This is a genomic window from Celerinatantimonas yamalensis (assembly GCF_046054155.1).
GTDB lineage: Bacteria > Pseudomonadota > Gammaproteobacteria > Enterobacterales > Celerinatantimonadaceae > Celerinatantimonas > Celerinatantimonas yamalensis.
In genome coordinates this window covers 1-57,671 of the sequence record NZ_JBEQCT010000004.1, presented here as the reverse complement: position 1 = coordinate 57,671, position 57,671 = coordinate 1, and the positions used below count along the sequence as shown (strand labels likewise).

Here is a 57,671-nt window from a genome sequence, read left to right as displayed (position 1 = left end):
ACCAGTGGCTCGGTGAACACCAGTGCCAGCGTCAAATCGCCTTGCGGGTTCCCTCATTTATGGCTGTACCACCGCTTCTGATCAAGCATCCTTTGTATGCCGTCGTCCCGCACAGCGTCTGTGATTTTTTACTGCGTGATACCGCGCTTATCGCCCAGCCTCTACCTAGCTCTCTAACCATACGTTATTGCCTGGCTTGGCACCCGCTCTATCAGCGCGAGCCCGCGCTTAACTGGTTACTAAACAGTTTACGAGCGCTAACGCCTGCTGTTGATAAAGATGCAGACTGAGAATTGCTGCGACTGGATTCACCATGGTTGTATTGTGTATGATTAAGCGGGCTCAACCCAATTGCCGCGGCAAAGATAATAGGCATCACGTTAGCATCCAAATATCTTTGGCAAGCGCTGCAATAAATTGATGAAAGGCTATACAGACGGTCGAACTTTTGGCACTCGATTAATCATAATCAGGCAAAAAACCAACAAGCTAAAAAACAACCAAACAGCAACCAAGGGAATAATCGCAAAACGATAATAACGCTGGTTGGGCAATACGGCGGGATCGATCAATGAAAGTATCGGTGACATCTGCACATTTTGCAAAAGCAGCGTACTTAACGATTGTTGCTGGTGACTCAATAACAGCTGCTTCATCGTCAGATTAGATGTGCTGACAAGCATCTGCTGATAGTTGGATAGTTCATCTTGGGTCTGCTGACGAGTACGCTCAAGCATATAAACGTTAGCGTAATTCACCAACGTATTGAGCATGTTGCGCCCCTGCACCTTATCTGGCCAAATGAGCGTCATTTGAAGTATCCTTTGGCGGGGAAGAAGCTTGAAGTGAAACGCTGTTTTCAGTCGTTTGACCGCTAAATAATCACTCGGTTCACGAGCGGTCAAACCTGACGGCGTGCTTTTGCCATAAAAGTATTGCAACAATTGGCCAAACCAACCGAGCTTGGGGCGAATCCAGCGTTGATGTTGTTTATCCCAGCGCCGAGCAAAAATGATCGGTTTGAGTTGATGCTGTGCAATGAACGATTTAAGAAAAACATGTGAGTTTAATGTCGCAATAATCAAACTGCGATTGAATCGTTGATTTCTCCAGTGTTGACGAAAGCTTAAGATCGCAGCACGGCGAACAAGCGGAGACAGCCCACGGAACATTCCCGCTTGAGCCTGAATATTGGGGTCCTGAACTAATACAGCGCTTGCTTGCAGTTGATAACGGGCAGGGGTATTGATCAAATAAAACACCCCCGCTAAAAAGAACAAAGGGAGCCCCAACAATAACACGTACTCTTTCCATGAGAGTTTGAATCCAAGTGTGACTCGCACCGTTTACCATACCTCTTGCGCAGTATTTACATCTATTGACATAACGAAGAGTATGTATGCTAGCGATTATTTGATCAATATGGCAATGCAGCTTTGCGAATGCTCAGCGAGCAACGTCTACAGACGCATCAGTAATGCGTGTTATTTTTGACTCGATTGCGCAATAAATTCCCATAGTCCGCCATGACACCAATCTTATAACTGGTTTGTCGTGAACAACGATAGCATCACCGTCAGGCAAAATGGTAATCGTCATAGGAGTGCCGTTTATGTTTATAAGTAGTCACGTATTCGATAATAAGCCATTGCTAAGACTAAGGCTGGCGTGCGCAACAACCTCCCGCCGGGGAAAGCACGGTGTGGGATCCGCGTAAACAAGTCAAAGCGCTCAGCAGTCGTTGCTATCGCTTCAGCCATCAGTTCACCAGCGATGCCACAGGCGGCGATACCATGGCCAGAGAAGCCTTGCGCGTAGTAAATATTGTTGGCCAAACGACCAAAATGCGGGGCACGGTTCATCGTAATTCCTACATATCCACCCCATGCGTAGTCAATATTCACGGCGCGAAGCTGTGGGAACACATGGATCATCTGGGCGCGCATGATGGCTTTGAGATCGCGCGGTTCAGCCCCAGAGTAACTGACCCGGCCGCCGAACAACAACCGGTGGTCAGCCGAGCAACGATAGTAATCCAGCACAAAGTTAATATCGCAGGCCGCCATGCCTTTCATCAGCGACCAACATTTCGCCTCGCCCAGCGGTTCGGTAGCTGCAATATAAGTGCCCACTGGCATCACGCGGCTCTCTAAGTAAGGTGACAGTCCTTCTAAATACGCATTACACGCCAAGATCACATGCTTGGCTTGCACTTGCCCAGCAACAGTCTTCAGAGTAACTGACTCACCTTGAATAATTTGGGTAACGCGACTGCCTTGATAAATGTCTACTCCCGCCGATTTAGCCGCTGCAACAAGGCCTAAGGTATAATTAAGGGGATGGAGATGACCACTGTTGGCATCATAAAGGCCACTCGTATAAAGCGGGCTGTCGATTTGCTCTCGCACTTGATCGTTATCCCACAACGTCAAGCTGTTGTACCCATAATTATCTTGAAGTTGGTGGTACCATGTTTGTAGCGCGTGGTCATGGCGGGCTTTCATGCCAAGATGCGCCATACCATCACACCAATCACAATCAATTTGGTAATCTTTGATCCGTTGTTTGGTGTGAGCCAGCCCTTCCAAGGCGATGGACCAAAAATGCCGAGCACTCTCTTGACCGACCAAATTTTCTAGGTAGCTTTGCTCACAAGCCCAGCCAAAAATGGCTTGCCCCCCGCTTCGCCCAGATGCGCCAAACCCAACTTGTTCGGCTTCAAGAAGCGCGACTTTATAACCTTGTTCAGCTAATTTCAGTGCACTGACCACGCCAGTAATCCCACTGCCAATGACACACACATCGGCCTGAATGCTCTCGGATAATGAGGGGAACACAAACGCCTGATTGGCGCTCGCCGCATAGTAAGAATCGGGGTAAGGCTTCGCTGTCATGACATCATCCTTTTATCATATCGCTTACGGGAACCACTGACATTTAAGTGAAGTGGTGATACTTCACTCTGGCAGTAGTGCTTTTCTAACCATTTTATCGCTTAGCCAACTTGGCAAACGCTTGACCTAAGACAGGTCATGTCACTTGCCTTTCGACATACAGCGCAAAGGCCTATTCTGTCATTCGTTAATATATCAATATCAGCCGGCTTGGTGATACATTGCCACAACGGATTACGCCACCAATCGCGAGCTACTTCCTTATCATCTAACGGCTTAGTCAACGTCTAAGCGAGCATGAATATCGGCCAGCACACACCTTCGTTGAACATTTTAGAAGACACTAAGCTGTTCGGTACGTTTATCGCAACTCGCGGCGTTTCAATCATGCAAAATCAAATCAACGCTCTGTCATTACGGTTGCGCATTAAAATGAGCCACCGACCTAGTGAGTAGGTTCGATGAATTCACAATATTAACTGGCTTTAGTTGGCTCATCGAGGCCCTCGAAGCTGCATTTTTATGTGTTTAAAAATCCATCACAGTGTTTAATATATTGCAAATATTTCGGTGCTGTTAGACATTTCATTTCATCATAAAAAAAACCCACAAGAATGTTTGACATGTATTAATTAACGTGTCAAATATATTCCAGAATGGGTATATTTTAAACAAATACTGATTAGTTTACTAAACAAATAGCGGTGTCATTTAGGGAACGTATGGACCATATTAAACAGTGGATTACTGACCACAAAATTACCGAAGTCGAATGCTTAATTCCTGATATGACCGGTAATGCACGTGGCAAAATCATTCCAGCAAGTAAATATTTACGGGAACAAGGTTTGCGTCTGCCAGAATCGATCTTTTTTCAAACGGTCACGGGCGAATGCCCAGATGATGACAGTATGGTGGATCCCACCGAACGGGATATGCAACTGGAACCTGATCCAGAAACGATTCGTTTTGTCCCATGGACCAAAGAGCCAACCGCCCAAGTGATCCATGACTGCTACAATCACCACAACCAACTGGTTGATATTGCCCCGCGCTCGGTATTGCGTCGCGTGTTAGCTCTTTACGAAAAAGAAGGCTGGTTTCCTCTGGTTGCCCCAGAGGTTGAATTTTTTTTGGTTAAGAAAAATATCGACTGGGATTATCCATTAGAACCCCCTATCGGTCGTAATGGACGCCCTGAGACTGCCCGTCAGTCATTTAGCATCGATGCGGTGAATGAATTCGACCCTATCTTTGAAGATATGTATGACTACTGCGATGCCCAAGAGCTTGATGTCGACACCCTCATTCATGAATCAGGGGCCGCGCAGATGGAAGTTAATTTCCTACATGGCGATCCGCTGTCACGCGCCGACCAAGTTTTTTTGTTTAAACGCACGATGCGCGAAACGGCACAGCGCCATGATGTCTATGCAACATTTATGGCTAAACCGATGGAAGCGGAACCCGGTAGCGCGATGCATATTCATCAAAGCATCACCGACAGCGAAGGACGTAATCTATTTGGCTTAGCGAATGGCGATAATAGCCCACTATTTTTGAACTACATTGCAGGAATGCAGCAATACACGCCTGCCGGACTCGCCTTTTTTGCCCCCAATGTAAACTCCTATCGTCGGCTGATGTTCGGTGATTCAGCGCCGACTAATGTTCAATGGGGCGTTGATAATCGAACTGTCGGACTGCGAGTCCCCTTCTCGGGCCCAAGTGCTCGGCGAGTCGAAAATCGTTATGCAGGCTCAGATGCCAACCCTTATTTGGCCATGGCTGTCTCACTAGCCTGTGGTTATATGGGTATGAAAAAGTCACTGCAACCGACACCGATCACCACCGGTGATGCCACTCAATCGCCTTACTCACTACCGCGAACTGTTGAAGACTCATTGCAATTATTAGAGCGTAGCGATGATATGCGCGATATTTTGGGCGACCGCTTTGTCTCTGCTTATGTGGCATTAAAACGTAAAGAATATAAAACTTTTTTCCAAGTCATCAGTTCCTGGGAACGGGAATTTTTATTACTGAATGTTTAAATCGTAGGGAGCGACCTGATGAGCCTGAGTCAACAACAAGACCGTCAACACTGTTTCCATCCATTTAGTAACTACCATCAGCTGAATCGTGATGGTGCAAGGGTTATTGTAAAGGGTGAAGGCATCTATGTGTATGATGAGCAAGGGAACAAAATTCTCGATGCCATGGCCGGACTTTGGTGCGTCAACTTAGGTTATAGCGCCAAACCGCTGATCGAAGCGGCACAAAAACAGTTCAACACCCTACCGTATTACAATTTGTTTTTTCAAACCACACATTCTCCAGCGGCCAAGCTCGCAGCCAAACTGGCCGAGATCACGCCCGCAAAGCTCAATCATGTTTTTTTTACTGGGTCAGGTTCTGAGTGTAATGACACAGTATTGCGTACCGTGCGCCATTATTGGGCGTGTTTGGGTCAACCCCAAAAACAGATTGTCATCAGTCGTGACAATGCCTACCACGGCAGTACGATGGCCGGAGCCAGTCTTGGCGGCATGAAGCCGATGCATGCCCAAGGCGGTTTACCGATTCCAGGCATCGTTCATATCCCCCAACCCTATCATTTTGGCGAGGGGCAAGGGGTTGACGTAGAAATGTTTGGCCAACAACGAGCACAACTGCTTGAGCAAAAAATTCTCGAACTGGGGGTTGAAAACGTTGCTGCCTTCATTGCCGAACCCATCCAAGGTGCTGGCGGCGTGATTATTCCCCCTGATAGTTATTGGCCTGAAATTCAGAGGATCTGTGATCACTATGGCATCTTGCTTATCGTCGATGAAGTGATTTGTGGCTTTGGCCGAACAGGCGAGTGGTTTGCCAGCCAAACCTATGCTATCACGCCTGATTTGATGTGTTTAGCTAAAGGGATTACGTCCGGCTATTTGCCGTTGGGTGCGGTGATGGTCAGTGATCGCATTGCCCAAGTCCTGCAAGAGCATGATGATGAATTTACCCATGGATTTACCTACTCAGGGCATCCTGTCGCTTGCGCAGTGGCCTTAGCCACGATCGAAGAGATGGAAAAAAATCACTTAGTCGAAAAAGTACGCAACGACATTGCCCCTTATCTAGCCCAAAAGTGGTTGGCTCTGGCTGAACATCCACTGGTGGGTGAGGCGCGCATCAAAGGGATGATGGCCGCCATTGAGTTAGTCGAAAATAAAGCGACATTAAAACGCTATAATAAAACTAAGGCAGCTGGCACGTTGTGCCGCAACATTTGCGTGAGCAATGGCCTAATTATGCGTGCGGTCGGTGATACGATGATCATCGCGCCGCCGCTGATTATTAGCAAAGCAGAAGTGGATGAACTCATACAACTGGCCTGGCAGTGCTTGGATCAAACCTATGCACAACTTACCTCCCGGACCAACATATAATATTAATTGATGAATAGGGAAAATAAAATGCAGCGTTCTGCGATGCTCACAACAGTTTGTGCGGCGGCCATATTGAGCACACTATCAGGGATGGCGCATGCCGCTTCGCCAGTACTCCATATATTTAACTGGTCTGATTATATTGCAACCGACACCATTCCCAACTTCGAGAAACAGACGGGGATCAAAGTTGCCTATGATGTGTTTGATTCTAATGAGGTACTAGAGGCTAAAGTACTTGCCGGACATACCGGCTATGATTTGGTGGTCCCTAGTAATGATTTTTTGGGCAAACAGATCATAGCAGGCGCTTTTTTAAAGCTTGATAAAAGCAAACTCACTCACTATAAAAACCTTGATCCAAAGCTGTTAAAATTAATCTCTGATTCAGCCGACCCGGGCAACCAGTACAGCGTTCCTTATCTATGGGGAACCACAGGAATCGGCTATAACGTGGATAAAATCAAACAGATTTTAGGTCCCGATGCACCAGTGGATAGTTGGGATCTCGTGTTTCAGCCAAAATACATGAAAAAACTACAACAGTGCGGCGTCTCTTTTCTCAACGCCCCAACAGAAATCCTCTCAACAGCACTCAATTATATGGGCAAAAACCCCAATTCGACCACGCCCAGTGATTACACCGATGTGGCACTTCCTTTACTGAAAAAAATTCGGCCCTACATTAGCGATATCAATTCATCACAATATATCAATGACTTGGCAAATGGCGATGTGTGTGTGGTCATCGGCTGGTCAGGTGATGTGATGATGGCAGCCAATCGGGCGGAGCAGGCTAAGAATGGCATCCATATTCGATATTCAATCCCCAAACAGGGCGCTCTGGTTTGGTTTGATATGATGGCGATCCCTAAAGATGCGCCGAACCCCGATGCGGCATTGAAGTTTATCAATTATATTTTAGAACCCAAGGTGGCCGCAGCCATTACCAACTATGTATCATACGCCAATCCTAATCCCGCCTCGAATGCAGCGGTCGATAAAGCCATTCTCAACAATCCAGGCATCTACCCCTCTACGATAACTCGAGAAAAACTGTTTAGTGCGAAGCTACTACCGATGAAAATTGATCGCCTTCGTACCCGCGTTTGGACGCAATTTTTACAAAACTAAGTCATGATTCAGGCCTGCTTTTGCAGGCCTATACCAAGTAGGAGTAGCGACGTATCCATCGTGAGGCGATGTCGTAAGTGCACCGAACAATCGCTAGGACGCTCCCCATTTCGATGGGGTATTTTACCCTAGCATTCGCATTAACGCGTCAACCGCTATACTTTCTAGATACGGAAAGGTAAGTCGCGTTTGGTGCTAAATTTGATTCGCAGCGCAATTGAAATTGCAGATGATACGCCATGTAGGTGAAGAGAACGGGCATGCCCCCTCATCTAACAACGCTGCCATAAACGTGAATAGGCGTTGATCTCGCTTGCAGAGCACGCGCTGAAAATGAGTCATCACAGGCGATGGCTAATAAACTTGCTAAAGCAGTGGCTCGGCTAAAAAAGAGACGATGACATGATTGAATTCAAGTCGTTGAGGCTGTATAAAGCAATCGCCAAACAGAGTTGCCAGTTGTAGGCTTAACACTCACTTGTACGGAGACCCATTAATGAGACGTTCTATACCTTTTTTGTCGCTATGTATGGCGATGTTCGGTTTTATGCCGCTGAGTGTTCAAGCTGACACACAAGCCGTCGTGCATGTTTACAACTGGTCAGATTATATAGCTAAAGACACGGTGCCCAATTTTGAGAAAAAGACAGGGATCAAGACGGTCTATGATGTATTCGATTCGAATGAGGTCTTAGAAGCGAAGATCCTATCTGGTCATAGTGGCTATGATTTAGTGGTTCCAAGTAATGAATTTTTGACCCAGCAAGCCAAAGCCGGTGCGTTTATGAAGCTGGATAAATCAAAACTGAGCAATTACAAAAATCTTGATCCGCAACTGATGAAACTCTTATCACAGTCGTCAGATCCGGGCAATCAATACGCGATTCCGTACATGTGGGGTACCACTGGCATTGGTTATAATGTCAAAAAAATTAAAGCGATATTAGGTCCCGATGCGCCTGTCGATAGTTGGGATCTGGTTTTTCAACCAAAATATATGAAAAAACTACAAAAATGTGGTGTATCGTTCTTAAACGCGCCGAATGAAATTATGTCGGCGGCGCTCAACTATCTGGGTAAAAATCCTAATTCAACTCATCCTAGTGACTATACCAACGTCGCTTTACCCATGCTGAAAAAGGTTCGTCCTTACATTACAGAAATCAATTCATCACAATATATCAATGATTTAGCCAATGGCGACATCTGTGTTGCGATAGGTTGGTCAGGCGATCTATTAATGGCTGCACAGCGCGCGAAAGAAGCGCACAATGGCGTTGAAATCAAATACTCGATCCCCAAAGAAGGGGCGATGATCTGGTTTGATCTGATGGCGATTCCCAAAGATGCCCAAAACCCAGGCAATGCGCTAAAATTCATCAATTATCTACTGCAACCTAAAGTAGAAGCAGCCAACAGTAACTATGTATGGTACGCCAACCCCGTTCCGGCATCGAAACCGTATCTCGATAAAAATATCGCCAATGACCGAGGGATTTATCCAAGCGATAAAGTCCGTCAAAAACTGTTCATCGCAAAAATGCTGCCACTGTCCGTCGCTCGTGTTCGTACTCGTGCTTGGACTGACTTTTTGCAAAACTAATCAATAAAATAGGTCTGCTCTGGCAGACCTAATATGGAGTGTGATGATGGTGTCAGTCCCCACAAACAATCCCGCAACGCCCCCCCCTTTGCTTGAGATTCGTGGTCTGAGTAAATTATTCGATGGCCAACCGGCAGTCGATCAGGTCGACTTAACCATAGAGCGCGGGGAGCTCTTTGCTCTATTAGGGGCTTCCGGCTGCGGCAAATCAACTCTATTACGGATGCTAGCCGGCTTTGAGTTACCCAGCCAGGGCCAGATCCTGCTCGATGGTGAAGATTTAGCCGATGTACCGCCGCATCGCCGCCCCGTCAACATGATGTTTCAATCCTATGCGCTCTTCCCTCATATGACGGTGGCAGGCAATATCGCGTTTGGCCTGAAACAAGATGGTCTAAGTCGTGCGGAAATCGACGTGGCCGTCACGCGCATGCTCAAATTGGTAAGGATGCAAGAGTATGCTAATCGCAAGCCGCATCAGCTTTCAGGCGGGCAGCGTCAGCGCGTAGCACTCGCGCGCAGTCTAGCGAAAAAACCTAAATTGCTGCTCCTTGATGAACCCATGGGTGCACTGGATAAGAAGTTGCGTGAACAGATGCAATTGGAAGTGGTCGATATCTTAGAGAGCGTGGGAGTGACTTGCGTAATGGTCACCCATGATCAAGAAGAAGCAATGACCATGGCCACTCGCGTTGCCATCATGGATCGTGGTCAGTTTATCCAAATTGGCACGCCTGAAGAAATTTATGAGTACCCCAACTCCCGCTATAGTGCTGAGTTTATCGGCTCGGTGAATATCTTTGAAGGTGAGTTGTTAGAAGGCTTACCCAATCAGGCCAGCATCCACTGCTATGCATTAGCACAACCTATCTTGCTCAACCATGGCTTGTCAGACGCGCCAGGCTTGCCACTGATGATCGCGATTCGCCCAGAAAAAATTGAGCTCTCCCGCGAGTGTACGCAGCAAGAAAATATCTGCCAAGGAGTGGTGGAAGATATCGCTTATTTAGGTGGCCAGTCTATCTACCATGTGCGATTACCAAGCAATCAATTAGTTCGTGCAACGGTTCCAAATACCAGCCGCCACCGTGAAAACTTACCCATGTGGGAAGAACCGGTATATTTAAGCTGGGAAGCACAAAGCTGTGTGGTCTTAAAAATATGAAACTGCTTACGACTTACAAGCGTTATGCACGCTATGCACTGGTGCTACCGCCCTATGTCTGGCTGGTACTATTCTTTGTATTGCCGCTGGCTATTGTACTCAAAATAAGCTTTTCGCAAGCTCAACTATCGATTCCGCCCTATTCATCATTACTGCACTATGGCGATCAACAACTGCAAATATTGCTCAGCTTCGGCAACTATCTGTATATGGTGAGCGATAGTTTATATATCGATTCTTATTTACGCTCTTTAGAAGTCGCGGCTATCTCGACGATATTGTGCTTGGCGGTCGGTTATCCAATGGCTTGGGCTATCGTACACTCCAAACCATCAACCCGTAATATCTTGTTGATGTTAATTGTGTTGCCCTCATGGACCAGTTTTTTAATCCGAGTCTATGCTTGGATAGGCATATTAAAGAACAATGGATTGCTTAATAACGCCTTGATGATGGCTGGTGTCATCGACCACCCTTTGCATATATTACACACCAATGTGGCGGTCTATATTGGCATTGTTTATACCTATCTGCCGTTTATGGTGCTGCCACTGTATACCGCCTTGATGCGGGTCGATTATTCGCTGCTTGAAGCGGCAAGTGATCTCGGAGCCAAGCCAGCTACCATTTTATGGCGGATACTGTTGCCACTGACGCGTGGCGGTGTGATTGCCGGTTCTATGTTGGTCTTCATTCCAGCAGTGGGTGAGTTTGTCATTCCGACCTTACTGGGTGGACCCAATTCAATCTTGATTGGTAAAGTCCTTTGGCAAGAGTTTTTCAACAATCGCGACTGGCCAGTCGCCTCAGCGGTGGCAATCATTATGCTGTTGATTTTGATGGTACCCATTCTTATTTTCCAACATTTCCAAAAACGTGAGCTGGAGGCCAACTAATGGGCGACATTCCTGTATCGAAAAGCAAATGGAAATGGCTGATCCTGATCACTACCTTTGCCTTTTTATATCTACCAATCCTGATTTTAATTGTCTATTCATTTAACCAGAGTCGCTTAGTGACTGTCTGGGCAGGGTTTTCGACAAAATGGTATGGCGCGTTATTTCATGATGTGATGTTGATGAGCAGTGTTCGTTTGAGCTTAACCATCGGGGTGTTATCTGCCAGCACCGCAGTAGTACTTGGAACAATCGCCGCATTTGTACTCGCACGATTACAGCGTTTTCCTGGTCGAGGCGCCTTCTCATTTATGATCACCGCACCGCTTGTGATGCCCGATGTGATCATGGGACTATCGATGCTACTGATGTTTATCGCTTTGGGGCAGGTATTTGACTTGTTTGCTGAGCGCGGCATCTTGACCATCTGGATTGCCCACGTTACTTTTTGTACCTCGTATGTGCATGTAGTCGTTAGCTCTCGCCTGCGCGAAGTCGATCGTTCTATCGAAGAAGCCGCCATGGATCTGGGTGCGCCGCCATGGAAGGTCTTTGTACTGATCACGTTACCGAGCATTTTTCCAGCGATTATCGCCGGCTGGCTACTCGCTTTCACCTTGTCAATTGACGATTTAGTCATCGCTAGCTTTGTTTCAGGGCCTTCAGCAACGACGTTGCCAATAGCGGTCTTTTCCAGCGTTCGTATGGGCGTTAGCCCAAAAATAAATGCCTTAGCAACGCTTATCGTAGTAGTTGTATCACTGGCGACACTGGCCGCTTGGTGGATTATGTCACGCGCTGAAAAACGTCGGCAGCAATCGATCAAAGCCTCGCAGCGCGATGAACAGCTCACCACGCCAGAGCATTATCCTCAGCAATTAAGCTAGCCAAATCGTGTTGAGTTATATCTCAAAAAGGTATCTCATGATACCTTTTGGCTTGCATCGATGGGTGCGGCAATCGCACCGCACCTCTTTTTATCAATGTTCAAGCTTGGTTGAGTGATGCCGTGCCAGGTTGCACGGGTAGATGCATCTCTTTAAAGCGCAAACCAATGTTGCCAAGGACCAGCAGTAATGCCCCAGCAATCTGATAGCTGGATAAGCTCATCCCTAAAAATAACCAATTAATTATCGCAGCGAATACCGGAAAAGTTTGCTCAGCCAACGTAGCAAGTTGTGCTGGAATACGCTTCAGCCCTTGATAATAGAGCCACATTCCCAGCAAGCCACTTAATAACGCCATCATCACTAACTTGCCCAAAGAGAGTGTAGCCATCGGCTGTACACTGGCCGGATAGAGCAAAGCCAACGGCAGCAAAACCATCAACCCCGTAGCAAAACGCCCTGACATAATCGCATTTGCAGGCATCTTCTCACTTGCCAAGTACTTACCACACACCGTCGCCACCCCCCAAGCAAGTACGGCCAAAAGGGTATAACTGTAGCCTTTAATAATATCAGGGGTACTATTAGCGTAATACCAGTTTGCTTGTGCAAGGTGGCGAACATCAGGCCAAATCATCACTAAACTGCCTAGTAATATAAGACCCGCCCAGCGAATAAAATAGCCGTGAATACGCTCTTTTAACCACCAGCTCGCGAGTAGAATCGCCACCAACGGCTGCAATTTTTGCAACAAGATCACAATGGTTGGATTGAGATAATGGAAAGCTTGGGTAAATGCTAAGGTACCCAGCGCCGAACCGACCCCGCCAATAAAAAACAACGCGGCACTTTGCGTGCTATTCATCTGCATAAAATGATGCCGATAGCGCCATAATAGCGGTGAAGTCACTAACACTAACGTGAGATGTTCAAATAAGACGATTTGTAAGGTGCTAAAGCCTTGTCCGAGCAGAGGATAACGAATCAAGGTGTCCAATGCCCAGGTCAGGCACGCGATCATAATAAAGACTATTCCTGCCATCTTGGTTTTACTCCACTTAAATAAGATGTACAGGGGTGATGATTGGATAGCCAAACAGGCACACTCCTCATCGGAGCACACCACTGGAAAACGTACAAATAAATGTCGTTGTAAACAGGTTGCTTGGTCGATCTTCTTTCATCCGGACTATCACCGTCGGCTCTGGAGTCTCACCAGATCTGCTGACCTTTGGCGGTTTTACTCACCAAAGCGCTCGCGGGCTGTTTGCATCGGGCAAAATCACCGCCGGTGGGGAGTTCCACCCCGCCCCGAAGTTCGATAATTGTCAAATTAGACAGCTATTAATTTAATTTGCTCTGCGAAGAAAAGCAAGTACTGCAATACATCAACGTGATAGAACGGTTTCTCTATGAACGCCACATAGTTGTTATAACTATTATTACAGTTTGATATTTAAACAAAAAAATTCATCTAGCAGTCACACTTAGTTGCTACTTTGAAGGCGCTTTTTTTTGATTTTATGTCAACTTTTGTAATGGAATGCAAACTCATGTTAAAAAATAACCGTATGCAGTTGTTCACTGTGACAACTCTCGCGCTGGCGCTATCAGCTTGTAACCTAGACAATCATCATCAATTACATAAACCTGATATGCCAAAAGGTTTAGCCTACACCAACCACATTGCTGATCCACAGTTGCCCGCTGGCGATATTGCGGTTGTTGATGGTCAGATCCAAACCACCAATGACAAGCACAATACAGTTGCTTTTGACCCCACTCAGAACCCTATTTTACAAATCTTAAGTGGTTTTAATAAAATTTGGTCGTCAGGTGATGCAACTTGGGCAAGCAATGGCTCAAGTAATTTGACAGTAACGAATGGAGATACAGGCGTGGTAGGCGGGGCAACTTCGTCAACGGCAGAAGCAATTGTGACCGATTTTAGCAATGCGACCATCAAAAATCCGACCGTTTGGAAAGAAAACTTTGATTATGTCACCACCTTAAAACAAAAGGGCGAAACCACGGCTGATGTTGATCGCAGCACAGCTATTGCGCAAATCAATGCGTACTTAGATGATCAGCGCAATAAAGGCTATAGCATCATTACGGGCTTAGGCCCATTGGCTGCGGATTACCGAAGCGGCGCCAACGCGACATCTGATTACAAAGTAAAAGGCAATGACGCCAATCGCGCCACACAAGATAGCGATCAAGTCACCGTGAAAGGAACAGTCATTAGCATCACCAACTCAAACCATTTAATGGATAACAACTTAGCTGATGGTGGTAATTATGGCCAGCATACCGCACCAAATCTCGATGCGGTTGTCACCTTACTCGATACTGTTGCAGCTTATGGTGCATCAACCGAAGCACCGAAATATCACTTCGAATCCCCTCGTCCATGGCGTTTAGATAAAACCACTTACAAGGTCCCCACATTTGATACCTCATCCGCTTCGGATCTAACCAAGCGTACTTGTTACGATTTGCAAGGCAACTCCGTGGTCAAGTATTTTGAGGAGCCCACGAATCCCGTTGTCACACCATTAACTGGGCTACTCTGTGCTGGCAAAAATGTTTATGTGAAGTCAGGCACCAGCTATAGCAATGACGGGTTCAATGGGAGTAACTCAACGGCAGCATATAGTGGGTCGGGCGCATGGGTGTCCGCCCGCGGTAAAGATGGGGCCTTCCCCAGTGGCCATACCGCCGAAGCATATGACCGTGGTTTGACTTATGCGTATGCTATTCCTGAACGTTTTGCCGAGATGGTGGCACGAGCTGGTGATTTAGGTGAAGACCGTATTGTCGCCGGAATGCACTCCCCCCTAGATGTCATTGGTGGGCGAATTATGGCGTTAGCGGTAACAGCAGCCATGCTCAATGACTCAGCCAATAACACCGCCATTGATAACGCATTAACGCAAGCACACAGTTATTTTGCAACCAAAGCCACTAATGCAGGCTTTACTGGGTCAGATAATGTCTATCAATATGCGCATAGCGATCCAGCTAACGATCCCTATGGTAACCACGCGGCATTTAAGAAACAGTATCTCAAATATATGACCTACGGTTTTACCCCATTGAATGAACCACTCAAAGGTACCGAAGTGCCTAAAGGCGCTGAAGCGCTGTTAAAAAGTCGCTTACCTTACCTATCCGATCAGCAGCGCCGTGCAGTCTTAGCGACCACTGAAATTGCTTCGAATTATCCGGTTATTGATGACTCTCACGGCTGGGGACGGCTCAACTTAGTAGCTGCCGCCGACGGCTATGGTGCTTTTAATGGTAACGTCAATGTTTATATGGATGCCAACAATGGTGGATTTAACGCCGTTGATCATTGGCGCAACGACATCTCAGGAGCCGGTCGTCTACTTAAAGATGGCACTGGAACGCTCTATTTAGAAGGTAATAATAGCTACAGTGGCGGCACCTTACTCGAAGGTGGAACACTGGTCGCTGGATCAGTCACTGCGTTTGGCAACAATACCCTCTATCAAACGGATGGCACCGTTAAAGTACAAATTGCTGCAGGTAATCAAGATAGTAGCAAAGGCGCGTTGACGGTATCTGATTTCGTTCAAGATAAGGGTACGCTCGCGTTAGACTTAACCGATTACGCCCGCATTGTCGCGAATAACGGGATCTATCTAAACAATGGCAAATTACAGTTGACCATTCCAGTAACGACCCAAACCACGACCTATACTCTGCTCAGTGCGCGCAAAATAGTCGGTGGGTTTGATGCCTCAAGCATCACCGTGAGTGACGTCAATAATAACAGCCACTACAAAGCCACACTGGCTTACTCAGGCAACACCGTCACGGTGACCATTGTCAATGACTTTGATTAAAACACACAAATTAAAAGCCTTAGATTATCTAAGGCTTTTTTGCTTAACACGCCAAATGGAGAGAGCTTAAGCGCGCAACTGATACTGACCAAGATTCAAATCTAATTGATCCATCTGTTTCCTAAGAGTTTCACTACTATCAGCAATTTTATGTAGCTGTCCGCCGATCAACTGCAGATTATGTAATGATGTGCTGACATTTTCACTGATCGACTGCGCCACGGTCCCTTGTTCAGATGTAGCAGCAGCAATTTCACTATTGCGAGTATTGAGTTCAACAATGTCTTGGATGATCGATTTAAATTGATCGCCAGCAAAGCCCACCACTTCATGGCACTTCTGGCCAATTCCGATACTCTGCTGACTACCAGTGACAGCGCCTTGAGCTTGTTGCTGCAATTGGCTGATCATCTGCGCGATGTCATCAGTCGCTTTTTGGGTGCGCGCCGCCAATGCACGCACTTCATCAGCCACGACGGCAAACCCTCGACCACTTTCCCCTGCGCGGGCAGCTTCAATCGCTGCATTCAAGGCCAGCAAGTTAGTTTGCTCAGAGATCCCATGAACGGTGTCAACCATGCTCTGAATGGAACTAACGCCGTCACTGACTAATTGCACGTCGTCATTGCCTTCTTGCAACTGTTTATCCAGTTGTCCAATCTCTTGAATAGCGGCAGTAATATAGGTTTGTCCTTTCTCGCCATCTTGACGAGTGATATCAGATTGCTGGGCAGTTTCTTCAGTATTCACATGCACCTGTTGCACGCTCGCAGCCATCTCCTCCATGGCACTGCCAACCAATTCCACCTCGCGGAGCAACTGCGTCACACTACTGTTGGTCTCACTAAGGCGTTGATCAATGCGTTGCGATTCTTGACTAACTTGTTCGCTCATCTGTACCTGCTGGCGAATCGAGTGATTCAATGTTTGCTGACACTCTTCTAAATAACTTGAGAGCTGGGCAAACTCATCGTTGCCATCAAGTTGAGCACTTTGGCGAAAATCCCCATTAGCCAAACGCCGAATCATGGTTTGAAGCTGGCTGAGGCGTTGTTTGACGTGCTGACTTAACAATACAATCCCCAAAAATACTAATACCGCACACAAAGCAATGCCGCTGTAGATCTCTATCTTCAGCTCAGCCGATAGTTGATGCGCCATATCTAAATAAGAGCCCGCTGCCAGTACTGGTTTATTAGGTCCAAGAGGATAAAGATAGGTCGCTTTGAGCCCCTTCTCACCATTATTAGCATTTGTGTAATTATATTCAATCAACCGCGGTTGGTTACTACGGCTAACCTCGGCAATAGCGCTATGCATCGTACCACCACCCACTAATTTAATATTCGATATAGGCTGATTATCTCTTTTATGATCAGGTGGATAAAACAGAAGACGTTTGCCATCAGGGCTGGCTAAGAAGAAATAGCCACTGTCATTGGTTCCCCATCTGGCAGCATTTAACATACTCTTGCTCGCAGCCAGATCATCTGGAGTTGCAGCTAACATTTTACCGACAATCGTGACTTGTCGAGAAAGATTAGTTTTTTGAAACAAATTAATTTGGTTTTCAAGCTGTTGGATAGCCACATAGCCGCCCACAACGAGAAGTATAATTAACATCGCATTAAACAATGAGAATAGCGACGTTAAACGCAATCGACGAAAAAAAACCGATATCATGAGAAATTACTCCCTGTTTTTATATATAACTATATGAATAAATTGAAAATATATTTTTATCAATGTTGGCATTCGATGATCTATATATTTTAATTTAGCAGCAATAATGTGATCTATATCTATGATACCTATATTAATTCAAAACAAAATGTTAATTAAAAGCTAACTAATTGAAAAAAAACATTTATCAGTAGCACTAAGTTTTTCGCTTCATGAGCATGAGATACTGTGTTATATCTAAACTTCATCTTAATCGGTAAAAACAGCAAAAAACAGACTAAAAACGATCGCATTAATAATTGCGATCAACGCCTAAAATAGTGTTTAATCGCAGCGTTTAGCGAAATGACTTCATTGATTGAAAGGTTCTTATGGTTCTCAAGGCATTAGCCGTGTGGGGCAATGATTAACTCACACGGATAACAGGTTTTAAGTATGAGACAGACAACACTCGTTTCACCATTCGTCATGGCCCATCCAAAACCCAATTGTTTTGCGCCACATGTGATCTTGTACCCATCACACAACGGTCGACATTGCTTGACATTCCTATGGCAACTGCTGCTTTCTATATATAGATGCTTACAGTCTGTTTTCCAGGTAGCTGAGAATGCAATTTGATCGCCGCATACTCACTGGCGATCAATACTCAATTCAGTTCAATTCCCAACTATTATGAAGGAGTCCAACATGTTGGATAACCGACGTTATTTCGAGACGCTTCACAGCGGCTATGGACAGTATTTTGATATTGATACCATCTTGTTTGAGCAAAAAACCGAACAATGGCATCTGATCATTTTTGAAAATGCCACCTTTGGCCGCGTGATGGCATTAGACGGCATTATTCAAACCACTGAACGAGATGAATTTATCTATCACGAAATGCTGACCCACGTACCATTATTGGCTCATGGACAAGCTAAGCGTGTCTTGATCATCGGTGGCGGTGATGGCGGGATGTTACGTGAAGTCGTCAAGCACACAAGTCTTGAAAGCATAACCATGGTTGAAATTGATAACGCCGTGGTCGAAATGTGTAAAACCTATCTGCCGAACCACTCCAATGGCGCGTATGATGATCCTCGAGTCAACCTCGTTATTGATGATGGGGCCCGATTTGTCAATACGACTGATGAGCGCTTTGACGTCATTATTTCAGACTGTACCGACCCTGTCGGTCCTGGGGAAGTACTCTTTCGCTCTGAATTTTATCAAGGCTGTCAGCGCTGCCTCAAACCCGGTGGCGTGATAGTTGCCCAGAATGGGGTAGCATTTATGCAGCCTGACGAAGTAACAACCACTTACCAACGCTTAGGCCATTATGTCGAGCATTGCACATTTTACGCGGCGGCTATCCCGACTTATATTGGTGGGGTAATGACATTTGCCTGGGGCAGCGATAACAAAACGTTGCATCAACTCAGCATTGATGTGATTACTGAGCGTTTTAACCGGGCGAATCTTGCGACCCGTTACTACACCCCAGCGATTCACCAAGCGAGTTTTGCACTTCCTCGCTATTTGGTCGATGCTCTGGCAACTGTTTAACTTACCTTGAAGGAATAATATCGTGGTCACAGACCCAAATTGGACAGCGCAACAAAGCCGCCAACAATACAACATTGCGTATTGGAGCCAAGGTTATTTCGATATTAATGAGCATGGCCAAGTCGTCGTATGCCCAAATCGTCATCGCCCTGAGAATCAGATTGCGCTGGAATCACTCGCCCATGAACTGACTCGACAAGGCGTTTCACTACCGGCTCTGGTGCGTTTTCCACAGATCCTCCATGATCGCGTCGACACGCTCTGTCACGCCTTTAATCAAGCCATTGATAACTATCAATACGATAATCGTTATCTGGCCGTCTACCCGATCAAGGTCAATCAACAACGCAGTGTCGTTGAAGAGATTTTAAGCAGCCAAGCGGCTAAACAAAATCGCCAATTAGGCCTTGAAGCCGGTAGTAAACCTGAACTCATGGCAGTGCTTGCGATGGCGCAGCAAGCCAGTTCAGTGATTATCTGTAACGGTTATAAAGATCGTGAATATATTCGCCTTGCTCTGATTGGTGAAAAACTCGGCCACCAAGTTTACATCGTCTTAGAAAAACTCTCTGAGCTAGATATGGTGCTCACTGAAGCGAAAAAACTCAAAGTGACCCCGCGCTTAGGCTTGCGAGCACGCCTTGCCTCGCAAGGTAAAGGAAAATGGCAAGCCAGTGGCGGCGAAAAATCTAAATTTGGTCTGGCAGCCTCCCAAGTCCTACAGGTCATCGATGAACTGAACAGCAAAAAAATGCTCGACAGTTTGCAACTATTGCATTTTCATCTAGGCTCACAAATTGCCAATATTCGTGATGTTCGCCAAGGCGTGAGTGAAGCAGCACGTTTTTACTGTGAACTACGCAAACTCGGTGCACCGATTGCATGCGTAGATGTCGGTGGTGGCTTGGCCGTCGACTATGATGGTTCGCGCAGCCAAGGCAACAACTCGATGAATTATGGGCTAATGGAGTATGCTAATAATATCGTTTACTGCGTCGGCGATATCTGCGCGCAGTACGAAGAACCAGTGCCTCAACTCATTTCCGAATCAGGTCGCTCGTTGAGTGCCCATCATGCCGTTTTAATCACCGAAGTACTGGGTACTGAGCGTTATTACCCCGCTCAAGTAGATGCGCCGCCAGAAGATTCGCCGCAGCTTCTCGAAAACATGTGGCATGCCTGGCAAGAACTCAACCTGCGTGATGACCAGCGGGCATTAGTTGAAATCTACCACGACATTCAAAACGATCTATTAGAAGTGCATGCACAGTTCAATCTGGGCTTATTAAGCTTGCATCAACGGGCTTGGGGAGAACAGCTAAATCTGCGGATCTGTTATGAGTTACAACAGCGTCTTAACGAGAATAACCGTAGCCATCAGCCTATTTTGGATGAGTTACGTGAGCGTCTAGCTGACAAGTTCTTTATCAACTTTTCACTGTTCCAGTCCCTTCCAGATGCGTGGGGGATCGATCAAGTTTTTCCGATTTTACCGCTGTCACATCTGAATCGAGTCGAACAAAGCCGCGCAGTGCTGCTCGACATCACCTGCGATTCCGATGGTTGTATCGATCAATATGTCGATGAAATGGGGGTTGAACCGACGATGCCCGTCCCCGCCTGGGATCCGCAAAATCCATATATGATGGGATTTTTCCTGGTCGGCGCCTATCAGGAGATTTTGGGCGATCTGCATAACCTGTTTGGTGATACAGACTCAGCGGTTATCCAATTGGATGAACAAGGTGAGCTGATTATCGATCAGATCACCCCTGGAGATACCGTCGAAGATGTACTCGGTTATGTCAATCTGAGCAGCGACAGTTTTGTCAGAACTTATCGAGAATTGGTTCGCAAACATATCGACAAATCGCAGCAACGCGCTATTTTGGCAGAATTAGAAGCCGGCGTGCGCGGATATACTTATTTGGAAGATTTTTAGAGGGCGCTATGATGTTTTTTGAAGGTTCAGAGAAAAAGATTGAAATTGTCATGCGCCCCGGAGTCGCCTCGTTGCGCGCTCTGGGGCGGGAATACTGGCAACGTATTGTCCAGCGAGCCCGAGCCGATATTATATCCTCTGTCAGTAATGAGCAATGTGATGCGTATCTATTAAGTGAGTCCAGTCTATTTGTCTGGGATAACCGCTTTTTGATGCTCACCTGTGGCACCACCACATTGGTGGATGCAGCGTTGCAATTTATTAGTGACCACGGACGCGATGCCTTAGACTTTTTTAGCTATCAGCGCAAAAATGAATATCAGCCGCATCGTCAACGGACCACGGTCACCGATGATTTGCAAAAGCTGCGTGAAATACTCCCTGTACAAGCGCATCAGCTCGGCTATCTGGACACGCATCATCATTTTTTGTTTCATTATGCTCATCCACACTATCAACCACCGCCGGCCGATATCACCAGTGAACTGCTGATGTACCATATTAGCGAGCAAGCCGCGCAGCTGTTGATTAAGCCACAAACGACCGCGTCGATCCGCCAATTATTGGCGCTCGACCAATTACTGCCTGAATTTCAACTGGATGATTTTGTCTTTGATCCGTTCGGTTACTCGGTCAATGCGATACGTGGCGAGCATTATGCGACCATTCATATCACCCCGCAGCAATGCAGCTCATATGTGAGTTTTGAGACAAATTTAGACTTAGGTGACAAATCCAGTTGGATGGTCAGCAAGCTACTTGACTGTCTTAAACCCCGGTCATGGGATTGTATTGGCTTTAATAGCTCGCCGCGGGTACTGAACATCCCTGATTATCAGCCACTGGGGCAGTGTCAATTAACATTGCCTTGCGGCTATCAGGTAGACTTTAACTATCATCTCGATAAGCGCCAAATCGCATTGGCGATCCGAGCACTTTAATGAGCGGCGCCGAATCAACTGATTCAGCGAGCTGCGCTAATGAGGAACAGATATGGCAACCCTCGCCGACTTTACCGATTATTCGTTATATGCCAATGCCTTTGGTTTTATGCGCCGTCCCCTTGATTGGCAACCGGCCCAAAGTAATGCCGATCTCGTCATTACTGGGCTACCTTTTGATTTAGCCACCTCTGGGCGCAGCGGCAGCCGCATGGGGCCCGGAGCAATTCGTCAAGCCTCAGTCCATTTAGCATGGGAAGAGCCGCGCTGGCCATGGCAATTTTCGCTATTTGAACAGCTCAATGTGATCGATGCGGGCGATCTTGTTTTTGACACTGGCGATGCGACTCAATTTACCCAGCGCGTTGAAGATTATAGCCGGGCGCTGCTGAGCGCCAACAAATTGCAATTAAGCTTCGGCGGTGACCACTTTGTGACCCTGCCGCTACTGCGCGCTCACGCCGCTCACCATGGCAAGCTGGCTTTGGTGCATTTTGATGCTCACACCGACACCTACTCACACGGAAGTCGCTATGATCATGGCACCATGTTCTATCACGCACCTAAAGAAGGATTAATCGATCCGGCCCATTCCATCCAAATTGGAATTCGCACGGCCTACGAGCAAAGTCAGCATCCGTTTCAAGTGATTGATGGAGCAAAGGCCAATGACATGTCAGCCAATGAGATCGTACGCGAGATCCGCGCGCGGGTGGGCTCGCTGCCCGTCTATCTCACCTTTGACATTGATTGCTTAGATCCAGCCTTTGCACCGGGAACAGGGACGCCCGTATGCGGCGGCTTAAGCTCACACAAAGCGCTGTGCATCTTGCGTCAGTTAGTTGGATTAAATCTGATCGGTATGGATGTGGTTGAGGTCGCCCCGGCTTATGATCACAGTGAACTGACCGCATTGGCCGCCGCCACGATCGGCTGCGAACTACTGCATATCATCGCCGCAAATCGCATGGCGGATCAATCGCTTGCCGAGTCAGCAAGCGATTTATAGCAAAACAATCGCAATTGTTGACATTATTACCAGCTATCGCCATGATGCCCACCCATCGCCCTCTTTTGGGCGGTGGTGTTATTGTTTTTGCTGGAGATAGTCTGTTGTTATCCAAAAAATTGATCCGCTATGTGTTGCTTGTGCTATTGGTATTGATTATCTGTCAAATCGTAAAACTCGCACTGATGGTCACGTTATTCACGTTGCTTGGTATGGCTATTGTTGGGCTGATGATTCGCCTGCAATTGAAAAAAGTTCGCCGCCGTTTTTCCCGCCGCCAACACTCTCAAGATATTTAATGCCCCGTGCGGTGACCATACCCGTTAGTCGACTGGGGTATGTATGTTCAACAGGGTGGACAGCGCTTGCTGGTGCATCCACCCTCACAGTTATTTAGCGTCAATAAAACAATTTGGCATTGACTTTGCTTTGTATGACTTATCATTTAGTCATAGTCATTGAAGAGCATGCAGATCAAAGCCTATCAACAGCAGCAAGCATTAAGCGAAAGTCATCATGACAATAGCGCGCTTGCACCTTCTGATAAAACCGCAAGTCTCGCCGATCCTTCAGCACAAAAAGCCACGATAGAACGCCAACAAGCGGGTAAAATAAGCGATTTATTCAGTCACTTAAGAAATAACCCACAGGTACAGCATTACGTCAAACGGATGATGGCGGCAATCGACAGTGGCAACTTTGATACGCAATCGTTTAGCCATCAAGCGCCAGTAATTATGCAGCAAACAGCCAACCGTCTTGGCATTGACTTACCCACTCAACTGGCACAATTCGGCAAACAATTGCAACACGCCGGACAATCTCTGCCACCAACCAATCCGATATTACGTCATTTTCAGCATGAAACCGAGCAGCCTCAGTTGCTGCGACAATTAGCCGGAATTAACGTCAACGCTTAAGCCTAAAGCTGGATCCACGTTGACTTGAGCTCCGTATATTTTTCCAGTGCATGGAGTGATTTATCACGTCCATTACCCGATTGTTTGTAACCACCAAATGGCATGGTCATATCGCCGCCATCCCAGTTGTTCACAAACACAGTGCCTGCTCGCAACTTTCTCGATACCCGAATGGCGCGACTAACGTCTCGGCTCCATAAGCCTGCGGCCAAACCATAATCACTGTCATTGGCCAGATGTACCGCATCCGCTTCATCTTCAAAGCATAATACGCATAACACTGGGCCAAAAATTTCTTCTTGGCAAATTCGCATCGATGGCTGCACATCAACAAAAATAGTCGGTTCGATAAAATATCCCCCCGCGACAGGCTGACAAGCCTTACCACCACATAACAATGTTGCCCCTTCATCGAGCCCGAGTTGAATATAATCTAAGATACGTTGCCATTGCCCTCGATCAACAATTGCCCCCATAGTCGTTGCGGGATCAAGCGGATCAGCCGGCATCCATTGCTGGGCTGTGAGTGCTAAGCGTTCAATAAAGCAATCGTAAATACACGCTTCCAAGAGCAGTCGAGAACCGGCCGTACAGACCTCGCCCTGATTGTAAAAAATTGCGCTCGCGGCACTGGCAATCGCGGCATCCATATCGCCGTCAGCAAATACGATTTGGGCACTTTTACCCCCACATTCCATAAAGGTCCGTTTTAAATTTGAGCGCGCCGACATCACCACCAACTGTTTTCCCACCGCAGTCGAGCCCGTAAACGTAATGCAATCAACATCCGGATGTTGTCCCAGTGCTTGCCCTGCTTCATGGCCAAACCCAGGGAGTATTTGCAACACGCCATCTGGGAGTCCCGCCTCACGCGCGAGCTGTCCGAGCAGGATGGCCGATAACGGGGATTTCTCTGACGGTTTCAAGATCACACTATTGCCAGTGGCTAAAGCTGGGCCAAGTTTCCAAGCAGCCATCACCGTTGGAAAATTCCAGGGAACAATGGCCGCGACGACACCTAGCGGCTCGCGATTAATCAGCGCTAAGGCGCACTCGCCCACCGGAGCTTGTTCATCATAGAGTTTATCGATAGCTTCCCCATTCCAGGCGATACAACGACCAGTGGCAGGACCATCATAACCTAAGGCATGGCTAATCGGTTTCCCTGTATCAAGGGTTTCAAGTAACGCTATCTCATCGCTGTGCTGAGCTAACAGATCGGCGAAGCGCAACAGCACCTGTTTACGCACCGCAGGGGCTAAACCACACCAAAGGCGCTCGTTAAAAACTCGCCGAGCCGCTTGCACCGCGCGTTCAACATCCGCTTCGGCGCAACGCGCAACATGCGCGAATATTTGACCAGTAGCTGGATTGATCACCTCGAAAGTCATGCCTGATATCGCATCACAATCTTGACCATCAATGATGGCTTGCGTCGAGAAACGCAGTTTAAGGGCGCGCTGATGCCAATCTATCTGTTGGGTTGAAGTCATAACCTCTCCATGCTTATGACATCGATAGTGTTCACCGACATCAGAGCTGCAATATCAAGCGTTCGGACTATTTAAAATGCGATCACTTGTCAACAATGTTTAAAAAATAGAACATATTGATGGAATATTAAACGACGCTAGCATGTTTTTTGCACAAAAACCATCTAAATAGGGCGTGTCAAAGCTGCACTAATCAGTTCACAATCATCATCATTTAAATTGCGAAAACGATGTGCTTGAGCTCGGTCAAAATAGTAACTATCGCCCGCGTCAAGAATGATCACCTCATCGTCAAGGGTCAGTTCCAACTGCCCCTTGAGCACCACGGCACATACTTCGCCGACAAATGAAGACTGCGCAATGCGTCGATCAGCGCCTGATTTGAGTCGTTCACAACGCATGTCAATCGCTCGATCAGTGCGAAAATAGCCGATCTGCTGGTAATGGAATGAGCCTTGCGCAACCACTGGCAACTCATGATTACGACTGTAGAATGTGGTTTGAATGGCTTGCCCGTCTGCAAAAAAATCGGTTAATGACGTGGATAATTCATTGAGTAATTTTTTGAGTGAAGCGACCGAGGGGCTCACCTGATTTTTTTCAATTTGTGAGATAAAACCATTGGTCATCCCTGAGCGGCGCGCCAGCTCACGCTGTGAAAAACCAGCCGCTCGACGCCGCTGTTTAAGTCGATCACCAATATTCATACCTATCATAATTGTTCTCTCTTCAATGCTCTATTGGGCAAGGCCACATCGCAATAAACAAGTAGCAATGAGCTCATGCACACTTTGGTGGAGCACGATTTCACGTTGGAAAAGTGAAACGACTCACTTGGGGATTGCACCAACAAATGATAAATGTTAATTATTATAATTATCTGTTTAATATTTTAATTGCCTCGATGCAACCATGCAAGGTAAGCAGACTCGATCCTTATGCGCATTGTTTGAGAACTAGGTCAGCCAATGGTCTGTCCTTGGCTGAAAACTCGTAAAGCATCATTGTGGCCTAGATTGTGATGATTCATTGCTGATATAGTAAATGGATGACCAACCGATGACTTATATTCAATGGAAATAGCTATGACAACGCAGCTGCAGAATTTCATCAATGGGTCTTATCAAGCCAGTAGTAGTGGTCGCACGGCGATGATTGACAACCCAGCAACTGGCGATATTCTCGCTGAGGTCGACTTAAGCTGCGCCGCAGAAATCCCCCCCATTGTGAACGATGCACTCACCGCGCAGCGCCACTGGGCGAGTTTAGCACCACTGCAGCGCGCGCAAATATTACGCCGCTTTGCCAAGCATATTGACCATCATCAAGATGAGTTGGCCCAGTTAATCTGTCTGGAACAGGGAAAAACCTACGCAGAAGCACAAGCGGAGTTAACCCAAGGCATTGCCACGGTTGAATTTGCCAGCCAACTACCCGAGCAAATTGTAACAGGTGATCATCTCACTCACCCGGTTGGCGTCTGTGTCGGCATTACACCTTTTAGCTATCCGGCATTGATGCCTCTGTGGCTGTTTCCTATCGCGTTGGGCTGTGGGAATAGTTTTATCTTAAAACCATCCGAACGAACCCCTTCGGTTGCGCTACGCTTAGCTGAACTGTTACATCAAGCAGGACTGCCAGAGGGCGTCTTACAAATTGTGCTCGGTGACAAAGAAGCGGTAGACGCCCTCATTACCGACCCCAATGTCAATGCGGTGAGTTTTATCGGTTCGAGTCGTGTTGCCGAAGCGGTCTATCACAAAGCGAGTAGCACGGGCAAACGCGTGCAAGCATTTGGCAGCGCGAAAAATCATCTATTAGTCGCCCCCGATGCCGATCTTCACCAAGTGAGTAATGCCTTGATACCCGCCGCATTTGCCATGGCTGGGGAACATTGCATGGCGATCTCGGTGGTGGTGGTCGTTGGCGAACAAAGGGCCGATGAGCTGGTCGGTGAACTTGCGGCAAAGGCGCAATCGCTCAAAGTTGGGTCAGGATTAGCCCAGCCTGCCAATGAACTAGGCCCATTAATCAGTGAAGCTCATCGTCTAAAAGTTCGCGGCGACATCGAACAAGGCGAAAAAGACGGGGCAACGCTTGTCGTTGATGGCCGTGAACTGAACAGTGAAACGGGTTATTTTTTAGGTGCTAGCTTGTTTGATCATGTCACCCCAACCATGCGCCTTTATCGGCATGAAATTTTAGGCCCAGTACTGGCCATTGTTCGAGTAGCCAGCATTGAAGAAGGCGTGGCACTCATTAACAGCCACCCACTTGCGCAGTTCAGCGCCATATTTAGCCGCGATGAAACGCTGATTGAGCAGTTTGTTCAGCAGGTCAATATTGGGTTGATTGGTATTAATCAAGCGCAGCCAAACCTTATGCCAGGCCAAAGTATTAGCGGCTGGCGGCAAACTGGATTTGGACCACTGGGTTTAGGCGGCGATGACGCTATTCGCTTTTTTACCCAAGTCAAAACGCTTTGCCGCGAGCCTTTATCTTTATAAGCATCGTTATATTGAAACGGAACAAGAGAAAAAAATGAACATTGCTATTATCATATGCGATCACGTGGATGCCCCTTTCAACCAGCAATTCGGTGAATATTCCGATATGTTTGTCAATGCGTTAAATGCGCTACAAACAGATCTTCATTTTGTTTACTTTGATGCGCTGCAGCGACAGTTGCCCGCGCCTGACACTGACGTTGATGGCTATATTATTACCGGTAGCCGCCACAATGCATATGATAACGACCCTTGGATTGTTGAATTAGTACAGTGGGTTCGCCAAGCCGATCAACATCAGTTAAACGTCGCCGGGATCTGCTTTGGTCACCAGCTAGTCGCGCGAGCGCTGGGAGCACAGGTGAAAAAATCCGACAAGGGCTGGGGGCTTGGTTCTGCGCTAGTGCAAATCAACGAGCGCCCAGCATGGTTATCCAACGTACCTGAAACGCTCCGTGTATGGGTCAGCCATCAAGACCAAGTGACAAGCTGTCCGCCAGGTTGCAGTGTTGTCGCCAGTAGTGATTTTTGTCCCTATTTCATGTTAGCTAAACAGTCGCACATTTTTACAGTACAAGGTCACCCTGAGTTCCAACAAGACTACACTCAGATATTATTGGACAGACACGCCGGGCAGTTACCTGCACACGCTAGTATTGAGCAATTACAAACAAGCATGAACAAACCTGTTGATTCAGAAGTCGTTTTACGCTGGATTTTGGCGTTATTTAGTTCAGCAAACACATCGCCTGCGTAAAACTGGACAAGCTAATCGTTGCCAAGTACCTTTAACGACAATGAAGGTTTTATGATGCCTAAAAGCAGGGAAGCGCAACGCCGTGCGGCCACTCAAGACGATCTCAACCCGTAAACTTTTTATTCTTTATATTAGTCTCAGCGCACTATTATTAGGCGCAGTCGGTAGCTTTGTCGTTCATCAACAAAGCGTTCAGGTCGTCGCTAAGATCCAAGAGGAAACCACTCAAATTGAGTTGCAAACAGCTAAGCGTTACCTCTTGCAATACCTCAATGACCGCGAGATTGCCTACCGGCGGCTAAGTGCATTACCTGAAGTTGTGCAAGCGGTCACCCAAACGCCAATCAGGTCATCCTCGAAGCTACAAATCAAACTCGAACAAGCACAAATATTTGCCAAAAAAGCGCAGCTGACGATTTACAATCGCTATAGCCAACCGATCATGGTGCAGATGGCACCGGATAATTATCCGCCACAACAGCTCAAAGTTGTTGGACGAATTTTAACGGGTGCCCCCGGTGATTCCCTCATTCAATTAGTGCAAAAGAATCAGCATGAGTATTTTATGCTGTATCTACCGATTGTCGCTCACGCTCAAATTGAAGGGGTAATGGTGGTAAAGCTGGACTTCGATTTAGCTTATTTTTTCTCCACTATTATCAGTAACCACAACCGCCGAATCAGCTTAAGCCAACCCTCTGCTGGCATTGAAATGTTTCCAATAGACAATAACCGCTGGCGGGTCTATGAAGTGCCCCTTGGTTATTCCGATTTGGTGATGAATTACGCCGTCAGCACACAGGCCCAAATTACTCAGCGCGATAATTTGCTCTACCGATTAGGCGGAATGTTGGGATTATCGCTCATACTCTCGCTCTTTTTAATTTACCTGTTAGGACAACGATTATTAGTTCGCCCATTTCAAGAATTGGCCAACAATCGTGAGCAACTCGCGCGGCACAGTCGGCTTCTTATCGAGCGCGAAACCATGGCCAAACGCCTTGCACAGGTTGCGCAGCACGCCCATGATGCCATCGTCATCACCGACTCCAATGGCGCTATTACATGGGTTAATAGTGCCTTTAGTGTTCTCACTGGTTATCACAGTGACGAGGTATTAGGCAGCTCGCCTGGGATATTACTGCAAGGCCCAGACAGCGATGTTCAAACGCGCCAGCGCATCGGGGATGCACTCGCCAAACGTCAGGGGATCCGCACCGAAGTTCTCAACTATAAAAAAGATGGCCAAAGCTACTGGGTAGATATCGATATTACCCCTGTCTTTAATCCACAAGGTGAGTTAGAAAGTTATATTGCTGTGCAGCGCGATATCAGCGAACAACGCCACCTCGAGGAATCGCTGCGCCAAGCGTTACGCCATGCCAAAGAGGCTAATAACTCGAAACTGCGCTTTTTAGCTCGAATGAGTCATGAAATACGTACGCCGATGAATGGGGTATTAGGCCTAACTCAGTTACTTGAACAAACACCTTTAACCCCATTGCAGCGCAGTTATTTAGATGATCTATATAGCTCGGGCCAGCATATGATGGCTCTACTCAATGATATCCTCGATTTTTCTAAAATCGATGCGCAGCGCCTGCAATTGGAACCGACCCAATTTTCACTGACTGAAGTCTTACAGGGTATCCGTAGCACCTATTCGGCGCTAAGCAAACAAAAGGGGATCAATTTCATCCTCGATAATTGTGTCAAACAACCCCACCTATTCGCCGACCGCGATAGGATCCGGCAGGTGATTTTAAACCTTATCAGCAATGCCATGAAGTTTACCCACGATGGCTATGTGAAGATCATTGCCAAAGAGTCTTATTACCAAAAACAGCTCTACTTAATTATCCGAGTTGAAGACTCTGGTATAGGCATTGCCAACGAACGCCAAGCCCACATATTTAATGCGTTTACCCAAGCAGAGTCATCAACCACTCGACTATATGGTGGGTCGGGACTTGGGCTTGCGATTGTCCGTCAGCTCTGTCAAGCCATGGGCGGTGATGTTCGAGTACGAAGTAAAATCGGCCAAGGGTCACGCTTTACCGCAACCATGCAAGTCGATATTGGCCAAGCTGAATCATTAGAACGTGCCCCGGTAGCACACCGCTTAAAAATGGCCAATCTTCCACTTCTAATTGCCGAGGACAATCGTACCAATGGCATGATCATTCGAGCATTCTTTGAAAAACGCGGATTCCAGAGCAAAATTGTTCTTGACGGGGCTCAGGCCATCGAAGCCATTGCCGCACAAAGTTACTCCATTATTTTAATGGACAATCATATGCCACAGATGAGTGGCATTGCAGCGACCCGTCATATCAGGCGGATGAAAGCGCCCGACTGTTTTTCATTAATTATTGGTTGCACGGCTGACGCTTACAGTGACACGCGTAGTGAAATGCTTGCCGCTGGCATCAACGATATTTTAACTAAACCGCTGCAAAATGAAGCAATTGATACTTTGTTAATAGCCCACCAACCCCACTTTCGGCGCTGGCAATTATGGTATGAGCAAAGTATCCATACAGGCTTACCCAGTTGGGTTGAGGCACCGCACTGGATCGATGAAACGCCACATCAGTTGCAGATCCACGCACAGCAGTTTTTAGATCAGCAGCCCTATCTGTGGGAACAGCTCAATGCCCAGCTTAATACCCACAATTACGAGGGCATTCATGAGCGAGCGACCATGCTTTATCAACATGCCAAAGCGCTGCGCGCCAATGAACTCGAACAAGGCGCGCTCCATCTGCAAACGCTTAGTCAAAAGCAACAACTGCCCGAGCTAATTTGGCTGGGTGAGTTTCAGCATCTGATGCAAGATGTCGATCAAAAATTACGGTGCTTCATCGCCCAGCTTTAAGCTATCGATCAACGCTCACAGAGCACAGCGCTCAAATAAAAAAACGGGCTGATAAAATCAGCCCAAATAACAGTGTATACAAATCGTTTCTCATTTCACCAACAAAACTGGTTAGGACGAAAAATCCCATTCCGACATATCCCAGTCGCGATTGTTGCTGGCGATATAACTAAATTTTAGGCCGTATGTACGGCCGATGCTTATCTTCGCCGATTAAGCGTTAAACCGCGCGCGCATCATCGCTTCAAATTCGGTACAACCACCAATAGGTTGTTTGTCGACAAAGACTTGTGGTACTGTTTCAACAGGTTTACCCACTGATTTTGACAGGTCAGCTTTACTGATCCCTTCATCATAAATATCAACGTAACGATAGCCAAAATCATCCTGACTTTCTGACAACTGTTCAGCTAATTGTTTGGCGCGAACACAATAAGGACAACCAGGACGACCAAAAATAACAACTTGCATATAATCCCCTAAGTAACAGCATTCATCACGATGTCGTGATGATGTAAATAACTATAACGTACTTGTGAACGAGATAAAAATCGATAATACCTTGATCATTAATCGTCAAAAACTATACATTTGCATCGAGGATGCTTAATCGATGTAATGAGCAGCCACCACATTCATACGCTTCGCGGTTAACGATTATCCCATCAACAATGCGCAACGCAAACTACCTGTAGACGAAAAGTTCACTAGATACAGCGTTCTATCTCACCGGCCACCATCAACATGCGCATCAAATGTGCCAAACTGCGCGCTTTCATCTTCGACATAATCCGAGAGCGATGGATCTCAACAGTCCCCTGCGCAATATTCAAATCAATGGCAATCACTTTATTGGCTTTACCTTGAGCCACCTGCCCCATCACCTCACGTTCGCGTTTAGTTAACGAATTAATGCGCTCACAAATTTCTTGCTTCATGGTTAAATCGACGCGATTTTGTTGGTCTTGCTCAAGCGCTTTCTCAATCTTGCTTAGCAGATCAAACTCTCGAAAAGGCTTTTCCATAAAGTCAAACGCGCCGCGCTGCATCGCTTCAACTGCCATGGTAATATCGCCGTGACCAGTAATAAAAATAATCGGCATCATGCTGCGTTGCTCATTCAATCGCTCTTGAAGCATCATCCCTGACATTCCTGGCATACGGATATCCAGCAACAAGCAGCCGTGGGTATCTTCGTAAACATCTAAAAATTCGCTGGCATCAGCGAAACTTTGATAACGATAACCGACACTATCGACCATCAACCCAATCATGTCGCGAATCGAGAAATCATCATCAACTATGTAAATCAGCGGTTTTACATCTTCACTCATTCTCATCACCTTTTATTAAATCATGGCTCATTGCAGCTAACGTTAACTCAAAGCTGGCTCCTCCTTGCGTTTGATTATACGCACGCAATTGACCGTGATGCGCTTCAACGATCGCTCGGCTAATCGCTAAACCAATCCCCATTCCATCATCCTTAGTGGTCACAAAGGGGGCAAAGACTTGCTCAATAACCGAGGCATCAATCCCTGGTCCATTATCAGCAATGCGAATACAAATGCGATTCGCATCACTGACCGCTGACACCTCGATATCACGCGGCAAGGCTTTATTACGCAACGCATCAATGGCATTACGCAACAAATTAACCAGCACCTGCTGGATCTGAATTTTATCCACGGATACGGAATCATCACACATCGAGGACATATCCAAGTGAATAGCAATCTCATATTGCTCGGCGCTGTGGCGAATAATCGCTACTGTTTCTTCAAGTAACGCAGTGACTGTAATCGGTTCTTGCGACGTTTTACGCGAGCGAACAAATTCACGGGTGCGCCGAATAATTTCTGAGGCTCGCATCGCTTCGTTAGAAATCTTCTGCAGTGTCTCATCAAGACGCTCCGTTTTATTGCCAGCTAAAAAACGTCGGCTAATATCAGCATACCCCGTAATGGATGCGAGCGGTTGATTCAATTCATGGGCCAGTGAGGTCGCCATCTCGCCCATCGTGACTTGTCGGTCCATCTGCGCAAGTTGTTGCTGCATTAAGGCCCGCTGCTCACTCTCTGCCAAGCGCTGGCGGTTTTCTTGTGCTAAACGAGTCGCCATACTATTATAAGCAGCAACGAGATCATCCAGCTCATCGGATTGATGGGCGCCGCGCTGCAAGCGCATTGGTTGTCCGGGTAAATGGCCATCATCGCCACGCAGATAGGCCACTATCTGGATCAAGTATTGACCTAACAGAATGTGAAAGATAAACAGCATGAACAAGACCACCATTGCGGCTTTAAACAGATTAGAGATCAACAACGTGAGCGCGTAGCGCAGCAGATCATCATGGATACGCCCCGTATCCACAACCACTTTCAAGTGGCCGATCTCTTTCATTTTACCGGAATGAACATGCTCTAGAGAAAACCGATACACCAAGCTGTTATCGGCTGCGGGGTGGCCCACCGAGAAATATTGCCCATCGCTTAACGAGAGTTGCACCTCCATAATAAACGGAAGATTGATCATCCCGTTGAGCTGCATCTCGATAAGATCAGTATCGTAGTCCCAAGCGCTTTCGGTTAAAGATGCCAGCCATGAATCTTGAATGATCTGCGCCGACTGCTCGACATTGCTCATATCTAAACGATACTGCAAATACAACTGCACGCCAGTGACGCTAAGCGTCAAGACTGAACTGAATAACACGATAGCTAGCACCAATCGCCGGGCAAGGCGGCTATCGCGAAAAGACCAACTTTTACGCGCCAAAAGGATTTATTCCATTTTAATAGATGAAACCTTTATATTGCCAGAAGGTGATGGACAATCCTATGGGTAACCGACAAGGGATAGTGAACCCTTTGATATATCGTCAATTAATGTGTAGCGAGTTCATTTGTGGTGCACTTTTGAACTGCGCATTTGCAATACATCGATTAATAACCAAAGCAACAGCACGCATCCAGAAAATGGCGCACCGAATTGCAGATATAGGTCTATCATACCTGCAAAATAACACAAGCAAGGGATCACACCAACCAAGATAACGAATAACGCTAAATAGGCCAACATCTACACATTTTATATAAAAAAAACATAAAAATATTATATAGTTAATCAATATCAATCGCAATGCCGAGCGCTTAGTGATTCACCTTACCGCCGCCATCTAAAGCCACTCTTACTCGCTATTAAACAGCCTGCTCAGACAACAAACCATCCTCGACTAAGGTTCAATAAAACTACATAAATACTATGAATTTTTTATTTCACGGACCATCACACTCATTTTGTTAAAAACACTTCCATCCGTGATTTAAGCGCGCGATTAGGTGGCGAAAAGAGGCAAGCAAAATAGAGAGTTAACATGACAGGCTTAGTGTTGATGCCCGCTATAACCAATTTTAATTGACTCTGATATGGGCCACGAGTCAAGACACTGCAATCGGTACGCTCACTACGACCTGATGATGACTTGAACACGTAGCCGCAATTTGCAAGACAAAGGATCTGACAACGGCAGCATAATTGAGGCACAGCGGTTGCTTATCTGCGTCAGAAGGTTATAAATATCTTGTCGTATGCATTGCTGTTTATTGCATAACTACCCCCTTCTCGCAGCCAGCGAGCTGCCTTAATGATTAGGATATATATATGCAAATCGGAGTCCCTAAAGAAAGTCGCTTAGGGGAAGCACGTGTTGCTGCAACCCCTGCCACTGTCACTCAATTATGTAAACTTGGATTTGAAGTTGTTATCGAAACAAGCGCCGGGGTTGCGGCCAATTTCCATGATTCGGCCTACCAAGATGCGGGGGCTTTGATCGCCGATCGCCGTACCGTCTTTGCAGCCCCGATTATTCTCAAAGTACATGCCCCCAGCTATCAAGGGGAGCATACAGAACTTGCACTGATCCAACCTCATGCAACGGTCATCAGTTTTGTTTGGCCAGCGCAAAACGCCGAACTACTGGCATGCTGTCAACAAGCCAATATCAACCTACTGGCGATGGATATGGTGCCGCGAATATCGCGCGCACAATCGCTCGATGCGCGTAGTTCACTGGCCAATATCGACGGTTATCGAGCCGTCATTGAAGCGGCTAACCATTTTGGCCGTTTTTTTAACGGACAAATCACTGCTGCAGGGAAGGTACTCCCCGCCAAAGTATTAGTGATAGGTGCCGGGGTCGCTGGGTTAGCGGCTATTGGCACGGCTAACAGTCTTGGCGCACAAGTGCGTGCCTTTGATACTCGCCCTGAAGTGAAAGAACAGATCGCCTCAATGGGCGCAACTTTTTTAACCGTCGCCCTCGAGGAGCAATCTGGCAGTGGTGATGGCTACGCGAAGCAGATGAGCCAAGCATTCATTGACGCTGAAATGGCGCTGTTTCGAGAGCAAGCCAAAGAGGTCGATATAATTATCACCACGGCGCTAATCCCTGGCAAACCAGCCCCTAAATTAATTTTAACCGATATGGTTGAATTAATGAAACCCGGTAGTGTCATTGTCGATTTAGCGGCGGCAAATGGCGGTAACTGCGAGTTAACCCAACCTGGACAGATTAGCATACAACATGATGTCACCATTATTGGCATCACTGAGCTTTCAAACCAACTCCCCGCGCAAGCGAGTCAATTATATGCCACCAATTTGGTCAATCTGCTCAAACTACTCAGTCCAGAAAAAGACGGGCAAATCAGTCTGAACTTTGACGATGAAGTGATCCGCGGGGTGACATCGGTACGTGAAGGCGAAATCACCTTCCCACCTCCAGCGATTACTGTCAGCGCAGCGCCCAAAGCAGCGAAGGCTGAAGCGGCTCCTATCGCACCCGAGCCACCCAAACGCACTTATCTAAAACCGCTTTTGGCAGTTTTGGGGGCCGCATTGTTTGGTTGGGTCGCCAATACAGCGCCGACCGAATTTGTGCAGCATTTCACCGTATTTATTCTATCTTGTGTGGTTGGCTATTACGTGGTGTGGAATGTCACTCATGCGCTACATACACCGTTAATGAGTGTCACCAATGCGATCTCAGGGATTATTGTCATCGGAGCATTGGTGCAGATGAAATCAAGCAGTAGCGCGGCAATATTACTGCTTTCGGGCATCGCCATCTTAATTGCGAGTATCAACATTGTGGGTGGCTTTACGGTCACACATCGAATGCTCAAAATGTTTCGCAGAGACGGTGAATAAGGAGAATACGCATGTCACATGGTTTATTAATCGCCGCTTATTTAGTTGCAGCATTGTTATTTATTGCCAGTTTAGCGGGTTTAAGCCGCCAACAGAGCGCACGGCGCGGCAATCTGTTTGGTATTATCGGGATGGTGATCGCTATTGTAGCAACCCTGCTTGCCGTGCACCTACACGGGGTTGGGTGGATCATCTTTTTCGCCGTCATCATTGGCGGAGGTATTGGCATCCGCTTAGCGCTTAAAGTCGAAATGACCGAAATGCCTGAGTTGGTCGCTATTTTGCACAGCTTTGTGGGGCTTGCAGCGGTATTAGTTGGCTTTTCTAGTGCGTTGGAGCTGCACGGCAATTTAGCTGGATTACAAGCTTTTTCAGAGCAAGTCAATCAAGTCAGCGCGATGCTAGGCAGTCACCTTCCGAATCCTGCGATGTTGCCTATCAACTCCAGTGCCTTATTGATCCACCAATGGGAGATCGTTTTAGGCATCTTTATTGGGGCGGTTACCTTTACCGGTTCAATCGTAGCATTTGGTAAATTGCATGGTCTGCTCAAGAGCACTCCGCTCACCTTGCCTGGCAAGCACTGGCTAAATATAGCCATGCTGGTCGCCTCTTTCGGGCTGGGCATTACCTACATCAACTACGCCAGTGTCTGGACATTAATCGTGATGACGCTCATCGCATTTGTCTTTGGCTACCACCTCGTCAGTGCGATTGGCGGTGCTGACATGCCTGTAGTGGTCTCAATGCTCAACTCCTACTCAGGTTGGGCTGCTGCAGCGGCAGGCTTTATGTTAGGTAATAACTTATTGATCATCACTGGGGCTTTGGTAGGTAGTTCAGGGGCCATTCTCTCATACATCATGTGTCAGGCGATGAATCGCTCATTTGTGAGTGTCATTTTGGGCGGTTTTGGTGCCGAAGGTGGCAGTTTCACCGATAGTGAAGCCGGTGAATATCACGAAACGACGGCGATAGAAGTCGCCGAACTGCTTAAAAATGCCAATAGCGTAGTTATTGCACCAGGCTATGGGATGGCCGTCGCGCAAGCACAATATCCGGTCGCGTCCATCTGTCAAAAATTACGCGATAGTGGCGTGACCGTACGTTTTGCCATCCATCCAGTCGCTGGACGTTTGCCAGGTCATATGAACGTGCTGCTCGCCGAAGCCAAAGTACCTTATGACATTGTGCTGGAGATGGATGAGATCAACGATGACTTTTCAAGTACCGATGTGGTGTTGGTGATCGGGGCAAATGATACCGTCAACCCTGCAGCAAAAGAGCCCGGTAGCCCTATCGCCGGAATGCCCGTGTTGGAAGTATGGGATGCAGCTCAAGTTGTGGTATTTAAACGCTCTATGGCCACCGGCTACGCAGGCGTGCAAAATCCACTGTTTTTTAAAGACAACACCCAAATGCTATTTGGCGATGCGAAAGCCAGTGTTGAACAGATTTTACAGTCACTCTAATAGACAAAAGCCCTGCTAATGCAGGGCTTTTGGCGATCATTTCAGGGTAGGTTTAACCCATCGACACCACTTGCTCGGGCACAATGACCTCTTCAACTGGCAAATGATGTTGTAATCCCAATGCTTCACTGGTGTTACGCAGCTCTTGTTGATTGATCTCAGCATGATCATGCAGAGCAATCCCATAAGATGGGATCATCGTTTTGATTTTGGCTTGCCAAGCTTCATCGCTCATTTTTTCAGCAAAACAACTTTCTAATAGTTCTAACATAATCGCAGCTGACGTCGAGGCGCCAGGAGATGCGCCCAACAGTGCGGTCAAACTGCCATCACTGGCATTGACCAACTCAGTGCCTAAACGTAGATGCCCACCTCTGCCCGGTTCATTTTTAATAATTTGTACCCGTTGCCCCGCCTGCCACAATGTCCAATCTTCAGCTTTAGCCGTTGGCGCAAACGCTTTGAGCGCCGCGAAGCGAGCCGCATCACTTTGTCTTAATTGCCCTAAGAGGTATTTGACCAAATCAAAGTTTTTCAAACCAACTTGCACCATCGGTTTGAGATTAGAGCCATTTAAGGTGGAAAACAGATCCCACAATGACCCGCTTTTCAGAAATTTACTCGAAAAACTAGCAAATGGCCCAAACAGTAACATCCGCTTGCCATCAATCACTCGCGTATCAAGATGTGGCACTGACATCGGTGGTGCGCCAACAGAGGCTTTACCATACACCTTCGCTAAATGTTCATTCACAACGTCTGGATTTTCCGTCACTAAGAACTGTCCACCAACAGGGAACCCGCCGTATTGACGCGCTTCTGGAATACCGGATTTTTGCAGTAATGATAGTGAAGCGCCACCTGCACCAATAAATACATATTTCGCATGGATGGTACGGATGCGATCGTTGGTTAAATCAGCAACCGTAAGCTGCCAGCCACCTTCTGGATGGCGTTTAAAATCACGTACATCATGGTTCAAATGAAGGCTAAATTGCTTATTTTGTTTGAGCAAGTCGATCATCTGCCGCGTCAATGCGCCAAAATTCACATCGGTCCCAATCGCCATACGCGTCGCAGCAATCGGTTGGCTCGCATCACGCCCTTGCATAACTAAAGGAACCCACGATCGAATCAATTGATGATCTTCAGAATACTCCATGCCTTCAAACAGTGGGCTCGTCTGCAATGCTTGATAGCGTTTGCGCAAAAAGCGAACATTTTCATCGCCCCACACAAAACTCATATGTGGCACACTACTGATAAAAGTATTGGGGTCGCGGATCAGCCCCTCACGAACTAAGTATGCCCAAAACTGCCGCGATAATTGAAATTGTTCGTCAATTCGAATTGCTTTGCTGATATCGATCTGGCCATCATCCAACTCAGGTGTATAGTTCATCTCGGCTAGTGCTGAGTGACCAGTGCCTGCATTATTCCAACCATTCGAGCTCTCTTGGGCAACACCATCTAAGCGCTCAAATAACTCAATCGACCAGTTGGGTTCTAACTGTTGCAACAACGTCCCAAGGGTGGCACTCATAATTCCACCACCGATTAGCACGACATCAATTGGCTGCCCTTCGGCACCCGAGCTCAGTTGATTGACTCCGTTGTGACCAGATACTTTATTCATGGGGGTTTGCATCTCTTTTCACTTGCTATCAAATGTTATCATACCTACCCGCTTCCATGACCAACCATCAGCCACACCTTTCACCAATCGATGATGCGACAAATGTTCGGCTCTAATGGTTGCATTGGGTTGCGGACAAGCTCGACATGGCGCACTCAGTGACATGATCACAGAATGCGTTAAGAACTATTGGTCAATATACCACCATCAAAAGGAGTAACAAGTAGTGATCTAATGACATTTTCGGTTACCTTAAGCTTCAACTAAGTAGAGATGAAATGTATCTAACTGATTTATAGATATTAGTACTATCTTTACTTTGATCACAATCAGGCAACATGTATAATACAATATTGTCATATTTTTGTGATTTAGATCACATTTAGTCATTCGACAGCCATCATCCTCGGCATTCGAATAATGGCCGACTTTGCACCCGAAATAGCTGCATTAATTGATTTGCTGTCGGCAAAAGCTGTCGATTGCGACGTTGGATGATATAAAAAACCGCTAGTGGTAGTGGCTGTTGCAAGACAATCTCCTGTAGTTGATCTTTGCGAGCAAAGTGCTCTAGCGCTAACTCAGAAACGATCCCGATACAGTCTGTATGAGCCAGAATGTTTAAGGTCGGCAAATAAGATTCACAAATCACTTTGGATTGCACCAAGATCCCTAACTTATCCAACTCATCTAACAACAGCTGAATATAACTACTTTGGGTTGTGGGTAACATCCAATCACAATCACTCAGTTGTGCCAAGCTGGTGACCCCTGCCAGCGGATGATTTCGGCGCACCAACACCTTAAACGCACATTCAAAAAGTGGCTCGAGACTAAACTCACCCTCAGCAAAATCGGGGTAAACAGTATTAATGGCAAAATCAACGTCACCAGAACGTAACCGATGCAAGTGACTCTCCATTTGCCCTTCGCTGATACGTACAGAGACCTGTGGATAATCTTGGCGAAAGCGGGCCAATACGTGAGGTAACAGGCTACAAGCGACACTTGCACCCAAACCGATGCTCACTTGCCCACTCATCTGTCCGAGTTGTTGGGAAATCGCATGCTGGGCTTGTTCCAGTTCATTTAAAGCTAGATGTGCATGTTGTAATAAAGTGTGACCATATTGGGTTAAAGTTACGCCCTGTACGCCCCGATGAAACAGCTGCACACCAAGGGTAAGCTCCAACTCTTTGATGGCTTTGGTGAGCGACGGTTGCGACAAAGCTAATTGCCGACTAGCTGCGCGAATACTTCCTTGCTGCGCCACCGCCTTAAATGCCTGCAGTTGGTGTATCTTGATAGCCATTTTCCATCCGTTGATAACCGTTATCTATCATGCCAAAGATATTGCAATCTTATCTCTCTGTCGAGAATTGGATAGAGTCAAAAAAATAATAAAAAAGTATCGATCGCTTGATTGGATAAAAAAGCGAAGCGGCAAACACATAACTAAACATCGCGATAGGTAAAGATATGGAAAATCTCAACGAACTTAAGTCACAACGCAGTTTGCGTATTCTCAATGCTATTGAGCGCATTGGTAACCGCCTTCCCGACCCCATGATGCTATTTTTGTCACTGGCGGTTATGGTTATTTTGGCCTCGGTCATCGCAGCCCACTTCGGAGCAACAGTGGTCTACCCAGCCAGCGGCAAACTGCTACATATCCGCAGTTTACTCAGTGATGAGGGGGTGGTTTTCATACTCACGCATATGCTGAAAAACTTCACGGGCTTTGCCCCACTCGGGTTGGTACTAGGGATGATGTTAGGGGTTGGTGTCGCTGAGCAAGTCGGTTTACTCGAAGCGCTAGTAAAGCGAACTATCTTAAATGCGCCGGCATGGTTAATCACCGCCGCTGTTGCTTTTTCTGGGATCATGATGAATATCGCCTCTGATGCGGCCATGATTGTACTCCCCCCACTGGCAGCGATGGTCTTTCTATCAGTAGGTCGCCACCCCATTGCTGGCTTAATGTGTGGGTTTGCCAGCGCAGGCGCAGGCTTTACCGCCAATTTAATCATCGCAGGAACCGATGCATTACTCTCTGGGATCTCCACTGAAGCCGCTAAAGCCGTTGACCCAACCATGGTGGTCACCCCTGTCGACAACTGGTATTTTAATATCATCTCTGTTTTTATGCTGACGTTGATAAGTGTATGGGTCACCGTAAAAATAGTCGAGCCGCGTTTGGGCCACTATAAAGGCGAGCATATGCCTGACCAAACGCCACTAAGTGATCTCGAAAAACGGGGTCTGCGCAATGCTGGGATCACGGCATTTGTCTATTTAGCCGGACTTGTGACTTGGATCATGTGGCCAAACTCACCGCTGACCAATGCTCATGGCGGACTCATTCCATCGCCTTTTCTCAAAGGGATTATCCCCCTTATCTTGTGCTTTTTTATCGCCGTCGGTATCGCCTATGGTAAAACCATTGGCGTGATCACATCAGCTAAAGATGTCGCCAAACAGATGTCAACATCGATTCAAGGCATGTCGAGCTACATTGTTCTGATATTTTTTGCCGCCCAATTTATTGCCTATTTCAACTGGAGCCACCTCGGCACATGGATTGCTGTGCATGGCGCAGACTACCTTAAATCGGTGCACATGACCGGACTTGGGATATTGATTGGATATATCATTCTGACATCGCTCCTGAATTTTTTAATCGTCAGTGGCTCAGCCAAATGGGCACTGGAGGCACCGGTCTTTATTCCGTTGTTTATGCAGCTCGGTTACAGCCCTGCCTTTGTGCAGGTCGCTTATCGGATCGCTGACTCATCAACCAATATCATCACCCCATTAAACCCCTACTTTGTGGTCATCCTTTCGTTTATGAAACGCTATGACAAAGCAGCAGGTATTGGCACGATGATCTCTCTTCTCATGCCCTATACGATCTGCTTTTTGGCTGCGTGGGTCGTTCTGTTTTGCCTGTTTTTCTTCACCGGATTACCCATTGGCCCAGGCGTTTATCCGATGTTAGCGCACTGATTTAGTTTTTAAGGAGATACTATGGATACCGCACAACTGAGTACCATCGTCAAACACATTGAACCGCAAATGATTGCATGGCGACGTGACTTTCACCAATTTGCCGAATCAGGATGGCTCGAATATCGGACAGCCTCTGTTGTCGCAGATATTCTTGATAAGCTCGGCTATCAATTACAACTCGGCCAAGAAGTATTTGTGGCCGATGCTCGGATGGGACTGCCCGCACAAGAAGTCATGGCAGCAGCCTTTGAACGGGCTCGTGAACAAGGTGCCATCGAGCCGTGGCTTTCCCATTTTGCCAATGGTTTTACCGGCATAGTGGCCACGTTAGATAGCGGCAAACCCGGACCGACTATCGGCTATCGGGTCGATATGGATGCGCTTGACTTAGATGAAGTAGACGACCCAAACCATATTCCTAGCCAAGCAGGATTTGGCTCGGTCAATGAGCGAATGATGCACGCCTGCGGCCATGATGGGCATACTGCCATTGGCTTAGGGCTCGCAACATTGCTTGCGCAAACGCGCGCTGAATGGTCAGGCTGCGTAAAAATCATTTTTCAGCCCGCCGAGGAAGGAACACGCGGCGCCAAATCGATGGCGCTAGCGGGTGTGGTGGATGACGTCGATTATTTTACCGCTATTCATATTGGGACTGGTATTGCTCAAGGACAGATGGTCTGCGCCAACGACTCATTTATGGCAACCAGTAAACTCGATGTCACCTTCACCGGAATTGCGGCGCATGCTGGCGGCAATCCTGAACAAGGCCGTAGCGCACTGCTTGCCGCCGCGCAGGCCACCTTAGCCCTGCATGCCATCAATCGCCATAGTGAAGGCGCCTCGCGCATCAACGTTGGGGTACTCAATGCAGGAACGGGCCGTAATATCATCGCACCGAGTGCACTGCTTAAGGTAGAGACACGCGGGCAGAATAACACCATCAATAACTATATCTATCAGCAGGCAAAGCAGATCATTCAAGGGGTCGCCACCATGTATGGGGTCGACTACACAATAAAACTCGTTGGCGCAGCGCAAAGCAGCGTCTCTAGCCCTGAGTGGATTTCATTTATTCAGCAGCAAGCTCAAGCTTCCGGTCGGTTTAGCGCCGTTCATAGCCACAGTCAAAAACCGGCCGGCTCAGAAGATGCTACCTACTTTATGGAGCGAGTCAAAGCATGCGGAGGCCAAGCCGCCTACAGCATTTTTGGCACCCAACTAGCTGCGGGCCACCATAACGAGCACTTTGATTTTAACGAAATCGTGTTAAGCGATGCGCTGCATACCTTAGCCATGCTCACCTTAAACTTCGATCAGTTTAAGTCTGAATCTTGACGGCTCTGGCGCATCGTCTTTTGACAAGTCGGTGCGCCAATACTGACCGCGAATGACAATGCCAGAGCAAGCCCTTATTCGTCAAACCTGCCTCGCGAAAGAATCTTATAAAAATGATCCCTGACAAAACAGTCCAAAACAACCGTTCTACAATGGATCTGTTGCCACTTCACAGAAGGAACAGATAATGAGTAAAGTTTATGATCTTAACCACAATGAGTTAACCGTTGGCCAGCGCGTATTAATTAAACCTAGTGGCGAAACATCACAGATTGAGCAAATCCACGCTGAAAACCTGTCCGCCTATGCGGCAGAACATAACCGCTGTATTCAGCTCAAACAAGGTCAATTTGCTCCTATTGATCTCGTCAGATTAGGTTAATTTTTAGCAATATATTTAGAAGATATTGGACGATATGCATCGCCCAATATCTTTTTCGTCCGCTAGAACGCCGAGTTAACTGACTGACATTGATTCACCACACGCCGATATTGACGACGCCCTTGCAACGCCCGATAGATAAATACCCCACTCATCAAACCAGAAAAAACGATATTCATGATTAACCACTGCGGTTGCAACGAAATAGCGGCGCTAACGGCTAACACATAATGCCCAATGAACGCCACGAGTAGCATCAACAATAATCGTTTGCTGCCGGGGATATAGACTTGACCATCTTGACCACAATACAACCTACGTAACAGCGGGCCAAAAATAGCTTGCCCAATGAACGCACCGACTAATAATCCGCCGCCCCAAAGCATACAATGCAGAAATAATTGTAGCCACGGCTGAACCGCGATTAAATCATGCAGCGATCCCCCTACAAACACCACCCCAAGTACACCTAACCGGTTGACCGCTAAAACACGATCAGTCAATCCGCTCACACCGACTTTGAGGATATAAAGCAGCACCAACCACACCCAATAAGGAGTCCCAGCCAAAATATTATCAATCATCTTAATATTATCAATCATCTTACAGTTCTCAGCGACTAGTTGTCAGGCCACTAGCATTGCCGCAAACACGGCCGTTGACCATGCCAGCAATCTGTCAGGCAGCAGTCATTGACCAGACAGTCAGGTGACAACGCTAACTGCCACTGTTGTGTGTAGGGAAATTGCGCTTATAAAACAAAGTCCGTCGTTATCTTGCTAGCCTAATAGAATTGATTGCTGATTTTCCTGATACAATTGAATATACTTAAAATCCTGATCATATTTACAGTGGTTTGATATGCAGCTTGAGCAAACATCCGTCACCGTGCTCAAAGGGATCGGCGCTAAACTCGCCGAGAAGTTACAGCGCCTTGAGATCACTTCGCTGCAAGATTTGTTGTTCCATCTGCCACTGCGTTATGAAGATCGCACTCACATCTGGCCTATCAATGATCTGCTGGCCGGCATTCATGTGAGTGTCTGTGGCACTATCCAAAAAGTAGATACCTTGTTTGGTCGTCGGCGCATTCTCAGCTGTCGCATTCAAGACGGCAGCGGCAGTTTAACGCTCATCTTTTTTAATTTTAACCAGGGCCAAAAAAATGCGATGGAAGTGGGTGCTAAACTGCGTGCTTATGGTGAAGTGCGTCGTGGCAAGCATGGCTGGGAGATCGTCCATCCTGAATACCAGATTTTCGATGCCGAGCAATCCATCGCCGTTGAAGCGCAGCTGACGCCAGTCTACCCAACAACCGAGGGACTGCGCCAATTAACGCTGCGTCAGCTCACTGATCAAGCCTTAGCCTTGATCGAAGATTATCCGCCAAAGCCATTACTGCCCGAGCAAAGCCAGCGGCTCAGTGCACTGCCATCACTTCAAGATGCATTGCAACTACTCCACCGGCCGCCACCGCACACGCACTTAACCGACTTAGAAGATGGGAGTCATCCGGCTCTACAGCGATTGGCGCTAGAAGAGCTATGTGCTCACCAATTAAGCCTACTAACACTGCGCCAAACGGCGCAGCGTGAACCAGCCTATGCTCTTCCACCCACGCCAAAGCTGCAAGCTCAATTGTTAGCCCAACTCGGCTTTATCCCCACCAACGCGCAGCAACGAGTCGCCAAACAAATCAGTGCCGACTTAAGTCAAAGCTGGCCGATGATGCGTCTGGTACAAGGCGATGTTGGCAGTGGTAAAACGCTAGTGGCCGCGCTTGCTGCCGTACAAGCACTTGCCCAAGGGCAACAAGTAGCATTAATGGCACCAACCGAAATTCTCGCCGAGCAACATCTGAAAAATTTTATGGCCTGGTTTGAGCCGTTGGGTTTTAGTGTCGATTGGCTGGCAGGTAAACAAAAAGGCAAAGCGCGCACTCAAGCACTCGCGCGCATCCAAAGTGGTGAAGCCAAAATGGTCGTAGGGACTCACGCTATTTTTCAAGAAAAAGTTCAATTTGCCGATCTTGCCTTAGTGATTATCGATGAGCAGCACCGTTTTGGTGTTCACCAACGGTTAGCCTTAAGTGAAAAAGGCCGCGCGGGTTTAGTTCCTCACCAACTGGTGATGACCGCAACTCCAATCCCGCGCACACTTGCAATGACCGCCTATGCTGATCTAGCGCTGTCGGTTATCGATGAACTGCCCCCGGGACGGACTCCGGTGACCACCGTGGTCGTTCCAGATACTCGTCGTGATGAAGTTATTGAGCGAGTCAAAAAAGCCTGCCATAGCGAAAAACGTCAAGCTTATTGGGTCTGTACTTTAATTGAGGAATCAGAAGTATTGCAATGCCAAGCAGCGGAAGATACCGCTGAGCAATTACAACAGCAGTTACCAGAGCTCAATATCGGCTTGGTGCATGGACGAATGAAAGGGCAAGAAAAACAGTGGGTCATGGATGAGTTTAAGGCACACCGACTCGACTTACTCGTTGCGACCACCGTGATTGAAGTGGGGGTCGACGTCCCCAATGCCAGCTTAATGATCATTGAAAACCCTGAGCGTTTGGGTCTTGCTCAGTTACACCAACTACGAGGCCGAGTTGGCCGAGGAAAAATAGCGAGCCACTGCGTACTGCTCTATCATAGCCCATTATCAAAAACGGCCGGTGCCCGTTTAAGTGTATTGCGTGACAGCAATGATGGTTTTGTGATTGCCGAACGTGACTTGCAGATCCGCGGCCCAGGTGAACTCCTTGGAACTCGACAAACAGGGCTAGTGAGCTTTAAAATTGCCGACTTAATGCGTGATCAAGCACTACTCACCCCAGCTCGAGAACTCGCCGATCAGGTCTTAAACCAACACCCAGAACTTATCGAACCATTAATTCGTCGTTGGCTAGGGCAACGCCAAAAATATGTGCAAGCTTAGAAGCAAGAAATACCTTTCTTACATAGGTTCATATATACTTCCCACAATTTGCTAATTCGCATCGCCTAACTTTAGGCTGAAATTTTTTATCGAGTCTATATAAACAATCGTGTGAGTAAAACAATAGCAATAATATACAACGATAATTTTGTTGTTTTATTTAATTCAAAAATTCGCTCTTATTTGCCTTTCTTTAACTAATTTTTGGAATAGATCGTGGCCATCATATTTTATTGTTTATTCGATAAAATTACATAATTCTATGATTAACACTTTTTCTCGGGATCCGTTATAGTTTACGATATTCATCATTATCACTTTGATAAAGCCAATGAAAGTAATAAATTAGAAATCAAAGCGATCATTAGCAATGTTCAGTAAAATTCTGGAATTGAAGGGTCATTTGCTTTTATTTTTTTTGCTGCGGCTTTAGCTTCCTTAAATTGCGGCGTTTCGTATAAATCAATGTACTTAGTTACTTCATAGTATTCATAGTTATTATAGTAAGGGAAAATATACTTTTTTATATCATCTAAATAATCTTCACAATAAAAATCATACGTATAACTTAAAAAAAATGGATCAGGGATTAAAGACACTTGTTTAAACTCATAGTCATAAAAAAAGAGATACTTTAATTCTGAATGGATGGCAATAAATTTTCTTTTCTTTTCAGGTATTCGTGGTTTGCCTACCAGGCCCATTAGTGCAAAGCCACCGGCACCCACTAGCGCTAAAGGCCCGACCACAACGATAGCAATCAGGCACACCGGCGCTGCAATAAAGCCAAAAAACTTATCGATGCTATAGGCAATTTTGGGCACTTTTTGATACCAACTGCACTCAATACCATACTCGGTTAGGCGGTATTGATAGTAATAATCGGCACTGATTACATAGTAGCTGAGCCAACCGATCCCCATCGAAAAGATAAACATCTCTAATGATATAATCCAATCATCGAAAAATAAAGAAGGTAACGTAGGTAAAGCCACTAAAAATAAAGACATGGCAACTCTTATCCAGTGAGGTGCATAAGGCACCACCACCTCCCACGCATAAATGGTCGGGGAGACTTTCGCTTGTTCATAATAGGGCTTATCTTTTCCTCGTGCGACTTTTTTAGATAATTCCATGACTCATTCTCTATACAATATATGTGCTATTGACGTCATTTTTAAATCAATACTGAGTTGTCCCTTTGACAGATCCGTTATGATTTACGATATTCATCATTATCGCTTTGATAATGCCAATGAAAGTAATAAATTAGAAATCAAAGCGATCATTAGTAAAGTTCTGGAATTGAAGGGTCATTTTTCTTTATTGTTTGACCAGCTTCTCGCGCTTCTATAAAACGAGGATGCTGAAAAATTTCTTTATATTTATTTATTTCGTAATACTGATAATCTCTATATAAAGGGAAAATGATTTCTTTTATGTCATTTAAATGATTACCACAATATACTTTATAACTATACGTCAGAAACCATGGATTAGACATTAAAGATATACGATTCTCTTCTTGGTCATAAAAAAAGAGATACTTTAACTCTGAATGGATGGCAATAAATTTTCTTTTCTTTTCAGGTATTCGTGGTTTGCCTACCAAGCCCATTAGTGCAAAGCCACCGGCACCCACTAGCGCTAAAGGCCCGACCACAACGATAGCAATCAGGCACACCGGCGCTGCAATAAAGCCAAAAAACTTATCGATACTATAGGCAATTTGGGGCACTTTTTGATACCAACTGTACTCAATACCATACTCGGTTAGGCGGTATTGATAATGATAATCGGCACTGATTACATAGTAACTGAGCCAGCCGACAGGCAGACATAAGATAAAAAGCCCAAGTGATGCCACCCAATCATCGCCTAATAATGAGCCAACGGGAAATGCAAATAATGCGAATAATGATATTCCAGCTCTAAACCAATAAGGTGCTGTTGGCACCATCACTTCCCACGCATAAATGGTCGGTGAAACTTTCGCTTGTTCATAGTAGGGCTTATCTTTTTCTCGTGCGACTTTTTTAGATAACTTCATGACTCATTCTCTATACAATATATGTGCTATTGACGTCATTTTTAAATCAATCCTGAGTTGCTTTCTTGATAAATTACTTCATGGCTGAGCCATTAATAGCTCCCCATAATGAGATTAAACTTTTTGTTTGGATCAATACTGAATTATCCCTCTGATGAGGTGCGCTTTAGTTTACGATATTCATCATTATCGCTTTGATAATGCCAATGAAAGTAATAAATTAGAAATCAAAGCGATTATTAGTAAAATTCTGGAATTGAAGGATCGTTTTTCTTTATTGTCTGACCAGCTTTTGCTGCTTCTATAAAACGAGGATGCTGAAAAATTTCTTTATATTTATTTATTTCGTAATACTGATAATCTCTATATAAAGGGAAAATTATTTCTTTTATATCATTTAAATGATTACCACAATATACTTTATAACTATACGTCAGGAACCATGGATTAGACATTAAAGATATACGATTCTCTTCTTGGTCATAAAAAAAGAGATAGTTTAACTCTGAATGGATGGCAATAAAGTCTTCAGTTTTCCCAGGTGTTCGAGGCTTACCTTTTAATGCCATCAGTGCAAAACCACCGGCACCCACTAGCGCTAAAGGCCCGACCACAACGATAGCAATCAGGCACACCGGCGCTGCAATAAAGCCAAAAAACTTATCGATACTATAGGCAATTTGGGGCACTTTTTGATACCAACTGTACTCAATACCATACTCGGTTAGGCGGTATTGATAATGATAATCGGCACTGATTACATAGTAACTGAGCCAGCCGACAGGCAGACATAAGATAAAAAGCCCAAGTGATGCCACCCAATCATCGCCTAATAATGAGCCAACGGGAAATGCAAATAATGCGAATAATGATATTCCAGCTCTAAACCAATAAGGTGCTGTTGGCACCATCACTTCCCACGCATAAATGGTCGGTGAAACTTTCGCTTGTTCATAGTAGGGCTTATCTTTTTCTCGTGCGACTTTTTTAGATAACTTCATGACTCATTCTCTATACAATATATGTGCTATTGACGTCATTTTTAAATCAATCCTGAGTTGCTTTCTTGATAAATTACTTCATGGCTGAGCCATTAATAGCTCCCCATAATGAGATTAAACTTTTTGTTTGGATCAATACTGAATTATCCCTCTGATGAGGTGCGCTTTAGTTTACGATATTCATCATTATCGCTTTGATAATGCCAATGAAAGTAATAAATTAGAAATCAAAGCGATTATTAGTAAAATTCTGGAATTGAAGGATCGTTTTTCTTTATTGTCTGACCAGCTTTTGCTGCTTCTATAAAACGAGGATGCTGAAAAATTTCTTTATATTTATTTATTTCGTAATACTGATAATCTCTATATAAAGGGAAAATTATTTCTTTTATATCATTTAAATGATTACCACAATATACTTTATAACTATACGTCAGAAACCATGGATTAGACATTAAAGATATACGATTCTCTTCTTGGTCATAAAAAAAGAGATAATTTAACTCTGAATGGATGGCAATAAAGTCTTCAGTTTTCCCAGGTGTTCGAGGCTTACCTTTTAATGCCATGAGTGCAAAACCACCGGCACCCACTAGCGCTAAAGGCCCGACCACAACAATAGCAATCAGGCATACGGGTACGGCAATAAAGCCAAAAAACTTATCGATGCTATAGGCAATTTTGGGAACTTTTTGATACCAACTGTACTCAATACCATACTCAGTTAAACGGTATTGATAGTGATAATCGGCACCAAGCACATAGTAACTGAGCCAGCCGAGAGGTAGAGAAAATATAAAAATCCCGAGTGATATGAGCCAATTACCGCCTAATAACGATCCAACAGGGAACGCAAATAGTGCGAATGAAGTCATTGTGACCGTCATCCAACGCGGTTCACTAGGTACTATCACTTCCCACGCATAAATGGTCGGTGAGACTTTCGCTTGTTCATAATAGGGCTTATCTTTTTCTCGTACGAATTTTTTAGATAATTCCATGACTCATTCTCTATACAATATATGTGCTATTGACGTCATTTTTAAATCAATACTGAATTGCTTTCTTGATAAAGTATTCCATGGCCGAGCCACTAATAGCTCCCCATAATGATATTAAACTTTTTGTTTGGATCAATACTGAATTATCCCTCTGATGAGGTGCGCTTTAATTTACGATATTCATCATTATCGCTTTGATAATGCCAATGAAAGTAATAAATTAGAAATCAAAGCGATCATTAGCAATGTTCAGTAATATTCTGGAATTGAAGGGTCATTCGCTTTTATCTTTCGAGCCGATTTTTGAGCTTCTATATACCGAGAATGCCCGAGCATTTCTTTATCATCATCCACCTCATAATATTCATATTGATTATAATATGGGAGAATATATTTCTTTAAATCGTCTAAAAAACTTCCACAATAAAAATAATAGCCATATGTAAAAAAATCTGGATCAGCGATTAAAAACATTCGTCGATATTCTCGGTCATAAAAAAAGAGATACTTTAACTCTGAATGGATGGCAATAAAGTCTTCAGTTTTCCCAGGTGTTCGAGGCTTACCTTTTAATGCCATCAGTGCAAAACCGCCGGCACCCACTAGCGCTAAAGGCCCGACCACAACGATAGCAATCAGGCACACCGGCGCTGCAATAAAGCCAAAAAACTTATCGATGCTATAGGCAATTTTGGGCACTTTTTGATACCAACTGCACTCAATACCATACTCAGTTAAGCGGTATTGATAGTGATAATCGGCACTGATTACATAGTAACAGAGCCAAGCAATAGGTAGAGAAAATATAAAAAGCAGGAATGATAGAAACCAATTATCACCGAATAATGTTGTTGCTACTGGAATAACGAGTATTGCAAATAAAGACATTGCGGCTCTTATCCAACGAGGTAAATAGGGCACCATCACTTCCCACGCATAAATGGTCGGTGAAACTTTCGCTTGTTCATAGTAGGGCTTATCTTTTTCTCGTGCGACTTTTTTAGATAATTCCATGACTAATGCCTCTTAAGGGTATAAATTTGGGTAATTGGCGATTGGTTAAACGTTTTATCCCACTCTCATCCATCTTTGTCATATTTTTCGACTGTTCTGACTTGTAAGATGTTATTGTGAAATCTGAATTATAATAAATATACTCAATCTCATTATCGATATAGGCAGGAATTGCAACCCAAACTGATATATAATTTGATAAAAATATGTCATTATCGGTAGCGGTTTGAACCCCAATAAAATCGATTGTGTAGCGATAAATGTCTATGTTATTTTTTTCTTGTTTGATAACCTGCCATTTCCCCTTACTTTCATCGACGACTTTTGAGGTATCCTTTAAAGATTTCCCCTTTAAGTAATATTCAGTGGATTTATTTAGATTGTTTTTATTGGCACATATAATTTTTAATCCCACTTCTTTTGTTTGTTGTGGAAGACATGAGAAATCAATAGTCACTTGAAAATGGTAGTTTGATTTAATCAATCCATATCCACCATCCTTAACGTTTGACTTATATAGTTCCTCTCGAATATTTGATGGCAGAGGTAACTTTGGATTACATGCTATTTTAGGCGTCTGTATCATGGCTAGAAGTTGCCGCATAGCGTTCTCAAAATTCCAGTCACTCTCTCTATTGGTCCCCCAATAGGATTCTGCTAGCCATTTTTGTAGATCACTCCTCTTAAAGAGGTATATTAATACTGTAACAACTAGATAAACAACCCCAGCCCAAAATAATGTAGTGCCAATCCATGCGGCTGGATTAAGAATTGTGTCTAGTACAGTTGAACCTTGTTTAAAAAATAAATTTAGCGACTGTACGCCAAAGATACCGATATCGGCAGCTAATGAAAAAGTCTTAATCCCATAAAGTACCCGTACCCCCTCAGAATGACTTGAGTCAAAAGCGGATCGGCCACTATCCAGCCCTTCTGTAACGGATGCGACAAAACCAAATAGTGAAAATATCATAGTGGCTTTGATAAATCGTCGAAGTACAAGATCCTTAAGATTTTGTCCTATAACCTCTGATGAAAACCCTATGAATCGAAGTAAGGGTTGTTTTAATGTTTCATCTGTAATCAATGTGTTTACTACTTTCGCACTTTTATTTTTAAATACATCGGCGACAGCTGATATTGTCCAACTTGAGGTTGCGGTTAGCTGCGCGGCAAAGTCCCAATGCGCGAGGCTGTCATCTTTTTGCCAGATCTCTTTAATGGAACCCAATGTTATAGATAGGTTGACTACGTTTAAAAGAGCAATCAGACCACTGAGTCCTTCAATATTATGCCAACTTTCAGTTGCTTTATTTTGGACTCGATTTAATTTAGCAATAACAGCGCTGCGAGCAGCTTGTGCATACTCGTTATTGGCTAATATAATCCCTTCTGTTTTAACCGATGCAATGGCACCGTCTAATATCAGGCCTTTACTCTTTTGAATGTCTGCGGGGACAGGAACAACCTTACCGTGCTTAATGCCAAAGCGATCATATCTCTCTTTATATAGCTCTTGTAATGTTTCGCTCGTTTTTTCAATTTCATTTTGAAAGTTTTTAGAAAACTTCAGTCCATCCTTTAGCGGTGTTGTGATCAATTTTGAATATACAAATTTCAAATTATAAACAATTGATTCGGGTGTGTTCCAGGGTTTGGATTGAATAGGAAATAGTAGATCAAATATTGAATTGATCATTTGACCCGCTGAATGTATCGCCGCATTTCGAAAAGCAATAATAATATTTTGAGTTGGCTCAATGAGTGCTTTAAACCAGTTTTGCTGGGTGATATTCGGATTATCAATTAAAGAGTTCCAATCAGCAATCCGCCCAGCAAGCATAAGCATGCTCGAAACATTGAGAAAGTTTGAAGCATTGGTTGTATTGCTGCGCAGTGCCTGAGCCACGTTGTAAGAGAACCCCATTGGGGCCAGTGCTAATAGGTTTTTGGGATCATCTAGCGATAGCTCATCTCTTAGCTGTTTTTTTACCGCATCACTATTTGCGACGTTAATGAGCCCCATTAAAAATGGGTAAAAAAGTGTAACTAAGTAAACTTGCCCATTCACTTGCTGATTATCAATACCAAAAGATTCTGGCTCGAGCCCTAGTTGGTGTAATGTAGAGAGAAATTCTACACAACGATTCTCTATTTTTTTATCATACCCATTCAGTTTTTTAAGTATCTCTTTTAGAAATTTATCCAGGTCATCCCAACGTACTTCACCTTCATATTTGTCAATATTTTTTGCTAACGTTTTATCATTGTCTGTCGGTTGATATTTCCAATAGCTCTTAATTTTTTTATTTTTTTCCAAAAATCTCCTATAAAATGCTCGATTGGCGATTTCAAAAATAGATGCGCCGGGATCACTTTTTTTAGAAAGGACTTGAGCCGTGTGTTGGGTAACTTCTTCGTCGGTGACGCCCCAGTTATATTGATTAGCAAGCAGAAGATATTCTGTAAGATCATTTTCAAAATCGATTTGCAGTGATGGATCTGTTTTTACCATAGTCGGTAATTTATCTTCGGGTAGCCTGACCCGTCCTAGGCTACGGGCAATATCGGCCATTTGTAATTTTTGTCGGTTTTTTTCATCCTTGAGGATGATCTCTTTTTCCATCCAATCACGGAATAACAACAAAAAGTCATCCGTGGTATCCGCAAGTACATCATCAAGAGCGATAAATACGGCATTTTGGGTCGTTTGTTTGCCTTGGGTGTTTAACTGGGCGATGTAGGTCGCCTCTTTGTGCGCCGGTTTGGCGGCAACTAAATTAAAACGCTCACTGGCACGGCTCGTTTTTTTGGGAATATGATGATTATCAAGTGGTGTACAGGTGTTGCTAAACGCATCGGGTGCAACGGGTGCTTGAGTGGTACTAATATCGGCGACACGCGCACCGAGCAGGCTGATATCGGCGACATGCTGATGCTCCATAGTGGTGTGGTAATGCGACAAGTTAAGCTGACGCATCCACTTGTGACGGGCATTAACGCTTGAGAGCATTTGCTCACAGAGGCGTTGACTCCAGCGTTGGTGGGCAAAAGCTATAAACAAGGTGTCTTGGACCGAATGTTGAAAATAGGGTTTACCCGCCTGAGTATCCGCCGGTTGGCCACTTCCCCATTGTGCCGGAGCTAAATGAATCCCGCTTACCTGATATTCTTGCAACGTTTTATGGTTGTTGCTGTAAACGTACAGCCAGCCATCCCGCAGTTGGCGCAATGTGTAATGCGATTGAGTGAGTTTAAACGGTGGATGCCAGTGCTCGCTTTTTGGAAGGGGGTTGCACGGCAACTCTTTTTTAGGGTCAACATCATCAAGTGCATAGCGAACAGGAACTATCGAAATAGTCCCTGATTTTAATTTACACTGCTTACTGGCTGATTTTGCATCACTTTGTTTACCTGCTTTAGCAGCGTCCCGTTGCGGGGATTTCAACATTTCACTCATACAGACAGATCCTGGTTGGCATATTTTTCTGCTAATAGTTCCGCCTCATCCACACGCTGTGATGGCGAACGGGCAGAAGGCTCGGTCAGAAGTTGGAAAATATCGGGGTAAGCTTGTTCATGGGTGACGGCAGACTCACCTAAAAGGCCGATAATATTAAAGTACATGAGCAGATCACTTTCAGTGCAAAAACCTCGTTTATAAGCCACTTGTGCATGCTCAGCTAGCCACGCTTGGGGGTCTTCTTGCGAGCTTAAGCGCTTAGCAAACCACTGCGTAACATGCTGATGAATACTATCTAAGGTATTGCGCCAAACAATCAAACCCAATTGCTGCCACTGCGATTCGTCAATAATCAGCCAGTCTGTGAGAGTCGCTTGCGCGGTATCAGCAAAAGCTTTGGCTTTAAATGGCGAATCCATCTCTTGAAGCCCAAAACGAGTGGGCACCCAGACATGCTCAATTGACAACCAGAATGATGCCACTTGATCGTTAAAAAGTACCCATGCAGCCTCTGAGTGTGCCATTTTGAAAAAGGCGACACTGCCATAGGGTGGATACACTTTAATGAACTGACGAAAGTGGTCGGCCAGATCGGCCAGCGAGCTAGATGAGCTCACAAAATAACCAGCCGTGGGTTGCTCTAATGCAAAAAACCACTGCTGAACAGATGGAATGGCTTGAATGATATAAGGCGAGACGGCTCTTAGCTCATCATACGGCTCAAACATATAGATGGCCTCGAGCGCCAATGGGCCATCAAGGTTATAGAGCTGCTCGGCCAATGAGCTCACTTGCCCCCCATCCACTAATAGATAGAGAACCTGTTCAGGCGGCACCATCATATAGGGAATATCATAACTCATGATTCATGTGACTCAGATGGTTCGTCGGCTTTACATTGCTCACACACCGGTTCATTACCAGTTAAAGCATCTATTTGCTGATTTTTTAACAGTGGATTAGCCCCTGTTTGAGTTGCTTGTACATTCGTGATCAATGCTTCATCTGGAGCATCAGGTTTGGTTACCCCTTTGGGTAAGGTTGCAATTTTGCCCGCATAGCCACTACCACTGCCGGCACTGCCCCCTGAGTTTAAGTTAATCGCAGGGCCCACCAGAGACACCCCTGACGCATCCACTTTCACAAAGCTGCCACCGGCTTTGACGGTGATTTCTGAAGCGCTTTCTAACACCATCCGACCGCCCGATTTGAGGTGAATGTCTTGGCCCGCTTGTACTACCATCGATTGCCCCTGCTTCATGTGCAGCGACTGCTCAACATACTGGGTTTGCATGCCCCGGACATGCACCCGGCTTTCCCCGTCCACACGATTGTGTTCATCGCCCTTGATGTGGCTGAACTGATGGCGGGCCACCGTCAGATGATTGTCTTGCCCTATCTCAGCCTTGCGGTCGTTCTCAATGTGGCTGTTGAAGTCCTTTTGCGCATGCACAAAGATTTCTTCTTCGTGCGCTTGGTCTTCAAAGCGCAGTTCGTTATACCCTTGCCCCTGATGCGTCTCGGTGCGCAGCACCGTGCGGGTTTTATGGGCCGGCAAGGGGTACGGCGGTTGGTGGGTGGCATGGTACGT

At 45.8% G+C, this 57,671-nt stretch carries 44 protein-coding genes and 1 riboswitch (1 of these 45 running past the window's edge); of the genes, 24 read left to right on the top strand and 20 right to left on the bottom strand.

Translation table 11 applies throughout. The features are described 5' to 3' along the window. A protein-coding gene (locus ABUE30_RS10010; RefSeq protein WP_408623628.1) for a LysR family transcriptional regulator crosses the window boundary here: on the top strand, positions 1–290 show its end. The gene continues 634 nt to the left of window position 1, outside the view; only the last 290 of its 924 coding nucleotides appear in the window; its start codon lies beyond the left edge, outside the window; the stop codon is at positions 288–290. A gap of 138 nt (positions 291–428) precedes the next feature. Here the strand turns inward: ABUE30_RS10010 and ABUE30_RS10005 are convergent, their stop codons facing one another. Beyond that, on the bottom strand, positions 429–1,343 hold the full coding sequence (locus tag ABUE30_RS10005) for a hypothetical protein (RefSeq protein WP_408623627.1): 915 nt from the start codon (positions 1,341–1,343) through the stop codon (positions 429–431). Between the two features lie 273 nt (positions 1,344–1,616). Continuing rightward, entirely contained in the window at positions 1,617–2,894 is a 1,278-nt protein-coding gene (locus tag ABUE30_RS10000; protein ID WP_408623626.1) for an NAD(P)/FAD-dependent oxidoreductase, read from the bottom strand. Between the two features lie 722 nt (positions 2,895–3,616). On the opposite strand from ABUE30_RS10000, the gene ABUE30_RS09995 reads away from it, so the two are divergent. The 7 genes from ABUE30_RS09995 to ABUE30_RS09965 all read left to right on the top strand — a co-directional run bounded on the left by ABUE30_RS09995 (position 3,617) and on the right by ABUE30_RS09965 (position 12,013). Continuing rightward, a complete protein-coding gene (locus ABUE30_RS09995) occupies positions 3,617–4,948 on the top strand; it encodes a glutamine synthetase family protein (protein ID WP_408623625.1) in 1,332 nt (443 codons plus the stop codon). Positions 4,949–4,966: 18 nt separating this feature from the next. Continuing rightward, the gene (locus ABUE30_RS09990; protein ID WP_408623624.1) at positions 4,967–6,328 is read left to right on the top strand and encodes an aspartate aminotransferase family protein; all 1,362 of its coding nucleotides are present in this window, start codon (positions 4,967–4,969) and stop codon (positions 6,326–6,328) included. Between the two features lie 27 nt (positions 6,329–6,355). Beyond that, complete coding sequence (locus ABUE30_RS09985) at positions 6,356–7,462, top strand: extracellular solute-binding protein (RefSeq protein WP_408623623.1); 1,107 nt, start codon at positions 6,356–6,358, stop codon at positions 7,460–7,462. A 529-nt stretch (positions 7,463–7,991) separates the two neighbouring features. After that, positions 7,992–9,065 (top strand): polyamine ABC transporter substrate-binding protein, encoded by a 1,074-nt coding sequence (locus tag ABUE30_RS09980; RefSeq protein WP_408623856.1) that lies wholly within the window; start codon positions 7,992–7,994, stop codon positions 9,063–9,065. 46 nt (positions 9,066–9,111) lie between these two features. Continuing rightward, complete coding sequence (gene potA, locus ABUE30_RS09975; protein ID WP_408623622.1) at positions 9,112–10,230, top strand: polyamine ABC transporter ATP-binding protein; 1,119 nt, start codon at positions 9,112–9,114, stop codon at positions 10,228–10,230. Then, positions 10,227–11,126, top strand: a complete 900-nt coding sequence (locus ABUE30_RS09970) for an ABC transporter permease subunit (protein WP_408623621.1) — start codon at positions 10,227–10,229, stop codon at positions 11,124–11,126. Before potA ends, ABUE30_RS09970 begins: the two co-directional genes overlap by 4 nt. Then, positions 11,126–12,013: an ABC transporter permease subunit gene (locus ABUE30_RS09965; protein WP_408623620.1), complete on the top strand. Its 888-nt coding sequence runs from the start codon at positions 11,126–11,128 to the stop codon at positions 12,011–12,013. The genes ABUE30_RS09970 and ABUE30_RS09965 overlap by 1 nt, the downstream gene beginning before the upstream one ends. 100 nt (positions 12,014–12,113) lie before the next feature. On the opposite strand, the gene ABUE30_RS09960 is transcribed toward ABUE30_RS09965, so the two are convergent. Beyond that, positions 12,114–13,055 (bottom strand): DMT family transporter, encoded by a 942-nt coding sequence (locus ABUE30_RS09960; RefSeq protein ID WP_408623619.1) that lies wholly within the window; start codon positions 13,053–13,055, stop codon positions 12,114–12,116. A 126-nt stretch (positions 13,056–13,181) separates the two neighbouring features. Further along, positions 13,182–13,336, bottom strand: a riboswitch (FMN riboswitch). A 230-nt stretch (positions 13,337–13,566) separates the two neighbouring features. Here ABUE30_RS09960 and ABUE30_RS09955 point away from each other — a divergent pair. After that, positions 13,567–15,885 (top strand): phosphatase PAP2 family protein, encoded by a 2,319-nt coding sequence (locus ABUE30_RS09955; protein WP_408623618.1) that lies wholly within the window; start codon positions 13,567–13,569, stop codon positions 15,883–15,885. 66 nt (positions 15,886–15,951) lie between these two features. Here ABUE30_RS09955 and ABUE30_RS09950 read toward each other — a convergent pair whose 3' ends face one another. Further along, a complete protein-coding gene (locus ABUE30_RS09950) occupies positions 15,952–17,568 on the bottom strand; it encodes a methyl-accepting chemotaxis protein (protein WP_408623617.1) in 1,617 nt (538 codons plus the stop codon). Positions 17,569–18,258: 690 nt separating this feature from the next. Here ABUE30_RS09950 and speE point away from each other — a divergent pair. From speE to ABUE30_RS09920, 6 genes are all read left to right on the top strand, one after another. Next, positions 18,259–19,119, top strand: coding sequence for a polyamine aminopropyltransferase (speE, locus tag ABUE30_RS09945; RefSeq protein ID WP_408623616.1), 861 nt, complete (start codon positions 18,259–18,261; stop codon positions 19,117–19,119). Positions 19,120–19,141: 22 nt separating this feature from the next. After that, the gene (speA, locus tag ABUE30_RS09940) at positions 19,142–21,061 is read left to right on the top strand and encodes a biosynthetic arginine decarboxylase (protein WP_408623615.1); all 1,920 of its coding nucleotides are present in this window, start codon (positions 19,142–19,144) and stop codon (positions 21,059–21,061) included. 8 nt (positions 21,062–21,069) lie between these two features. After that, complete coding sequence (locus tag ABUE30_RS09935) at positions 21,070–22,002, top strand: adenosylmethionine decarboxylase (RefSeq protein WP_408623614.1); 933 nt, start codon at positions 21,070–21,072, stop codon at positions 22,000–22,002. A gap of 52 nt (positions 22,003–22,054) precedes the next feature. Further along, positions 22,055–23,011, top strand: a complete 957-nt coding sequence (speB, locus tag ABUE30_RS09930) for an agmatinase (RefSeq protein ID WP_408623612.1) — start codon at positions 22,055–22,057, stop codon at positions 23,009–23,011. 17 nt (positions 23,012–23,028) lie between these two features. Beyond that, the gene (locus ABUE30_RS09925) at positions 23,029–23,310 is read left to right on the top strand and encodes a hypothetical protein (protein ID WP_408623611.1); all 282 of its coding nucleotides are present in this window, start codon (positions 23,029–23,031) and stop codon (positions 23,308–23,310) included. Between the two features lie 168 nt (positions 23,311–23,478). After that, on the top strand, positions 23,479–23,931 hold the full coding sequence (locus ABUE30_RS09920) for a hypothetical protein (protein ID WP_408623610.1): 453 nt from the start codon (positions 23,479–23,481) through the stop codon (positions 23,929–23,931). A gap of 2 nt (positions 23,932–23,933) precedes the next feature. On the opposite strand, the gene ABUE30_RS09915 is transcribed toward ABUE30_RS09920, so the two are convergent. Both ABUE30_RS09915 and ABUE30_RS09910 read right to left on the bottom strand, forming a co-directional pair. Continuing rightward, entirely contained in the window at positions 23,934–25,424 is a 1,491-nt protein-coding gene (locus tag ABUE30_RS09915; protein ID WP_408623609.1) for an aldehyde dehydrogenase, read from the bottom strand. Positions 25,425–25,588: 164 nt separating this feature from the next. Further along, the gene (locus tag ABUE30_RS09910) at positions 25,589–26,140 is read right to left on the bottom strand and encodes a helix-turn-helix domain-containing protein (protein ID WP_408623608.1); all 552 of its coding nucleotides are present in this window, start codon (positions 26,138–26,140) and stop codon (positions 25,589–25,591) included. Between the two features lie 369 nt (positions 26,141–26,509). Between ABUE30_RS09910 and mmsA the strand changes: the two genes are divergently transcribed. The 3 genes from mmsA (at position 26,510) to ABUE30_RS09895 (ending at position 31,566) form a co-directional block, all read left to right on the top strand. Further along, the gene (gene mmsA, locus ABUE30_RS09905) at positions 26,510–27,931 is read left to right on the top strand and encodes a CoA-acylating methylmalonate-semialdehyde dehydrogenase (protein WP_408623607.1); all 1,422 of its coding nucleotides are present in this window, start codon (positions 26,510–26,512) and stop codon (positions 27,929–27,931) included. A gap of 34 nt (positions 27,932–27,965) precedes the next feature. Further along, the gene (locus tag ABUE30_RS09900) at positions 27,966–28,688 is read left to right on the top strand and encodes a type 1 glutamine amidotransferase (RefSeq protein ID WP_408623606.1); all 723 of its coding nucleotides are present in this window, start codon (positions 27,966–27,968) and stop codon (positions 28,686–28,688) included. 82 nt (positions 28,689–28,770) lie between these two features. Further along, positions 28,771–31,566, top strand: coding sequence for a hybrid sensor histidine kinase/response regulator (locus ABUE30_RS09895; RefSeq protein ID WP_408623605.1), 2,796 nt, complete (start codon positions 28,771–28,773; stop codon positions 31,564–31,566). Between the two features lie 213 nt (positions 31,567–31,779). Here the strand turns inward: ABUE30_RS09895 and ABUE30_RS09890 are convergent, their stop codons facing one another. The 3 genes from ABUE30_RS09890 to ABUE30_RS09880 form a co-directional block, all read right to left on the bottom strand. Beyond that, positions 31,780–32,037, bottom strand: coding sequence for a GrxA family glutaredoxin (locus ABUE30_RS09890; RefSeq protein ID WP_408623604.1), 258 nt, complete (start codon positions 32,035–32,037; stop codon positions 31,780–31,782). 236 nt (positions 32,038–32,273) lie between these two features. Then, positions 32,274–32,900, bottom strand: a complete 627-nt coding sequence (locus ABUE30_RS09885) for a response regulator transcription factor (protein ID WP_408623603.1) — start codon at positions 32,898–32,900, stop codon at positions 32,274–32,276. After that, complete coding sequence (locus ABUE30_RS09880; RefSeq protein WP_408623602.1) at positions 32,893–34,344, bottom strand: sensor histidine kinase; 1,452 nt, start codon at positions 34,342–34,344, stop codon at positions 32,893–32,895. Before ABUE30_RS09880 ends, ABUE30_RS09885 begins: the two co-directional genes overlap by 8 nt. A gap of 885 nt (positions 34,345–35,229) precedes the next feature. On the opposite strand from ABUE30_RS09880, the gene ABUE30_RS09875 reads away from it, so the two are divergent. Then, a complete protein-coding gene (locus tag ABUE30_RS09875) occupies positions 35,230–36,777 on the top strand; it encodes a Re/Si-specific NAD(P)(+) transhydrogenase subunit alpha (protein ID WP_408623601.1) in 1,548 nt (515 codons plus the stop codon). Positions 36,778–36,788: 11 nt separating this feature from the next. Next, on the top strand, positions 36,789–38,249 hold the full coding sequence (pntB, locus tag ABUE30_RS09870) for a Re/Si-specific NAD(P)(+) transhydrogenase subunit beta (RefSeq protein WP_408623600.1): 1,461 nt from the start codon (positions 36,789–36,791) through the stop codon (positions 38,247–38,249). Positions 38,250–38,301: 52 nt separating this feature from the next. Here the strand turns inward: pntB and mqo are convergent, their stop codons facing one another. Both mqo and ABUE30_RS09860 read right to left on the bottom strand, forming a co-directional pair. Next, a complete protein-coding gene (mqo, locus tag ABUE30_RS09865; protein ID WP_408623599.1) occupies positions 38,302–39,885 on the bottom strand; it encodes a malate dehydrogenase (quinone) in 1,584 nt (527 codons plus the stop codon). A gap of 400 nt (positions 39,886–40,285) precedes the next feature. Then, entirely contained in the window at positions 40,286–41,197 is a 912-nt protein-coding gene (locus tag ABUE30_RS09860; protein ID WP_408623598.1) for a LysR substrate-binding domain-containing protein, read from the bottom strand. 167 nt (positions 41,198–41,364) lie between these two features. On the opposite strand from ABUE30_RS09860, the gene ABUE30_RS09855 reads away from it, so the two are divergent. The 3 genes from ABUE30_RS09855 (at position 41,365) to ydfZ (ending at position 44,614) form a co-directional block, all read left to right on the top strand. Next, positions 41,365–42,891, top strand: coding sequence for an AbgT family transporter (locus ABUE30_RS09855; protein WP_408623597.1), 1,527 nt, complete (start codon positions 41,365–41,367; stop codon positions 42,889–42,891). A 21-nt stretch (positions 42,892–42,912) separates the two neighbouring features. Then, positions 42,913–44,232, top strand: a complete 1,320-nt coding sequence (locus ABUE30_RS09850; RefSeq protein WP_408623596.1) for an amidohydrolase — start codon at positions 42,913–42,915, stop codon at positions 44,230–44,232. Positions 44,233–44,419: 187 nt separating this feature from the next. After that, positions 44,420–44,614 carry a putative selenium delivery protein YdfZ gene (ydfZ, locus tag ABUE30_RS09845; protein WP_408623595.1) on the top strand — a complete coding sequence of 65 codons (195 nt, stop codon included), beginning with the start codon at positions 44,420–44,422 and terminating at the stop codon, positions 44,612–44,614. 62 nt (positions 44,615–44,676) lie between these two features. On the opposite strand, the gene ABUE30_RS09840 is transcribed toward ydfZ, so the two are convergent. Further along, complete coding sequence (locus ABUE30_RS09840) at positions 44,677–45,216, bottom strand: hypothetical protein (RefSeq protein ID WP_408623594.1); 540 nt, start codon at positions 45,214–45,216, stop codon at positions 44,677–44,679. A gap of 259 nt (positions 45,217–45,475) precedes the next feature. On the opposite strand from ABUE30_RS09840, the gene recG reads away from it, so the two are divergent. Continuing rightward, the gene (recG, locus tag ABUE30_RS09835) at positions 45,476–47,551 is read left to right on the top strand and encodes an ATP-dependent DNA helicase RecG (RefSeq protein WP_408623593.1); all 2,076 of its coding nucleotides are present in this window, start codon (positions 45,476–45,478) and stop codon (positions 47,549–47,551) included. 374 nt (positions 47,552–47,925) lie between these two features. On the opposite strand, the gene ABUE30_RS09830 is transcribed toward recG, so the two are convergent. The 8 genes from ABUE30_RS09830 to ABUE30_RS09795 form a co-directional block, all read right to left on the bottom strand. Next, entirely contained in the window at positions 47,926–48,687 is a 762-nt protein-coding gene (locus ABUE30_RS09830) for a hypothetical protein (protein WP_408623592.1), read from the bottom strand. Between the two features lie 152 nt (positions 48,688–48,839). After that, positions 48,840–49,601: a transporter permease gene (locus tag ABUE30_RS09825; protein ID WP_408623590.1), complete on the bottom strand. Its 762-nt coding sequence runs from the start codon at positions 49,599–49,601 to the stop codon at positions 48,840–48,842. Positions 49,602–49,840: 239 nt separating this feature from the next. Next, a complete protein-coding gene (locus ABUE30_RS09820) occupies positions 49,841–50,602 on the bottom strand; it encodes a transporter permease (protein ID WP_408623588.1) in 762 nt (253 codons plus the stop codon). Between the two features lie 239 nt (positions 50,603–50,841). Next, positions 50,842–51,603: a hypothetical protein gene (locus ABUE30_RS09815; RefSeq protein ID WP_408623587.1), complete on the bottom strand. Its 762-nt coding sequence runs from the start codon at positions 51,601–51,603 to the stop codon at positions 50,842–50,844. Positions 51,604–51,852: 249 nt separating this feature from the next. Beyond that, on the bottom strand, positions 51,853–52,617 hold the full coding sequence (locus ABUE30_RS09810; protein ID WP_408623586.1) for a hypothetical protein: 765 nt from the start codon (positions 52,615–52,617) through the stop codon (positions 51,853–51,855). After that, a complete protein-coding gene (locus ABUE30_RS09805) occupies positions 52,604–56,068 on the bottom strand; it encodes a T6SS effector BTH_I2691 family protein (RefSeq protein ID WP_408623855.1) in 3,465 nt (1,154 codons plus the stop codon). Before ABUE30_RS09805 ends, ABUE30_RS09810 begins: the two co-directional genes overlap by 14 nt. Before the next feature lie 5 nt (positions 56,069–56,073). Then, positions 56,074–56,943 (bottom strand): DUF4123 domain-containing protein, encoded by an 870-nt coding sequence (locus tag ABUE30_RS09800; RefSeq protein ID WP_408623585.1) that lies wholly within the window; start codon positions 56,941–56,943, stop codon positions 56,074–56,076. Continuing rightward, the coding region (locus ABUE30_RS09795) for a bacteriophage T4 gp5 trimerisation domain-containing protein (protein ID WP_408623584.1) at positions 56,940–57,671 on the bottom strand (732 nt) is incomplete at its 5' end. The genes ABUE30_RS09795 and ABUE30_RS09800, both read right to left, overlap by 4 nt.

Excerpts from the sequence above, each read along its gene's own strand:
- ABUE30_RS09970 (WP_408623621.1), top strand. The coding sequence starts at position 10,227 with ATGAAACTGCTTACGACTTACAAGCGTTATGCACGCTATGCACTGGTG.
- ABUE30_RS09915 (WP_408623609.1), bottom strand. The coding sequence starts at position 25,424 with ATGACTTCAACCCAACAGATAGATTGGCATCAGCGCGCCCTTAAACTG.
- ABUE30_RS09885 (WP_408623603.1), bottom strand. The coding sequence starts at position 32,900 with ATGAGTGAAGATGTAAAACCGCTGATTTACATAGTTGATGATGATTTC.
- ABUE30_RS09820 (WP_408623588.1), bottom strand. The coding sequence starts at position 50,602 with ATGAAGTTATCTAAAAAAGTCGCACGAGAAAAAGATAAGCCCTACTAT.
- ABUE30_RS09860 (WP_408623598.1), bottom strand. The coding sequence starts at position 41,197 with ATGGCTATCAAGATACACCAACTGCAGGCATTTAAGGCGGTGGCGCAG.
- ABUE30_RS10000 (WP_408623626.1), bottom strand. The coding sequence starts at position 2,894 with ATGACAGCGAAGCCTTACCCCGATTCTTACTATGCGGCGAGCGCCAAT.
- ABUE30_RS09830 (WP_408623592.1), bottom strand. The coding sequence starts at position 48,687 with ATGGAATTATCTAAAAAAGTCGCACGAGGAAAAGATAAGCCCTATTAT.
- ABUE30_RS09810 (WP_408623586.1), bottom strand. The coding sequence starts at position 52,617 with ATGGAATTATCTAAAAAAGTCGCACGAGAAAAAGATAAGCCCTACTAT.
- ABUE30_RS09900 (WP_408623606.1), top strand. The coding sequence starts at position 27,966 with ATGAACATTGCTATTATCATATGCGATCACGTGGATGCCCCTTTCAAC.
- ABUE30_RS09890 (WP_408623604.1), bottom strand. The coding sequence starts at position 32,037 with ATGCAAGTTGTTATTTTTGGTCGTCCTGGTTGTCCTTATTGTGTTCGC.
- ABUE30_RS09855 (WP_408623597.1), top strand. The coding sequence starts at position 41,365 with ATGGAAAATCTCAACGAACTTAAGTCACAACGCAGTTTGCGTATTCTC.
- ABUE30_RS09805 (WP_408623855.1), bottom strand. The coding sequence starts at position 56,068 with ATGTTGAAATCCCCGCAACGGGACGCTGCTAAAGCAGGTAAACAAAGT.
- ABUE30_RS09960 (WP_408623619.1), bottom strand. The coding sequence starts at position 13,055 with ATGGCAGGAATAGTCTTTATTATGATCGCGTGCCTGACCTGGGCATTG.
- speE (WP_408623616.1), top strand. The coding sequence starts at position 18,259 with ATGTTGGATAACCGACGTTATTTCGAGACGCTTCACAGCGGCTATGGA.
- ABUE30_RS09950 (WP_408623617.1), bottom strand. The coding sequence starts at position 17,568 with ATGATATCGGTTTTTTTTCGTCGATTGCGTTTAACGTCGCTATTCTCA.
- ABUE30_RS09840 (WP_408623594.1), bottom strand. The coding sequence starts at position 45,216 with ATGATTGATAATATTAAGATGATTGATAATATTTTGGCTGGGACTCCT.
- ABUE30_RS09920 (WP_408623610.1), top strand. The coding sequence starts at position 23,479 with ATGCAGATCAAAGCCTATCAACAGCAGCAAGCATTAAGCGAAAGTCAT.
- ABUE30_RS09990 (WP_408623624.1), top strand. The coding sequence starts at position 4,967 with ATGAGCCTGAGTCAACAACAAGACCGTCAACACTGTTTCCATCCATTT.
- recG (WP_408623593.1), top strand. The coding sequence starts at position 45,476 with ATGCAGCTTGAGCAAACATCCGTCACCGTGCTCAAAGGGATCGGCGCT.
- ABUE30_RS09935 (WP_408623614.1), top strand. The coding sequence starts at position 21,070 with ATGATGTTTTTTGAAGGTTCAGAGAAAAAGATTGAAATTGTCATGCGC.
- speB (WP_408623612.1), top strand. The coding sequence starts at position 22,055 with ATGGCAACCCTCGCCGACTTTACCGATTATTCGTTATATGCCAATGCC.
- potA (WP_408623622.1), top strand. The coding sequence starts at position 9,112 with ATGGTGTCAGTCCCCACAAACAATCCCGCAACGCCCCCCCCTTTGCTT.
- ABUE30_RS09850 (WP_408623596.1), top strand. The coding sequence starts at position 42,913 with ATGGATACCGCACAACTGAGTACCATCGTCAAACACATTGAACCGCAA.
- ABUE30_RS09980 (WP_408623856.1), top strand. The coding sequence starts at position 7,992 with ATGGCGATGTTCGGTTTTATGCCGCTGAGTGTTCAAGCTGACACACAA.
- ABUE30_RS09815 (WP_408623587.1), bottom strand. The coding sequence starts at position 51,603 with ATGGAATTATCTAAAAAATTCGTACGAGAAAAAGATAAGCCCTATTAT.
- ABUE30_RS09875 (WP_408623601.1), top strand. The coding sequence starts at position 35,230 with ATGCAAATCGGAGTCCCTAAAGAAAGTCGCTTAGGGGAAGCACGTGTT.
- mmsA (WP_408623607.1), top strand. The coding sequence starts at position 26,510 with ATGACAACGCAGCTGCAGAATTTCATCAATGGGTCTTATCAAGCCAGT.
- pntB (WP_408623600.1), top strand. The coding sequence starts at position 36,789 with ATGTCACATGGTTTATTAATCGCCGCTTATTTAGTTGCAGCATTGTTA.
- ydfZ (WP_408623595.1), top strand. The coding sequence starts at position 44,420 with ATGAGTAAAGTTTATGATCTTAACCACAATGAGTTAACCGTTGGCCAG.
- ABUE30_RS09800 (WP_408623585.1), bottom strand. The coding sequence starts at position 56,943 with ATGAGTTATGATATTCCCTATATGATGGTGCCGCCTGAACAGGTTCTC.
- ABUE30_RS09965 (WP_408623620.1), top strand. The coding sequence starts at position 11,126 with ATGGGCGACATTCCTGTATCGAAAAGCAAATGGAAATGGCTGATCCTG.
- ABUE30_RS09955 (WP_408623618.1), top strand. The coding sequence starts at position 13,567 with ATGTTAAAAAATAACCGTATGCAGTTGTTCACTGTGACAACTCTCGCG.
- ABUE30_RS09985 (WP_408623623.1), top strand. The coding sequence starts at position 6,356 with ATGCAGCGTTCTGCGATGCTCACAACAGTTTGTGCGGCGGCCATATTG.
- ABUE30_RS09995 (WP_408623625.1), top strand. The coding sequence starts at position 3,617 with ATGGACCATATTAAACAGTGGATTACTGACCACAAAATTACCGAAGTC.
- mqo (WP_408623599.1), bottom strand. The coding sequence starts at position 39,885 with ATGAATAAAGTATCTGGTCACAACGGAGTCAATCAACTGAGCTCGGGT.
- ABUE30_RS09825 (WP_408623590.1), bottom strand. The coding sequence starts at position 49,601 with ATGAAGTTATCTAAAAAAGTCGCACGAGAAAAAGATAAGCCCTACTAT.
- ABUE30_RS09910 (WP_408623608.1), bottom strand. The coding sequence starts at position 26,140 with ATGATAGGTATGAATATTGGTGATCGACTTAAACAGCGGCGTCGAGCG.